This window comes from Nocardia sp. NPDC001965 (assembly GCF_053594175.1).
The window spans coordinates 1-57,435 of the sequence record NZ_JBSFDZ010000019.1; the positions used below are offsets into that span (position 1 = coordinate 1).

The 57,435-nt window shown below is 68.6% G+C and carries 52 protein-coding genes (1 of these 52 only partly in view); 22 read left to right on the plus strand and 30 right to left on the minus strand.

The genetic code is table 11. The features are described from left to right. Window positions 1-67: 67 nt before the first annotated feature. Entirely contained in the window at window positions 68-859 is a 792-nt protein-coding gene (locus ACWCPQ_RS23730) for a TetR/AcrR family transcriptional regulator (RefSeq protein ID WP_449902447.1), read from the minus strand. Window positions 860-1,021: 162 nt separating this feature from the next. Here ACWCPQ_RS23730 and ACWCPQ_RS23735 point away from each other — a divergent pair, with 162 nt between their 5' ends. Both ACWCPQ_RS23735 and ACWCPQ_RS23740 read left to right on the plus strand, forming a co-directional pair. Next, on the plus strand, window positions 1,022-2,773 hold the full coding sequence (locus ACWCPQ_RS23735) for a DEAD/DEAH box helicase (RefSeq protein WP_449902450.1): 1,752 nt from the start codon (window positions 1,022-1,024) through the stop codon (window positions 2,771-2,773). Then, a complete protein-coding gene (locus tag ACWCPQ_RS23740) occupies window positions 2,773-3,336 on the plus strand; it encodes a hypothetical protein (protein ID WP_449902452.1) in 564 nt (187 codons plus the stop codon). The genes ACWCPQ_RS23735 and ACWCPQ_RS23740 overlap by 1 nt, the downstream gene beginning before the upstream one ends. A 70-nt stretch (window positions 3,337-3,406) precedes the next feature. Here the strand turns inward: ACWCPQ_RS23740 and ACWCPQ_RS23745 are convergent, their stop codons facing one another. Beyond that, window positions 3,407-5,149 (minus strand): DEAD/DEAH box helicase, encoded by a 1,743-nt coding sequence (locus tag ACWCPQ_RS23745; RefSeq protein WP_449902454.1) that lies wholly within the window; start codon window positions 5,147-5,149, stop codon window positions 3,407-3,409. A 188-nt stretch (window positions 5,150-5,337) separates the two neighbouring features. On the opposite strand from ACWCPQ_RS23745, the gene ACWCPQ_RS23750 reads away from it, so the two are divergent. Further along, the gene (locus tag ACWCPQ_RS23750; protein WP_449902456.1) at window positions 5,338-6,435 is read left to right on the plus strand and encodes a YihY/virulence factor BrkB family protein; all 1,098 of its coding nucleotides are present in this window, start codon (window positions 5,338-5,340) and stop codon (window positions 6,433-6,435) included. Window positions 6,436-6,569: 134 nt separating this feature from the next. On the opposite strand, the gene ACWCPQ_RS23755 is transcribed toward ACWCPQ_RS23750, so the two are convergent. Next, the gene (locus ACWCPQ_RS23755; RefSeq protein WP_449902459.1) at window positions 6,570-6,806 is read right to left on the minus strand and encodes a DUF3039 domain-containing protein; all 237 of its coding nucleotides are present in this window, start codon (window positions 6,804-6,806) and stop codon (window positions 6,570-6,572) included. A gap of 166 nt (window positions 6,807-6,972) precedes the next feature. Here ACWCPQ_RS23755 and ACWCPQ_RS23760 point away from each other — a divergent pair, with 166 nt between their 5' ends. The 3 genes from ACWCPQ_RS23760 (at window position 6,973) to ACWCPQ_RS23770 (ending at window position 10,255) form a co-directional block, all read left to right on the plus strand. Then, on the plus strand, window positions 6,973-7,413 hold the full coding sequence (locus ACWCPQ_RS23760; protein WP_449902462.1) for a DUF3099 domain-containing protein: 441 nt from the start codon (window positions 6,973-6,975) through the stop codon (window positions 7,411-7,413). A gap of 174 nt (window positions 7,414-7,587) precedes the next feature. After that, on the plus strand, window positions 7,588-9,111 hold the full coding sequence (locus ACWCPQ_RS23765) for a DUF7782 domain-containing protein (RefSeq protein WP_449902464.1): 1,524 nt from the start codon (window positions 7,588-7,590) through the stop codon (window positions 9,109-9,111). Between the two features lie 175 nt (window positions 9,112-9,286). Further along, entirely contained in the window at window positions 9,287-10,255 is a 969-nt protein-coding gene (locus ACWCPQ_RS23770; protein ID WP_449902466.1) for a sigma-70 family RNA polymerase sigma factor, read from the plus strand. 439 nt (window positions 10,256-10,694) lie between these two features. Here ACWCPQ_RS23770 and ACWCPQ_RS23775 read toward each other — a convergent pair whose 3' ends face one another. Beyond that, window positions 10,695-13,406 carry a bifunctional acetate--CoA ligase family protein/GNAT family N-acetyltransferase gene (locus tag ACWCPQ_RS23775; protein ID WP_449902468.1) on the minus strand — a complete coding sequence of 904 codons (2,712 nt, stop codon included), beginning with the start codon at window positions 13,404-13,406 and terminating at the stop codon, window positions 10,695-10,697. Continuing rightward, window positions 13,399-14,664 carry an acetoin utilization protein AcuC gene (locus ACWCPQ_RS23780; RefSeq protein WP_449902469.1) on the minus strand — a complete coding sequence of 422 codons (1,266 nt, stop codon included), beginning with the start codon at window positions 14,662-14,664 and terminating at the stop codon, window positions 13,399-13,401. The genes ACWCPQ_RS23775 and ACWCPQ_RS23780 overlap by 8 nt, the downstream gene beginning before the upstream one ends. A 183-nt stretch (window positions 14,665-14,847) precedes the next feature. Between ACWCPQ_RS23780 and ACWCPQ_RS23785 the strand changes: the two genes are divergently transcribed. Together ACWCPQ_RS23785 and galE are read left to right on the plus strand one after the other, a co-directional pair. After that, complete coding sequence (locus ACWCPQ_RS23785) at window positions 14,848-15,537, plus strand: metal-dependent transcriptional regulator (protein WP_449902472.1); 690 nt, start codon at window positions 14,848-14,850, stop codon at window positions 15,535-15,537. Window positions 15,538-15,540: 3 nt separating this feature from the next. Continuing rightward, window positions 15,541-16,521 (plus strand): UDP-glucose 4-epimerase GalE, encoded by a 981-nt coding sequence (gene galE / locus ACWCPQ_RS23790; RefSeq protein ID WP_449902475.1) that lies wholly within the window; start codon window positions 15,541-15,543, stop codon window positions 16,519-16,521. Between the two features lie 17 nt (window positions 16,522-16,538). Here galE and ACWCPQ_RS23795 read toward each other — a convergent pair whose 3' ends face one another. Then, on the minus strand, window positions 16,539-17,897 hold the full coding sequence (locus ACWCPQ_RS23795; RefSeq protein ID WP_449902477.1) for a DUF4192 domain-containing protein: 1,359 nt from the start codon (window positions 17,895-17,897) through the stop codon (window positions 16,539-16,541). Window positions 17,898-18,330: 433 nt separating this feature from the next. Between ACWCPQ_RS23795 and ACWCPQ_RS23800 the strand changes: the two genes are divergently transcribed. The 3 genes from ACWCPQ_RS23800 to speD all read left to right on the plus strand — a co-directional run bounded on the left by ACWCPQ_RS23800 (window position 18,331) and on the right by speD (window position 22,292). Further along, window positions 18,331-19,269: a PAC2 family protein gene (locus tag ACWCPQ_RS23800; protein ID WP_449902479.1), complete on the plus strand. Its 939-nt coding sequence runs from the start codon at window positions 18,331-18,333 to the stop codon at window positions 19,267-19,269. Window positions 19,270-19,346: 77 nt separating this feature from the next. After that, window positions 19,347-21,845 carry a DEAD/DEAH box helicase gene (locus tag ACWCPQ_RS23805; RefSeq protein WP_449902482.1) on the plus strand — a complete coding sequence of 833 codons (2,499 nt, stop codon included), beginning with the start codon at window positions 19,347-19,349 and terminating at the stop codon, window positions 21,843-21,845. A gap of 36 nt (window positions 21,846-21,881) precedes the next feature. Further along, entirely contained in the window at window positions 21,882-22,292 is a 411-nt protein-coding gene (gene speD / locus ACWCPQ_RS23810; protein ID WP_449902484.1) for an adenosylmethionine decarboxylase, read from the plus strand. Here the strand turns inward: speD and ACWCPQ_RS23815 are convergent. Beyond that, window positions 22,274-22,921, minus strand: coding sequence for a DUF5134 domain-containing protein (locus ACWCPQ_RS23815; protein WP_449902486.1), 648 nt, complete (start codon window positions 22,919-22,921; stop codon window positions 22,274-22,276). The genes speD and ACWCPQ_RS23815 overlap by 19 nt on opposite strands. Window positions 22,922-23,088: 167 nt before the next feature. Between ACWCPQ_RS23815 and hrpA the strand changes: the two genes are divergently transcribed. Beyond that, window positions 23,089-27,288 (plus strand): ATP-dependent RNA helicase HrpA, encoded by a 4,200-nt coding sequence (gene hrpA / locus ACWCPQ_RS23820; protein ID WP_449902487.1) that lies wholly within the window; start codon window positions 23,089-23,091, stop codon window positions 27,286-27,288. Between the two features lie 10 nt (window positions 27,289-27,298). Here hrpA and nrdR read toward each other — a convergent pair whose 3' ends face one another. After that, complete coding sequence (nrdR, locus tag ACWCPQ_RS23825) at window positions 27,299-27,766, minus strand: transcriptional regulator NrdR (RefSeq protein ID WP_449902489.1); 468 nt, start codon at window positions 27,764-27,766, stop codon at window positions 27,299-27,301. Window positions 27,767-27,969: 203 nt separating this feature from the next. Continuing rightward, on the minus strand, window positions 27,970-28,470 hold the full coding sequence (locus tag ACWCPQ_RS23830; protein ID WP_449902492.1) for a hypothetical protein: 501 nt from the start codon (window positions 28,468-28,470) through the stop codon (window positions 27,970-27,972). A 287-nt stretch (window positions 28,471-28,757) separates the two neighbouring features. On the opposite strand from ACWCPQ_RS23830, the gene lexA reads away from it, so the two are divergent. Next, on the plus strand, window positions 28,758-29,432 hold the full coding sequence (gene lexA / locus ACWCPQ_RS23835; RefSeq protein WP_449902651.1) for a transcriptional repressor LexA: 675 nt from the start codon (window positions 28,758-28,760) through the stop codon (window positions 29,430-29,432). A gap of 73 nt (window positions 29,433-29,505) precedes the next feature. Next, complete coding sequence (locus ACWCPQ_RS23840) at window positions 29,506-30,198, plus strand: histone deacetylase (RefSeq protein ID WP_449902494.1); 693 nt, start codon at window positions 29,506-29,508, stop codon at window positions 30,196-30,198. On the opposite strand, the gene ACWCPQ_RS23845 is transcribed toward ACWCPQ_RS23840, so the two are convergent. Next, a complete protein-coding gene (locus ACWCPQ_RS23845; protein ID WP_449902497.1) occupies window positions 30,182-31,054 on the minus strand; it encodes a helix-turn-helix domain-containing protein in 873 nt (290 codons plus the stop codon). The genes ACWCPQ_RS23840 and ACWCPQ_RS23845 overlap by 17 nt on opposite strands. Before the next feature lie 103 nt (window positions 31,055-31,157). Between ACWCPQ_RS23845 and ACWCPQ_RS23850 the strand changes: the two genes are divergently transcribed. Together ACWCPQ_RS23850 and ACWCPQ_RS23855 are read left to right on the plus strand one after the other, a co-directional pair. Then, window positions 31,158-31,949, plus strand: coding sequence for an SDR family oxidoreductase (locus ACWCPQ_RS23850; protein ID WP_449902499.1), 792 nt, complete (start codon window positions 31,158-31,160; stop codon window positions 31,947-31,949). A gap of 10 nt (window positions 31,950-31,959) precedes the next feature. After that, complete coding sequence (locus tag ACWCPQ_RS23855) at window positions 31,960-33,036, plus strand: NAD(P)H-dependent amine dehydrogenase family protein (protein ID WP_449902501.1); 1,077 nt, start codon at window positions 31,960-31,962, stop codon at window positions 33,034-33,036. A gap of 185 nt (window positions 33,037-33,221) precedes the next feature. On the opposite strand, the gene ACWCPQ_RS23860 is transcribed toward ACWCPQ_RS23855, so the two are convergent. The 7 genes from ACWCPQ_RS23860 to ACWCPQ_RS23890 form a co-directional block, all read right to left on the minus strand. Then, on the minus strand, window positions 33,222-34,367 hold the full coding sequence (locus ACWCPQ_RS23860; RefSeq protein ID WP_357981436.1) for an acyl-CoA dehydrogenase family protein: 1,146 nt from the start codon (window positions 34,365-34,367) through the stop codon (window positions 33,222-33,224). A gap of 174 nt (window positions 34,368-34,541) precedes the next feature. After that, complete coding sequence (locus tag ACWCPQ_RS23865) at window positions 34,542-35,444, minus strand: lysophospholipid acyltransferase family protein (protein WP_449902504.1); 903 nt, start codon at window positions 35,442-35,444, stop codon at window positions 34,542-34,544. A 122-nt stretch (window positions 35,445-35,566) separates the two neighbouring features. After that, window positions 35,567-37,126, minus strand: coding sequence for a GTPase HflX (gene hflX, locus ACWCPQ_RS23870; RefSeq protein ID WP_449902506.1), 1,560 nt, complete (start codon window positions 37,124-37,126; stop codon window positions 35,567-35,569). A gap of 61 nt (window positions 37,127-37,187) precedes the next feature. Then, a complete protein-coding gene (dapF, locus tag ACWCPQ_RS23875) occupies window positions 37,188-38,069 on the minus strand; it encodes a diaminopimelate epimerase (protein ID WP_449902653.1) in 882 nt (293 codons plus the stop codon). Between the two features lie 74 nt (window positions 38,070-38,143). Continuing rightward, window positions 38,144-38,977, minus strand: coding sequence for a TrmH family RNA methyltransferase (locus ACWCPQ_RS23880; RefSeq protein WP_449902508.1), 834 nt, complete (start codon window positions 38,975-38,977; stop codon window positions 38,144-38,146). Beyond that, window positions 38,974-39,957, minus strand: a complete 984-nt coding sequence (miaA, locus tag ACWCPQ_RS23885; protein ID WP_449902510.1) for a tRNA (adenosine(37)-N6)-dimethylallyltransferase MiaA — start codon at window positions 39,955-39,957, stop codon at window positions 38,974-38,976. Before miaA ends, ACWCPQ_RS23880 begins: the two co-directional genes overlap by 4 nt. Next, window positions 39,954-40,745 (minus strand): hypothetical protein, encoded by a 792-nt coding sequence (locus ACWCPQ_RS23890; protein ID WP_449902512.1) that lies wholly within the window; start codon window positions 40,743-40,745, stop codon window positions 39,954-39,956. The genes miaA and ACWCPQ_RS23890 overlap by 4 nt, the downstream gene beginning before the upstream one ends. 371 nt (window positions 40,746-41,116) lie before the next feature. On the opposite strand from ACWCPQ_RS23890, the gene ACWCPQ_RS23895 reads away from it, so the two are divergent. Next, window positions 41,117-42,505: a DUF349 domain-containing protein gene (locus ACWCPQ_RS23895; RefSeq protein WP_449902515.1), complete on the plus strand. Its 1,389-nt coding sequence runs from the start codon at window positions 41,117-41,119 to the stop codon at window positions 42,503-42,505. A gap of 68 nt (window positions 42,506-42,573) precedes the next feature. On the opposite strand, the gene ACWCPQ_RS23900 is transcribed toward ACWCPQ_RS23895, so the two are convergent. Together ACWCPQ_RS23900 and miaB are read right to left on the minus strand one after the other, a co-directional pair. Further along, window positions 42,574-43,293, minus strand: a complete 720-nt coding sequence (locus tag ACWCPQ_RS23900; protein ID WP_449902517.1) for an Rv2732c family membrane protein — start codon at window positions 43,291-43,293, stop codon at window positions 42,574-42,576. After that, a complete protein-coding gene (gene miaB, locus ACWCPQ_RS23905) occupies window positions 43,281-44,834 on the minus strand; it encodes a tRNA (N6-isopentenyl adenosine(37)-C2)-methylthiotransferase MiaB (RefSeq protein ID WP_449902520.1) in 1,554 nt (517 codons plus the stop codon). Before miaB ends, ACWCPQ_RS23900 begins: the two co-directional genes overlap by 13 nt. A gap of 367 nt (window positions 44,835-45,201) precedes the next feature. On the opposite strand from miaB, the gene ACWCPQ_RS23910 reads away from it, so the two are divergent. From ACWCPQ_RS23910 to ACWCPQ_RS23925, 4 genes are all read left to right on the plus strand, one after another. Then, complete coding sequence (locus ACWCPQ_RS23910) at window positions 45,202-45,930, plus strand: amino acid ABC transporter ATP-binding protein (RefSeq protein WP_449902654.1); 729 nt, start codon at window positions 45,202-45,204, stop codon at window positions 45,928-45,930. 71 nt (window positions 45,931-46,001) lie between these two features. After that, complete coding sequence (locus tag ACWCPQ_RS23915; RefSeq protein WP_449902523.1) at window positions 46,002-46,841, plus strand: glutamate ABC transporter substrate-binding protein; 840 nt, start codon at window positions 46,002-46,004, stop codon at window positions 46,839-46,841. Between the two features lie 136 nt (window positions 46,842-46,977). Continuing rightward, a complete protein-coding gene (locus tag ACWCPQ_RS23920) occupies window positions 46,978-47,607 on the plus strand; it encodes an amino acid ABC transporter permease (RefSeq protein WP_449902656.1) in 630 nt (209 codons plus the stop codon). Beyond that, window positions 47,604-48,497 (plus strand): amino acid ABC transporter permease, encoded by an 894-nt coding sequence (locus ACWCPQ_RS23925; protein WP_449902658.1) that lies wholly within the window; start codon window positions 47,604-47,606, stop codon window positions 48,495-48,497. The genes ACWCPQ_RS23920 and ACWCPQ_RS23925 overlap by 4 nt, the downstream gene beginning before the upstream one ends. 205 nt (window positions 48,498-48,702) lie before the next feature. On the opposite strand, the gene recX is transcribed toward ACWCPQ_RS23925, so the two are convergent. The 5 genes from recX to ACWCPQ_RS23950 all read right to left on the minus strand — a co-directional run bounded on the left by recX (window position 48,703) and on the right by ACWCPQ_RS23950 (window position 52,446). Then, window positions 48,703-49,281: a recombination regulator RecX gene (gene recX / locus ACWCPQ_RS23930; protein ID WP_449902660.1), complete on the minus strand. Its 579-nt coding sequence runs from the start codon at window positions 49,279-49,281 to the stop codon at window positions 48,703-48,705. 148 nt (window positions 49,282-49,429) lie between these two features. Continuing rightward, entirely contained in the window at window positions 49,430-50,467 is a 1,038-nt protein-coding gene (gene recA / locus ACWCPQ_RS23935; protein WP_449902525.1) for a recombinase RecA, read from the minus strand. 153 nt (window positions 50,468-50,620) lie between these two features. Further along, on the minus strand, window positions 50,621-51,070 hold the full coding sequence (locus ACWCPQ_RS23940) for a DUF1348 family protein (RefSeq protein WP_449902527.1): 450 nt from the start codon (window positions 51,068-51,070) through the stop codon (window positions 50,621-50,623). A gap of 16 nt (window positions 51,071-51,086) precedes the next feature. After that, window positions 51,087-51,968, minus strand: coding sequence for a pyridoxamine 5'-phosphate oxidase family protein (locus ACWCPQ_RS23945; protein ID WP_449902530.1), 882 nt, complete (start codon window positions 51,966-51,968; stop codon window positions 51,087-51,089). A 16-nt stretch (window positions 51,969-51,984) separates the two neighbouring features. Next, window positions 51,985-52,446, minus strand: a complete 462-nt coding sequence (locus ACWCPQ_RS23950) for a VOC family protein (protein ID WP_449902532.1) — start codon at window positions 52,444-52,446, stop codon at window positions 51,985-51,987. Window positions 52,447-52,595: 149 nt separating this feature from the next. On the opposite strand from ACWCPQ_RS23950, the gene ACWCPQ_RS23955 reads away from it, so the two are divergent. Beyond that, a complete protein-coding gene (locus ACWCPQ_RS23955) occupies window positions 52,596-53,111 on the plus strand; it encodes a CGNR zinc finger domain-containing protein (protein ID WP_449902535.1) in 516 nt (171 codons plus the stop codon). A 21-nt stretch (window positions 53,112-53,132) separates the two neighbouring features. Here the strand turns inward: ACWCPQ_RS23955 and ACWCPQ_RS23960 are convergent, their stop codons facing one another. From ACWCPQ_RS23960 to ACWCPQ_RS23985, 6 genes are all read right to left on the minus strand, one after another. After that, window positions 53,133-53,327, minus strand: coding sequence for a DUF3046 domain-containing protein (locus tag ACWCPQ_RS23960; RefSeq protein ID WP_449902537.1), 195 nt, complete (start codon window positions 53,325-53,327; stop codon window positions 53,133-53,135). 42 nt (window positions 53,328-53,369) lie between these two features. Continuing rightward, the gene (locus tag ACWCPQ_RS23965; RefSeq protein ID WP_449902539.1) at window positions 53,370-54,533 is read right to left on the minus strand and encodes a glycosyltransferase; all 1,164 of its coding nucleotides are present in this window, start codon (window positions 54,531-54,533) and stop codon (window positions 53,370-53,372) included. Window positions 54,534-54,905: 372 nt separating this feature from the next. Next, entirely contained in the window at window positions 54,906-55,619 is a 714-nt protein-coding gene (locus tag ACWCPQ_RS23970) for a PIG-L deacetylase family protein (protein ID WP_449902541.1), read from the minus strand. A 94-nt stretch (window positions 55,620-55,713) separates the two neighbouring features. Then, window positions 55,714-55,887, minus strand: a complete 174-nt coding sequence (locus tag ACWCPQ_RS23975; protein ID WP_449902544.1) for a hypothetical protein — start codon at window positions 55,885-55,887, stop codon at window positions 55,714-55,716. A 107-nt stretch (window positions 55,888-55,994) separates the two neighbouring features. After that, a complete protein-coding gene (gene pspM / locus ACWCPQ_RS23980) occupies window positions 55,995-56,939 on the minus strand; it encodes a phage shock envelope stress response protein PspM (protein ID WP_449902546.1) in 945 nt (314 codons plus the stop codon). A 29-nt stretch (window positions 56,940-56,968) separates the two neighbouring features. Then, window positions 56,969-57,435 carry the 3' portion of a PspA/IM30 family protein gene (locus tag ACWCPQ_RS23985; RefSeq protein WP_449902548.1) on the minus strand. 367 nt of this gene lie beyond the right edge of the window, so only the last 467 of its 834 coding nucleotides appear in the window; the start codon falls outside the window, past its right edge; the stop codon is at window positions 56,969-56,971.

Genomic DNA, 57,435 nt, shown 5'->3' on the forward strand with positions numbered 1-57,435 from the left:
AAAAAACAAAAAAAACACACAGCGGGGGGGGGGGGCGCAACCCGCGGCGCCCCCGCCACGGGCCGTTTCAGGCGGGCAGGATCCCGTCGATCAACCGCTGCAGCCCGTAGTCGAAATCACCGGCGGGGTCGCCCGGGGCTCGATAGAGCTCGCCGACCGCCGTACCCACCCGCGTGGCGAGCGGAAACTCAACGGCCGGCATGACCTGTTCGAGCACCGGGCCGTACGCCGCCCACCAATCGGCGTCGGACTGCTCCCGCGCGCTCCGCGACGCGGCGAGCGCGGTTCGCGCGTTACCGGTCGCGAACTGCGACAGCACCGCGATCACCCGGTCCATTTCCACATCGTCGAGCCCGGCTCCGTCCACCGCGGCCAGGTATCGCTCGTAGCGCCGCATCCGGCCGGGACCCAGCACCATCCGCCAGGCGGGCACTTCGAAGAGCCACGGATGGGCCAGGTATTCGTCCCGCACCTGCCGGGCGAGGGCCACCAGCCGGTCGCGGACCGGCAGTTCGGCGGGAATCGGGGTGTCCTCCAGCGCGACCGCGTCGACCATCAGTGTGGTGAGCGCGTCTTTGCTCGGTACGTAGGTGTACAGGCTCATGGGCCGCAGCCCCAGTTCCGCCGCGACCGCCCGGACCGACACCTTGTCGTAGCCCTCGCGGTCGGCGAGACCGATCGCCGCCGCCACCACCTCGTCGACACTCACGGTCTGCCGTGGGCCCCGGCCACCGCGCCGGGGCGGCAGTTCGTGTCGCCACAGCAGTTCGAGCAGGGCCCGAGCCGGATCGGTCGCGCGGGTCGTCGTCCCCGACCGGCCGCCGGGGCGCGGTGCCGCCGGGGCGCCGTCGCTGATCATCGAACTCCTTCGCACCGTCGCGGAGACCACCTGACAACCGATCGGACCGGACCGGAACAAATCCGGTACGGTACGCGTTGGCCTATTACTCCGTACGCCATACGTTGATCATAGGGGTGCACACTGCCGACCATCGAGACCACCTACCTGCCCGACCGCCATATGTTCGCCCTGTGGACCTGGACCGGCCGGGAACCCGGCCCGGCGCCCGCGGGGATCGGCGAGACCGCGACCCTCCCACTTGCCGTACCCGGCGGGACCCGGGCGCAGGCCCACGCCGGAAGTATCACCGTGCAGGTGACCGCGACCGACTGCGCTCTGGTGGACCCCACCGGATTCGCCGCCCTCACCCCAGCCGAACCCGGTATCTCCACCCGGGCCTGGCAGGCGATCCTGGCCGGGGAACGAGCCGATATCCCCCTCGCCGGACACGCGTATCCCAACGCGCAGGAAACCGCGATACTCAGCCGCGACCACGCGCTGTCGGCCCTCCACGACACCAACGCGGTCGTCGCCGGCCTGCGGCAGACCCTGCACGCCGAACTGCGGCCCTACCAGGCACGCGGGATCGGCTGGCTGCGGGACACCGTCACCCGCCACGGCGGGGCGATCCTCGCCGACGAGATGGGTCTCGGCAAAACCGTGCAGACCATCGGCCTGCTGCTGGGCCGGGCCACGCTCGGCCCGCAACTCGTGGTCTGCCCGACCTCGCTCGTGGGCAACTGGGTACACGAGATCACCCGTTTCGCGCCCGGACTGCGGCCGGCGGCCTGGCGCGGCGGCGATCTCGACCCCGAGGCCGGGAATGTGATCGTCACGGGGTATCCCGTCCTGCGCTTGCACGGGCACCGGCTCACCGGAACCGAATGGGCGACCGTGGTCTTCGACGAGGCACAGGCCTTGAAGAATCCGCGGACACAGGTATCGAGAGCGGCCCGGGCGCTCGAGGCCACGGCCGTCGTCGCGTTGACCGGGACACCCGTGGAGAACCATCTGGAGGAGCTCTGGGCGCTTCTACACCTGGTGGCGCCCCGGCTGTTCGGACATCGCACCCAATTCCGCCGCCGCTTCGTCAAACCCATCGAACAGGGGTCCGCCACCGCGGCCGCCCGGCTGCAGGACGCGATCGAACCGGTACTGCTGTCCAGGCGCAAGGCACAGGTCGCGGCCGCGCTACCGGCCAAGATCCACAACGATCTGCTGTGCGACCTGTCTCCGGAACAGGAGCAGCTCTACGATCGGCTGCTCGACCGGGCGGTGGCCGACGGTTTCGGCACCGGGACCCAGCGGCAGGCCCGCGTACTGGCGGCACTCACCGCCCTGAAACAGGTCTGCAATCACCCCGGACTGGTCGACGGCGACCTGGGCGAATTGAGCGGGCGCTCCGGAAAACTCGATCTGTGCACCGATATCGTCGCCGCGAACCTCGACAATGCCGCGCCGACCCTGATCTTCACCCAGTACCGCGCCACCGGTGATCTCCTGGTGCGGCAACTGGCCGAACAGTTCGCGATCACCGCGCCCTTCTTCCACGGCGGGCTGAGCCAGGCCGAACGCGCCGCGATCGTCTCCCGGTTCCAGTCCGCCGACGGCCCGCCCGTCCTGGTACTGAGCCTGCGGGCCGCGGGTACCGGGCTCACACTCACCCGTGCCGCCGATGTGATCCATTTCGACCGCTGGTGGAATCCCGCGGTCGAATCCCAGGCCTCCGATCGAGTGCACCGGATCGGGCAGACACGCACGGTTACTGTGACGACGCTGACCTCGGCGACCACCGTGGAAGAACATATCGCGAGCATGCAGCGCCGGAAGTCCGCGCTCACCGATCTCTCGGACGGTAGCGGTATCGCCGATCTCGCCCGGCTCGACGACGAACAACTACTGGAAATCCTGCGCCGGAAGCGGGGAAACTGATGGCGGACAACGAATTCGGATACACCCGCTGGGGTATGGACTGGGTCCGGCTCGCCGAACCGCTCCGGCAGACCCGCCCAGAACCGCTGCTCCCGCGGGCTCGCAGCATCGCACGCAACCACGGGGTGCAGGCAGTGACCGAGGGGCGGGTTGTGCGCGCGCACATCCATCGCGGCGGACAGGCATCGGTCACCCATCTCGAACTGGCGCCGCTGACCCGGACCACGGTCACCGCACTGACCGCGATCATCGGCGCCGCCCCCACCCTGCTGACCGACGAGATGCACACGGCGGCCCGCGCCGCGGAGATTCCGGTGGCCCCCGAACTCGCCGCGATCGACTGCTCGTGCAGCGCGCGTACTCTGCGATGCGTCCATGTGCTGGCGACGTTCTACGATCTCGCGCGTCGCGTCGACGAGGATCCGCGGCTGAGCCTGGACCTCCAGGGTTTCGGTTCCCCGGAACACGGTGTCGCGCCGGGCGATTCCGGGTCGGCACCGGAAGAAACACCGCGCTGGATACCACTCCACACCCTGGATCCCGCGGTGTTCTTCGAGGTGTGAGCGGACGGCCGGGCGTGCCGGGACTCGACGGACCGGGCATCGTGCCGGCGCGCGATGCCCGGCGCCCGGATCACATCCGGCGCAGTGCCGCGATCCGCTCACCCAGCTGATCGACGGTCGCCAGGGCGGTCGGCGGTCCGCCGCACTGGCGCCGCAACTCGCCGTGGATCACTCCGTGCGGTTTGCCGGTGCGATGGTGGTGCATCGCCACCAGGCTGTTCAGTTCGCGTCGCAGTTCGCCCAGTTTGTCGGCGGTGGCCACCCGCTCGGCGGCATTGCCCGCCGCCGGTGCGGCGGGCGCGGATACCTCCGGCGCCGCGCCGGAACGGTCGGCGATCTGCCGGGCCTGGCGCTCCCGCAGCAGCGCGCGCATCTGATCGGCATCGAGCAGACCCGGAATGCCCAGGTAGTCGGCTTCTTCTGCGCTGCCGGCGAATGTCGCGGTACCGAAGGAGGATCCGTCGTAGATCACCTGGTCGAGTTCGGCGTCGGCGGCCAGCGGCACGAACGCCTTCTCCTCCTCGCCCGGCTCGTCCTTCTGCTTGTTCGCCTCGGTCAGCAGCTCGTCGTCGAGACCGTCCTTCTCGCGGTGCGGTTTACCGATGACATGGTCGCGCTGCACCTCGAGCTGCGCGGCCAGATCGAGCAGCACCGGAACGGAGGGCAGGAAGACGCTGGCGGTCTCACCCGGTCGCCGGGCACGTACGAAACGACCGATGGCCTGGGCGAAATAGAGCGGGGTGGAGGCGCTGGTGGCGTATACCCCGACCGCCAGCCGCGGGACGTCGACCCCCTCGGACACCATTCGCACCGCGACCATCCAGGGCTGGGTACCGGCACTGAACTCACCGATCCGGGCCGAGGAGGTCGGGTCGTCGGACAGCACCAGCACCGGCCGGTTCCCGGTGAGGTGTTCGATCAGTTCCGCGTAGGCGCGGGCCCGTTCCTGATCGGAGGCGATCACCAACCCCCCGGCATCGTGCATCCCACCCTCACGCAGCTGCGCCAACCGCATATCCGCCGCGCGCAACACCGCATAGATCCAGTCACCGGCCGGGTCGAGTGCGGTACGCCAGGCGCGGGCGGTCTGCTCGGCGTTCAGTGGTTCGCCGAGGCGGGCCGTGTATTCCTCCCCCGCGCTGTCGCGCCAGTGCGCTTCACCCGAATAGGCCAGGAACACCACGGGCCGCACGACACCGTCGGTGAGCGCCTCGGTGTAGCCGTAGCTGTGGTCGGCCCGGGAGCGCGGCAGCCCGGCCTCGTCGGGTTCGTAGGTGATGAACGGGATCTGGCTGTCGTCACTGCGGAACGGGGTACCGGTCAGCGCCAGCCGCCGGGTGGCGTCGCCGAACGCTTCGGCCACCGCGTCGCCCCAGCTCTTCGCGTCGCCCGCGTGATGGATCTCGTCGAGGATCACCAGTGTGCGCCGGTTCTCGGTGCGCACCCGGTGCTTGAACGGATGTGCGGCGACCTGGGCGTAGGTGACGACCACACCGTCGTAGTCGCCCGAAGTTGCGCCGGTGGTGTTGGAGAAGTTGGAATCCAGCGCCAGTCCGGACCGGGTCCCCGAGGCGGCCCACTGGTGCTTCAGGTGTTCGGTCGGCGCGACCACGGTGATCTGGTCCACCGTCCGATCGGCGAGCAGTTCCGCGGCGACCCGGAGAGCGAAGGTGGTTTTACCGGCCCCAGGCGTCGCGACAGCGAGGAAATCCCGGGGTTTGGTCGCGAGGTACCGGGTGAGCGCGCGCCGCTGCCACGCGCGCAGGGATGCGCCCGGAACCTCCGTCGCAATAGCACCGCTCGCATCGGTCACGGAGAGAAACACTAGCGGCCGTTGCGGCCGTCGCGCCAAACCGGCGCGGGGGTCGCGACGGGTGTCACACACCGAACGGTGCGGTCCGCCGGGGTGCGCCCCGGTTACCGGTGATTCACCCGTCGACCCCCGACACGTTGCCTGCTGCCATACCGCTGGGCGCCCCCGTGCGCGATGCTGGACAGACCATGCACAGTTACGGACGCGAACCCGGCGCGGACCCGTCGGGTACCGCGTGGTCACGGCGCGCCCTCACTCAGACAGGCCGCTTGATCGTCCGGGTGGCCGTCAAAGCCTGGGACGACTCGATTTTCGCCAAATCGGCCGCGGCGGCCTTCTGGCAGACCCTGTCGCTGGTACCGCTGCTCTTCGGACTGCTGGGCGGTCTCGGGTATGTGAGCGGCCTGTTCGGCCCCGACACCGTCGAGATCGTGGAATCGAAAGCTCTCACCTTCAGCCGTGACCTGTTCAGTCCGAGTGTGGTCACCGATCTGATCGAACCGACCATCCGCGATGTGCTCGGGCGCGGCCGCGCGGCGTTCGTCTCGATAGGTTTCGTGCTCTCGCTGTGGGCCGGATCGTCGGCGATGGCGACCTTCGTCGACGCGATCGTGGAGGCCCACGGGCAGAAGGACGCCCGGAATCCGATCTGGCAGCGTATCTTCGCCCTGCTGCTGTACGTCCAGTTCCTCGTCGCGGCGATATTCATCCTGCCGCTCGTGGCGCTGGGCCCGGTACTGATCGGGCGGATCCTGCCGGATTCCTGGCTCGAGCCGGGACTGCGCTTGATCGACACCTTCTATTACCCCGCGGTGGGGCTGTTGCTGATCATCGGATTGGCCACGCTGTACAAACTCGCGCTGCACAGTTCCCTGCCCTATCACCGGCTGTTCTGCGGCGCGCTGCTGGCGGCGGTGTTCTTCATGGCCGCCAGCGATGTCCTGCGCCACTATCTGGCGCTGGTGACCCGGACCGGCGTCACCTACGGCGCGCTCGCGACCCCGATCGCCTTCCTGCTGTTCACGTTCTTCCTGGGCTTCGCGGTGATCCTCGGTGCGGAGTTCAATGCCGCGGTCCAGGAGTTCTGGCCGGCGCGCGCCACCAGGATGGAGCAGTTCAAGGCGTGGCTGGCCAAGCGCCGCAGCGCCACGCAGACCGACAGTGATTCCGAACCGGCCGATCCCGGCTCACATCGGATACCGCGACGCCGCGGTACCCGGCACGGCGACGACGGACCCGGGGAAGGCCCCACCGGCGGAACACCCGCACCGGTGATATCGCGTTGAGGTCGATACCGCGCGCGCATCGCCGGACCGACACATGGCGACGGCAGCGGACACCCCGCGACAGCGGGACAACTGCGACAGCCGAGAACGCAGCCGTCTCCCGGCCCGCCGGGAGACGGCAAGCGGGGTGGCGCTCAGTCGCCCTTACGGAGCGTCTCGTAGACCTTCTTGCATTCGGGGCAGACCGGCGAGCCGGGCTTCGGCGAACGGGTCACCGGGAACACCTCACCGCACAGCGCGACCACCATGGTGCCCATGACGGCACTCTCGGCGATCTTCTCCTTCTTCACGTAGTGGAAGAACTTGGGGGTGTCGTCACCGGTGGTCTCGTCGGTGGTCGTATCGGGGCGGACCAGCGTATCGGTACTCACGCTCTCCATGATGCCGCATCGGCCGGCCGCACTCGCACGATCACCCCCACGACCGGGTGACACGGGCGTGTGGGGGTGCTCGGGCGGTGACCCACCCGCGGCTGTTCGCATCGGTCCGACCGGACGCGTTGTACACGATGGTGGCGATAGTGCAAGACTCGAAGGTATGCAGCAGCACGGCGAAGACTCCGGGCGCGGCCCGGAGCATCTCGACGCCGGTGCGAGCGGCCCCGGTGAGCACCTCGGTACGCCACGGCCGGCCCGTCCGTCACGTCCGCGCGGATACTTCCCCGGCGACGACGCCAAACACGCGGCGCTGATCACCGAGGCCGCGCCCTCCTTCGAGGACCAGCATCGAGCCCGGGTCCGCCGGTACAGCATGATCATGGCGTTCCGGATACCGGCGCTGATCCTGGCCGGCGTGGCCTATTCGGTACTCGGCAACGCCCTGGTCTCGATCCTCATCATGGCCGCGTCGGTTCCGTTGCCGTGGATCGCGGTACTCATCGCCAACGACCGGCCGCCCCGGGACAAGAACGAACCCAGCCGCTGGGACCGCCCCCGTCCCGCACTGGAGGAACGCCGGCACGACGAGATCGACGGGTAGCGGGCAGCGACCCGCGGCGGCCGGGGGTACCCGGCGCCCTTGCGACGCCCACTGCGTGCGGTAGTACGCGGTGATGCCCGCCGGTGTGTGGAGCCGGGTCGTCGAACACCCGGCGTACCACCCACAGCCGGTGCGACGGGCCGGGCAGGGATCCGGGGGTGGCAGAGTACCGCTGTGCCCACATACGGATCGACCGTCCGATCACCGCTGACCGCTCTCGCCCCGCAGTTGCGCACTGCGCTGACCAGGGTGGGATACGACGCCGACACACTGCTCGAGGCGCTGGGCGAGGAGGCGCACAACGCATTGGGCCGCGGGGAGCCGGTGCCGGTACGCCGGGCCGCCCGCCGGGCCGGCGATCTGGGTACTATCGTCCGCCTGCTGCTCCTCTGCGACACTCTGGACGAGGAGGAGGTCGCCGCCGCGCTGGCGCCGGTCCGGATCGGCGATGCCGTATCGGCGGGGCTGCTGACCCGGGCAGGCGGCGGAATCCGCGCGGCGCTGGATCTGCGCCCGACCGATATCGGCGCGGGTAATCGCTGGATCCTGTCCGATCTCGACGACTCGATGCAGCGGCGCACCCTCACCGAGGACCATGTCCTCGGGGTGGGCCATGCCTCGCTGTCCCTGTTGCGGGCCACACCCACCGCCCCGGTCGGCTCGGTACTGGATCTCGGCACCGGCTGCGGTATCCAGGCGGTGCACGCCGCGTCCTATGCCGGATCGGTCACTGCCACCGATGTGAATCTGCGTGCGCTGTGGCTGGCCGAGGCCACGGCCGCGCTCAACGAGCTGGACATGGAGCTGGTCCCGGGATCGTGGTTCGAACCGGTCGCCGGTCGCCGCTTCGACCAGGTGGTGGCCAATCCGCCGTTCGTGGTCGGCCCCGCCCGGATCGAGCACACCTACCGGGATTCCGGGCTCGCGCTCGACGGTGCCAGCGAACTGGTGATCTCGGGGGTTCCCGAACTGCTGGCCCCCGGCGGGACCGGCGCGGTACTGGCCGCCTGGGTGCATTCCGAGGAACAGGACTGGCGACAGCGGGTCTCCGGCTGGCTGCCCGCGCACGGTATCGATGCCTGGGTCGTTCAGCGCGATATCGCCGACCCCGCGTTGTACGTGGGCACCTGGTTGCGCGACGCCGGTCTCGACCCGCGCGGCCCCGAGGCCCAGCAGCGGGCCGACGAATGGTTGACGGCACTGGAACAGGCGGGGGTGACCGGGATCGGATTCGGATTCGTGTACCTGCGGTCGGTGGACGCGCCCACCGAGTTGCTGGCCGAGGACCTCGCCCACGGCTTCGACGACCCGCTGGGCGCCGAAGCACTCGCCTATTTCGAACGCTCGGCCTGGTTGCGCGAGATCGCCGCCGACCCCGCGCAAGCCTGGCGGTCCCGGTACCGGGTCGATCCGCTGACCGCACTCGAACGCGTCTCGCTACCGGGTCCGCAGGGATGGGAACAGCGGGTCGCGCGCCTGCATCGAGGCGACGGGCCACGCTGGCAGCACGAGGTGGACGAGACGACCGTCTCGCTGCTGGCGGGAATGCGGCCCGACGGCCTGCCGTTGTACGAACTGATCGAACTGCTGGCACTGTCACAGGGAGCGCAGGAGGTCTCCCCCGAGTTCGCGGAAGCCGCCCTGGGGGTGGTCACCGGGCTGGTGAGGCACGGCTTGATCCATCCCGTAGCGCGTTAGGACACCGCACCGACACGGTGTTCCGCCGCTGCCGATGGGCTCTCCTTCTCAGGAACTTCTCAGAACGCCACCGTGAAAACCGCAGTTCAGAGCGGTTTATCCGCGCCCGGCGAGGGAACTTTCCCTATGTCGGGTCCGTTGTTCGGAGTGAGACACCACCGACAGGAGGCAAGTCATGACAAGCCCCGCCACCACTCGTGTGCGCCCCAGTGATACGGACCTCGACACGCAGAGCCCCGCCGCCGACCTGGTACGCGTGTACCTGAACGGAATCGGCCGGACCGCACTGCTGACAGCTGCCGACGAAGTAGAACTGGCCAGGCGCATCGAGGCGGGTCTCTATGCCCAGCACCTGCTGGAGACCGGCAAGCGTCTGTCGGCGACCCGCAAGCGTGACCTGGCGATCGTCGTCCGGGAGGGTCAAGCCGCGCGATCGCACCTGCTGGAAGCCAACCTGCGTCTGGTCGTCTCGCTCGCCAAGCGGTACACGGGCCGGGGGATGCCGCTGCTGGATCTCATCCAGGAAGGCAATCTGGGTCTGATCCGCGCGATGGAGAAGTTCGACTACGCGAAGGGCTTCAAGTTCTCGACCTATGCCACCTGGTGGATCCGGCAGGCGATCACCAGGGGTATGGCCGATCAGAGCCGCACCATCCGGCTGCCGGTCCACCTGGTCGAGCAGGTGAACAAACTCGCCCGGATCAAGCGCGAACTGCATCAGCAGCTCGGCCGGGAGGCCACCGACGACGAACTCGCGGCCGAATCGGGTATCGCGGTCGAGAAGATCGCCGATCTACTCGACCACAGCCGTGACCCGGTGAGCCTGGATATGCCGGTCGGTAACGACGAAGAGGCCCCCCTCGGCGATTTCATCGAGGATTCCGAGGCCACTTCGGCGGAGAGCGCCGTGATCGCGGGTCTGCTCCATCACGACGTCCGCAGCGTCCTGAACACGCTGGACGAACGCGAACAGCAGGTGATCCGGCTGCGGTTCGGCCTGGACGACGGCCAGCCGCGCACCCTCGATCAGATCGGCAAACTGTTCGGCCTCTCCCGGGAGCGTGTCCGGCAGATCGAGCGCGAGGTCATGTCCAAACTCCGCAAGGGCGAACGGGCCGAACGGCTGCGCGCGTACGCCAGCTGATCGCTCCTCCGACGGAAACCGGTGACCGGCCTGCCGACGGCCGGTCCCGCTGCTCGAACCCACGGCGGTGGCCGGCGCTGAGCCACCGCCCGCGTGGATGAATCGACCACTGTCGGTCGTCGGGCAGTTACGAGCAGCCGGAGGCACATTCGCCTCGGGCGCCTCGAGGGAGCCTGTCTTCATGTGGCACGGGTCGCGGCCGAATGCCGCCGAATCGAGGTACGTTCTCCCTTCTCGGGGTCACATGGTGCGTTGCCGCCGTACGCATTCAACAGGTCGCGGTCAGCATTACGCCTGCGTCCACCCGAACCCGGTGACCCCAGGTCACCGATCATCGCCCGCCCCGCGAACCCGCACCCCTCCGGGTTTGCGGGCCGGGCGGCACTTCCCACCGACGCGGATCACCGCCGTGTGCCGGGCCGCCCCCGCCGCGTGGATCTCATCCCAGACGACGAGGTCCGGTGTCGAAGCGGCTGGGTTGCGGACCGATTCGCGCCCGGGCGTAGAGGATCGCGGCGGATTCCGGGGCGGCCAGCACCGGCTCGCACGACAGTTCCCGCAGCTCCGGTAGATCGTCGAACATCGCCGAGATACGGCGGGTGAGTTCGATCAAGGCCGCTTTGTCGACCCGGGGGCTCGCCGGGGTGCCGTTCAGCAGCGGTGCGGCGCGGGGCGCATCGATCAGTGCGGCCGCTTCCTGAGCAGACAGCGGGAGCGCTCGATAGGCCCGGTCGCCGAGTAGTTCGATGATCGGACCGGACAAGCCGAATTCGATCACCGACCCGAAAGCCGGATCGTCCTGCACCTTCAGCACGCACCCGACCCCTTTGGTCGCCATCCGCTGGATGTGCAGGAGCGGATCACCGCACAGTTCGACCAGATCACGGTATGCCTGGCGGACCGCGTCGGGCCGCCACAGATCCAGACGTACCCAGCTCATATCGGGGCGGCGCCGCCAGCTCTCGTTCGTGGCCTTCGCGGCGACGGGGTATCCCAGTTCGGCCGCGGCCGCCACCGCCGCCTCCACGTCCCGGACCGCACGGAACTCCACCACGGAGATTCCGTAGCACTCGAGCAGCAGCACCGTCTCGTCATCGGTCAGCCACCGGCCGGCCGGGTCGGTGCTCCAGTCCGCCATCAGCCGCACGGCCCGCTCACTGTCGATGTCCGCAGGTCGATTGCTCTCGCCGTCGGGATGGGTATCCGCGAGCTGGGATGCGGGCAGATCGCGCCAGCGGGCGTAGCGCTGTACCCGGGCCAGGGCGCGCACCGCCCGCGCCGGATCGGGGAACGACGGAATCGACCCCCGGACCGCGGCCGCGCCCGGACCGCGCACGGCCAGCAGGTTGGGAATACCGTCGCCGCTGGCGAAGGTGGTGAGCACCGGTTTGGTTTCGGGGAACGCCGCCACGGCCGCGCGGATGGCTTCGGCATATCCGGTCTGCGGCAGCGGAATCGGCGGTGCGAAGATGACGATCACCGCATCGTTCTCCTCGGATTCGAGGGCAGCCGCGACGGCACTTCGATAGTCCTCGGGCGTGGCCTGCGGACCCAGATCCACCGGATCGACCACCGTGAGCCCCTCGCTGCGCGCGGCATCGGAGGTGAGCCAGTTGAGCGCGGTGCTGTTACCCACCACCGCCGGCCGGGGCCCACGCGGCAACGGCTGATACCCCAGCAGGGCGGCGCAGTCGAACATCTCCGAAATCGAATCCGCCTGCACCACACCGGATTGTGCGAAAAGATCACGAACGATAGAACGATCCAGTTCGCCGTCGGATACCCCGCGAGCGGCCAGTCTGCTGGGGCTCACCGCGACGATCGGTTTGTTGCGGGCCACCCGGCGAGCGATCCTGGAGAACTTGCGCGGATTACCGAAACTCTCCAGGTACAGCAGGATCACATCGGTATCGGCGTCGGTGTCCCAGTACTGCAGCAGATCGTTACCGGAGACATCGGCACGGTTACCGGCGGAGACGAATGTGGACAGGCCCAGATTGCGGGTCGCGGCCTCGGCGAGAATCGCGACACCGAGCGGACCCGATTGGCAGAAGAAGCCGATCCGGCCGCGGCCGGGCAGCAGCGTGGCGAGAGTCGCGTTGAGCCCCACCGCCGGATCGGTGTTCGCGATACCCAGCGCGCTCGGCCCCACCACTCGCATGCCGTGCCCGCGGGCTGCCGCGACGAGTTCGGCTTCCGCGCTCCGCCCCTGCTCCCCTGTCTCCCCGAAACCCGCCGACAACACCAGCAGGCCCTTGACGCCCTTGGCCATACAGTCGTCGAGCACCGAACCGATAGCGGCCGCGGGAACAGCCACCACGGCCAGATCCACCTCGTCCGGGATATCGCGAACCGTGGGGTAGGCGTGCACACCCCGCACCGATCGCCGCTCGGGGTTCACCGGGTAGACCGCGCCCTGGAACGTTCCGTCCAGCAGATTGGCCAGCACCACGCCGCCGACCCGGCCGGTACTCGGTGTCGCGCCGATCACCGCGACCGAACGCGGGGCCAGCAGATTGCCCACACTGCGCGCCTCCGAGGCGCGTTCCCGCGCATCGCGCACCGATCGCAATGCCTCGGTGGGGTCGATGGCGAATTCCAGATGCAGCACCGAACCGTCGCGGCTGCGCTCCACCTGATAGCCCGCCTCGCGGAACACGGTCACCATCACCGTGTTCTCGGCCAGCACTTCGGCGACGAAGGTGTCGATCCGGTTCTCCGCGGCCGCACCGGCCAGATGTTCGAGGAGAATCGATCCCAGACCGCGCCCCTGATGCTCGTCGGCCACCACGAAGGCGACCTCGGCCGCCCGGGGACCGGTCCGGTCCAGCAGTTCGTAGCGGCCGACGGCGATGATCGCCTCGCCCAGTACGACGACCAACCCGACCCGGTCGTGATAGTCGACATGGGTGGTGCGATGCAGATCCTTCGGCGAGATCCGCGGATACGGCCCGAAATACCGCAGGTAGCGGCTGCGCTCGGAGAGAGCGGTATGGAATCGCTGCAGTTCCTCGGCATCGGCGGGGGTGATCGGGCGCAACCGCACCACACCGCCGTCGGAGGCCAGCACATCGGCCTGCCAGTGCAGCGGCGCGGGCGGCGGATTGTCGGGAACGCTGTTGTCGGGAACGCTGTCGGTGGGGTCAGTCACGCGGATCCTCCGGGTCCAGGCCGAGCGGACCGAAGCAGGCTCGGCGGGTAGCGAGAACGGCGGTATCGACTGCACGCTGGGCGCGATCGACGCGGGCGTCCCCGGTTTCCGCGGTCCCCCCGGGACCGTCCCAGCGCTGGAACGCGATATCCACACCGTCGCCCATGGTGCGCGGCGGTGATACCCGCGGCCTGTCGGTATGCACGAGATCGATCCAATCCTGCGGTATCACGGTGGCCGGGTCCACCGGGCGGTCGAGTGCGATGGCGAGCAGATGGGTCCAGGCCCGCGGCACCACCCGGACCAGCCCGTACCCGCCTCCGCCGACCGCCAGCCAGCGGCCGTCGGCATATCGGTCGGCCAGTTCACGCATTGCGAGGAACGCTGCCCGCTGCCCCTCGACACCGAGTTCCAGCTCGGCGAGCGGATCTTCTCGATGGGTGTCGACCCCGCACTGACTGACCACCAGCTGCGGCCGGAACGCCGCCACCGCGCCCGGTACCACCGCGTGGAACGCACGCAACCATTGCGGATCGCGGGTACCCGGCAGCAGCGGAAGATTGATCGCGGTGCCGTCGCCGGGGCCGCTGCCGGTCTCGTCCGGCCAGCCGGTGTTCGGCCAGAGCGTGGCCGGATGCTGGTGGATCGAAACGGTGAGCACGCGGGGATCGCGATAGAACGCGCGCTGCACACCGTCGCCGTGGTGGACATCCACGTCGAGATAGGCGATCCGGTCGAAACCGTGGTCGAGGAGCCAGGAAATGGCCACCGCCGCGTCGTTGTACACACAGAACCCGGCGGCCCGGCCGGGCATGGCGTGATGCATCCCACCACCGATACTCACGGCTCGCCGGGTGGCGCCCGTCGCGATCGCGCGGGCCGCGGCCAGGGTCCCACCGACGATCACCGAGGCGGCCTCGTGCATCCGCGGAAATACCGGGTTGTCCGCGGATCCGAGCCCGTACGGCGGATCGACCGGCGGTTCCCCGATCACCGGCCGCGGGACCGCGGCGCGGACCGCATCGATGTACTCCGCGGTGTGCACCCGGAGGAGGTCGGAGGTACCGGCCGCGCCGGGCTCCAGCGGTTCGATCCCGTCGAGCACTCCCAGGGCGCGCGCCAGCGCCATCGTGTACTGCAAGCGGACCGGTTTCATCGGATGCTCGGGGGTCCACGAGTAGTCCAGGAAGTGGTCGGTCCAGACAACGGTCCCCGGTTCCCCGGCAGCAATGTTCGGATCCGGCGGTTCAGTGGCCATGATCGCAACCGTAACGGGAAGGGTGAAACCCCATCGCACGTTGTCATGCAGTAGAAATACATGTATGCGCGACTGCGGCGTCGGGCCGCGCGCCGAGTGTATTCCCATCGCGTCACGCGACCCGTTCGATCGGACCGGGGTTGCTGGTGCGCAGGTAGAATTCGTGCCGACGAAGGGGCAACAGTGAAGGATCTGGTCGACACCACGGAGATGTATCTCCGTACCATCTACGACCTCGAGGAGGAGGGCGTAGTACCCCTGCGCGCCCGGATCGCCGAGCGTCTCGAGCAGAGCGGCCCCACGGTCAGCCAGACAGTGGCGCGGATGGAACGCGACGGACTGCTGCTCGTCGCCGGTGACCGGCATCTCGAACTGACCGACAAGGGCCGTAGTATGGCGGTCGCCGTCATGCGCAAACATCGGCTGGCCGAGCGCCTGCTCGTCGATATCATCGGGTTGGACTGGCAGAACGTGCACGCCGAAGCCTGTCGCTGGGAACACGTGATGAGCGAGGATGTCGAGCGCCGGCTGGTGGAGGTGCTCAATCACCCGACCACGTCCCCCTACGGCAACCCGATTCCCGGTTTGGACGAGCTGGGTATCGCTGCGTCGCAGCTGCTGGAGGAGCCGCTGAAACGGCTGTCCGAGCTGCCGCAGGGTGGTACTCACGCGGTGGTCGTGCGTCGGCTCGCCGAACATATCCAGACCGATCCGGAGGTGATCGGCCGCCTGCGCGAAGCGGGTGTGGTACCCGATGCCCGGGTCACCGTCGAGAGCAAACCGGGCGCCGTGATCATCACCGTGCCCGGCCACGCGGGAGGTTTCGAATTGCCCGACGAGATGGCCCACGCCGTCCAGGTGAAGCTGGTCTGATCGATGGAACTCCTGGTTACCGGCGGAGCCGGATATGTGGGTGGAGTCTGCGCACTCGTACTGCGGGAGCAGGGACACGAAGTAGTGGTCGTCGACGATCTGTCGACAGGGAACGCCGATGGCGTTCCTGAGGGTGTCGAATTCGTCGAGGGGGATATCGCCGAGGCCGCACCGGAACTGCTGCGCACCCGGAAGTTCGACGGCGTACTGCACTTCGCGGCGCAATCGCTGGTCGGCGAATCGGTGCAGCGACCCGAGAAGTACTGGCACGGCAATGTGGTGAAAACGCTCGCGCTGCTCGAGGCGATGCGGGAGACCGATACCCGGCGTCTGGTGTTCTCCTCGACAGCCGCGGTGTACGGCGAACCGGGACAGGTCCCGATCACCGAGGACGCACCGGCCCGCCCCACCAACCCCTACGGTGCGTCGAAACTGGCCATCGACCACGCCATCACCTCGTACTCCGTCGCGCACGGTCTCGCCGCCACCAGCCTGCGCTATTTCAATGTCGCGGGCGCCTATGGCGGGCTCGGTGAGAACCGGGTGGTGGAAACACATCTGATCCCACTGGTATTGCAGGTGGCCGCGGGTCACCGGGATTCGATTTCGGTGTTCGGTACGGATTGGCCGACCCCGGACGGCACAGCGGTCCGGGACTACATCCACATCCTGGATCTGGCGCAGGCGCATCTGTTGGCCCTGGAATCCGCGGCGGCGAGCACCCATCGGGTGTTCAATCTCGGCAGTGGCACCGGATTCTCGGTACGGGAGGTGATCTCGGCGTGTGAGCGGGTCACCGGTGGGCCCATCGCCGCGGTCGACGCTCCGCGGCGCGCCGGCGACCCGGCAGTACTGATCGCGTCCAGCGGCCGGGCCATCGACGAACTCGGCTGGAAGCCGGAGCACAACGATCTCGACGAGATCGTCTCCACCGCTTGGAGTTATCTGCGTGGTCTCGGCTCGCGGGCGCACAGCGCTCGCTGATCCGGTGGCGCCGGGCCTCACCACGCCCCGGTCAGATCGATGCCGAGGGCGGCGGCGGCTTGCCGGCCGCACTCGGCGAGATCACGCAGGCGCTCCGGGCGCATCCCGGCTTCCAGCGCCGTATGCAGTAGTGCGGCCATGGAATGGTGCGGATCGGAATCCAGTGCGATATCCAGGGCGATCCCGGCGAAGGGGCCGTCGCCCCGGACATAGGCGAAGAAGCCCAGCAGGGTCGCAGCCTCCGCCCGGTCGGCGCCTTCCAGGCCCCGCGTGAGCTGGGCCAGCAGGGTCTCGGTGGCCTCGGCGTGCACCGTATCGACCACGGCGAACACGGCGTCGCGGATCTCCCGATCACGCAGAGCCACCGCGAGCTGAGCCAGCTCTCGCGAACTCGATCCCCCATCCGATTCGGCGTTCGCGATCAGCCAGAGCACCGTGCTCAGTTCGCCACGCAGGTAGCCGGCCGGATCGCCACGCCGCGCCGCGGCCACGTACCGGTCCTTGGCACGAGCTCGGGCACCGGCCAGTTCCTTCGAAACCTGTTCGCGCAACGCACCGTCCGCAGCGACCAGCCCGGTCAGTTCGCCACGGCTGCGGCGGATCGGCCGTCCGTCCAACACCCGGTTCAGGGTCACCGTGGAGGCCACCGGATCCGCGATCCGGCCCCGGCGCGGCGGGCCGGTCACACTCCACCACGGCTGCCCCGCCGCTATCGAGCGCGCTGCCCACGCCGCGCGAATCGGCACCGCGTGGGCCGACAGCTGCTTCTCCAGTTCACCCAGAACCGGAACTCTCTGTCGCAGAGATCGTTCGCCCTCACCCAGTCCCTCGTCCACCAGTACAACGAGCACCCCCGCTACTCCGGGCCGGGCACAGACCCGCGTGGCCGCGGCGGCCACCGTATCGATATCGGAGGGGTATCCGGTATCCGGATACCGCAGATCGAAGCGTACGACGAGATCGATGACCGCGCTCTCCGCGGTCGGCGCCGCGCACAGGACCGCCAGCACCAGCGAACGCTCCGGCCGGAAGCCGAGCATCGCGGGGATCGCCGCGAGCAGGTCTCCGGGGTCGTCGAGGCGGGTGGGCCCCGGGCGGAAAGGGTGATCGTAGGCGTCGGTCCGGTCGGCGCAGCGGGCTCGGACGGCACCGAGGTCGTAGAGATGCGCATCCGGTGGCCACAGGACCGGAACGGGGGTCCGGACGGACGGACGCGGCGATCCACCTGCGGCCAGCGCCCGTGCGGTAGGGCACCGGTGCCGAACTCCGGTACTTCGGCGGTGCGGGGTGTCCGTGCGGCCGAGGCCACCGGACGAGCAGAGCGGCGATCGGCCGATGGAGGCATCGGGCCGGGAGGACGGTGCGGCGGAAGTCATGGCCCGAGCATGCGGTACATCGACCCACCCGGCTCAGCTGTGAGCTGGGCAAACGTACCGCTCCGGACAAGTCTGTGGACAACTGAGCGACCTGTGGACAACTCCCGTGCGCACCGGTCCGCCCGCGATACCTGGGCCGACCCGGGTTGCCGGAACGAAAATCGGGTACATCCGGGAGCGGAGTGTGCCAGACTCCCCGGTGCGTTCACCGGCCACAACACCACACCGACCCCGCCCCACATCTCGCCGGGACCGGGGAATTCACCGGCGGCGACCGCTGTTGTCAGCAGTGAGAGCGGATATACGGTCGTGTGTGGCCGTAGATCTGCATGGGGGACAATGGACGGCGATTCGCGGCTCGCGGCGCGGTAGCGGATACAAGCAGAGTTGCTCGACCCGCCCGCCCCACGGATCGCGCAGGAAGGAGTACGCGATGGACTACGAGTCGCGAATGTACGAGCTGGAGTTCCCCGCTCCGCAGCTGTCGGCCGACGACGGTTCCGGGCCGGTCCTGGTGCACGGCCTGGAGGGTTATTCCGACGCGGGCCACGCGGTCCGGCTGGCCACCACCCATCTGCGGGAGAGCCTGGAGAGCGAACTCGTCGCGTCCTTCGATGTGGACGAGCTGCTCGACTATCGGTCGCGGCGGCCCCTGATGACGTTCAAGACCGACCATTTCTCCGATTACGCCGAACCCGAGCTGAACCTGTGGGCGCTGCGCGACACCGCGGGAACTCCGTTCCTGCTGCTGGCCGGGATGGAACCGGATCTGCGCTGGGAGAAGTTCGCGACCGCGGTGCGATTGCTGGCCGAGCAACTCGGTGTGCGCCGCAGTATCGGCCTCAGCGCCATCCCCATGGCCGTTCCGCACACCCGTCCGCTGGGACTCACCGCGCATTCGTCCAACCGTGACCTGATCCCCGAAAACCAGCGGTGGCCGGGTGAACTGCAGGTTCCGGCCAGTGCCGCCACGCTGCTCGAATACCGGATGGCCCAGCACGGTCACGAATCGCTGGGGTTCTCCGTGCACGTACCGCACTATCTGGCTCAGACCTCCTATCCGGAGGCCGCGCAGACGCTGCTCGAGCACGTCGGCGAGAACGCCGGTCTGGAGATCCCGCTCGCCGCGCTGGGCGAGGCGGCGGCCCGGGTCCGCGAACAGGTCAACGAGCACATCGCCGGAAACGCCGAGGTCGAGACCGTGGTGCACGCGCTGGAACGCCAGTACGACACCTTCGTGAGCGCTCAGGAACGGCAATCCAGCCTGCTGGTCGGTGAGGGGGAGCTGCCCAGCGGCGACGAGCTCGGCGCGGAGTTCGAGCGTTTCCTCGCCGAGCAGGGTGGCTACGGCGACAACGAAGAACGCGGCTGAGCCGCCGGACCGGATGAGGACAGGCACACGCCGACCGTGCCGGTGATCGGCGCGCCCGAGCCCGTAGGGTGTCCCGGGTGGATCTGACCGAACTGCTCGAGATACCGGGGACCGACGCCGACGCGCTGTACGAGTCGTTCGCGATATGGGCAGCCGAGCAGGGAACTGCGCTGTATCCCGCTCAGGACGAGGCCGTGCTGGAGCTCGCGGCCGGGTCCCATGTCATTCTCGCCACCCCCACGGGTTCGGGTAAATCACTGGTAGCCGTCGGCGCGCATCTGTTCGCGCTCACGCAGGGGCTGCGCAGCTACTACACCGCGCCGATCAAAGCGCTGGTGAGCGAGAAGTTCTTCGCCCTGTGCGAGATCTTCGGCGCCGAACGGGTCGGCATGGTCACCGGAGACGCCGCGGTGAATCCGAACGCACCCATCATCTGCGCCACCGCCGAGATCCTCGCCAACCTCGCCCTGCGGGAAGGTTCCGATGCGGAGATCGGGCAGGTGGTGATGGACGAGTTCCATTTCTACGCCGACCCCGATCGCGGCTGGGCCTGGCAGGTCCCGCTGCTCGAGCTGCCCCGTGCGCAGTTCCTGCTGATGTCGGCCACTCTCGGTGAGGTCGATTTCTTCGCCGCCGATCTGGAGCGCCGGACCGGCCGCGCCACCGCGGTGGTGGCGGGTACGCAACGCCCGGTGCCCCTGCACTTCTCCTATGCGCGCACTCCGATCACCGAGACGTTGACCGAGTTGGTGACCACCCACCAGGCCCCGGTATATGTCGTCCACTTCACCCAGGCCGCGGCGTTGGAGCGGGCCCAGGCGTTGACCAGCGCGAATTTCGCCAGCCGCGCGGAGAAGGACGCGATCGCCGAGGCATTGGGCGAGTTCCGGTTCTCCTCGGGCTTCGGCAAGACCCTGTCGCGGCTGATCCGGCACGGGATCGGAGTCCACCATGCGGGGATGCTCCCCAAATACCGCCGCCTGGTGGAGCGCCTCGCTCAGGACGGACTGCTCAAGGTCGTCTGCGGCACCGATACGCTGGGAGTCGGTATCAATGTGCCGATCCGCACCGTGCTGCTGACCGGCCTCACCAAATTCGACGGCGTCCGCACCCGGCGGCTCAAGGCCCGGGAATTCCACCAGATCGCGGGCCGGGCCGGGCGGGCCGGATTCGACACCATGGGCACGGTGGTGGTGCAGGCGCCCGAGCACGAGGTCGAGAACACGCGATTGCTCGCGAAGGCCGGTAACGATCCCAAGAAGATGCGGAAAGTGCAGCGGCGCAAACCGCCCGAGGGTTTCGTGTCCTGGAGCGAGGAGACCTTCGACCGGCTGGTCACCGCCGCGCCCGAACCGATGGTGTCGCGATTCGCGGTGACCAACGCGATGCTGCTGAACGTCATCGCGCGGCCGGGCAACTGTTTCCAGGCGATGCGGCATCTGCTCGAGGACAACCACGAACCGCGTGCGGCGCAACGGCGTCATATCCTGCGAGCTGTCCAGCTCTACCGCGCGTTGCGCGATGCGGGAGTGGTTCAGCAGCTCCCCGAGCCGGACGAGAAGGGCCGCTACGCCCGGCTCACCGTCGACCTGCAGCGGGATTTCGCGCTGGACCAGCCGCTGTCGCCGTTCGCGCTGGCCGCGTTCGAGCTGCTCGACAACGCGTCGGCCGGTTATGCGCTCGATATGGTGTCGCTGGTCGAGGCCACCCTGGAGGATCCCCGGCAGCTGTTGATGGCTCAGCAGCACAAAGCCCGTGGCGAGGCCGTGGCCGAGATGAAGGCCGAGGGGATCGATTACGACGAGCGGATGGAACTGCTCGAGGACATCACCTGGCCGAAACCGCTCGCAGAGCTGATCGAGGGTGCCTACGAGACGTACCGGGCCGGGCACCCCTGGCTTTCGGAGTTCACGCCGTCACCGAAATCGGTGGTGCGCGACATGGTCGAACGGGCCATGACCTTCACCGAACTGATCTCCTACTACGAACTCGCGCGCTCCGAGGGAGTGGTGCTGCGCTATCTCGCCGACGCCTACCGGGCGTTGCGCCGCACGGTTCCGGACGCGGCGCGCACCGAAGAACTCGACGACCTCACCGAATGGCTCGGCGAACTCGTGCGGCAGGTGGATTCCAGTCTGCTCGACGAATGGGAACAGCTGACCGGGGCGGGCGCGGAGACCGATGCCGAGCAGATCGCGTTCGGTGGCGAGAGCGTGCGGCCGGTCACCGCCAACGAACGGGCTTTCCGGGTGATGGTGCGCAACGCCGTTTTCCGCCGGGTCGAGCTCGCTTCCCGGCAACGCTGGGACGAACTGACGGAACTGTCTCCGGGACTGGATTGGGCGGGCGATCTCGCCCCCTATTTCGCCGAGTACGACAGCATCGGCACCGGCCCCGACGCACGCGGGCCGCAGCTGTTCCGGGTCGAAGCGCGGCCCGGCTTCTGGCAGGTACGCCAGGTCCTCGACGATCCGGCCGGCGATCACGGCTGGGCGCTGGTCGCCAGCGTCGATCTGGCCGAATCCGATGCGGCGGGCGATGTGGTGTTCGACGAGGTCATGGTGGTCGCGGGTTGATGACCGGCGCCGGATTCGAGTGAGCGGGGCGGGGTGGTGACGGCGGAATTCACCGGCCGGCATGTGCTGGCCGAATTCGGTGGGGTCGACCGTGCGCTCTGCGACGATCTCACCGCACTGGAGAGGGCGCTGCGATACGCGCTGACCGGTGCGGGCGTCACCGTCTGCGAGATCGTCGGCAAACAGTTCCACCCGCACGGCGTGACAGTGCTGGCTCTGCTGGCCGAATCCCACGCCTCGCTGCACACTTACCCGGAATCCGGCGACATCTTCGTCGATGTGTTCACCTGCGGAAGCGCCGCGGACAGTGCCGGCCGGGTCGCCGAACTGCTCCGCGCCACGCTCGGTCCCGAATATGTGCGGATCTCGACCGTGCTGCGCGGCCGGGCCGCGGGACCGGCCGCGCCCGGGATACCGGTTCCGCCCGGTCACGCGACCAGCATGTAGACCATTCCGAGGTCCATGATCAGGTGCGGGAGCAGCGCGAACGGAAGCCCTTTGCCCGGGCGGGTCGCGACCGGATGGGCGGCCCACCCGTGTGCCCGGCCACCGCACGCGGACACGATCACCACTGCCGCGTCCGCGAGGAACAGCGCGGCGAAAACGAGCGTGGGCCCCGTCGCGGGACCCGCCCCGTGCCCGGCACCGGAATGCCCGGACATCGTGAACAGCATCACCCCGGCCGCGACCAGGTGGTATCCGATGGCGCCCGCACGGTGCCCGGCCCGTGGGTGCGCCCGGCGGTACCAACGCACGAGCCTGTCCCCGAGGAGAAGCGTGAAGACCAGGGTCATCGCCAGCAACACACCGTGCAGGGCGTGCGCGTTCGCCTCGGTCGGGAAGAGCACCATCGCCGACATCACCGCGCACATCAGCAGATGCGCCGCATCGGATTCGTGATCCCCGTCGCAGGCCGTACCGCAGCCGGGGCCGGCACCGGCGGCACCCCGGTGTTCGCCGGCCGCGAGCACCGGTTCGGCGGAAACCACCCGGGCCAGCACCACCAGGGCCGCCACCCCGAACGCCACCGCGACCAGGGCCCGCACCCCGGCCTGGTCCAGTACGAATCCGGCCATGCCGCACCGCCTTTCGCGAAGAGCGCAACCCACCCATATTCGCACGACCCGGCGACCGCGGGGAGTCCTTCGTCGCGCAGGGCGACCCGTACGCCGCCCCGGTCCGGCGGAACCGGACCGGGCCGCGACCGGGCCGGGTGCCGGGTTTCGCTAGGCTGGTCGACGCAATGACCAGGACCGCAGTCACGCACCGGGAGCTCCGTACCCGGTTGGCTTCTCTCACCCTCCGCGACGAGCACCGGCTGCAACGGCAGCTGGACCGAGTGCGCGGCGGCGACCTCTCCCGGATCGAATCCGATATCACGGCCGCCGAGGAACGTATCGCGGCCCGCCGCGCGGGGGTCCCGGCGATCACCTATCCCGAGCAGCTTCCGGTTACCGGACGTCGCGACGATATCGCCGCGGCCATCGCCGCCCATCAGGTCGTGGTGGTGGCCGGCGAAACCGGTTCCGGCAAGACCACCCAGATCCCGAAGATCTGCCTGGAGCTGGGCCGGGGCATCCGCGGCGCGATCGGGCACACCCAGCCGCGCCGGTTGGCCGCGCGGACGGTCGCGGAGCGGATCGCCGAGGAACTGGACACCGAACTGGGCGATGCCGTCGGCTACACGGTCCGGTTCACCGATCACGCCGCCGAGCACACGCTGGTCAAATTGATGACCGACGGAATCCTGCTCGCCGAGATCCAGCGCGACCGGCTGTTGCGCGCTTACGACACGATCATCATCGACGAGGCGCACGAGCGCAGTCTCAATATCGATTTCCTGCTCGGTTATCTGAAGCAGTTGCTGCCCCGCCGACCGGACCTGAAAATCGTCGTCACCTCGGCCACCATCGACCCGGAACTGTTCGCCCGGCATTTCGCCGATGCCGCCGGCAACCCGGCACCGATCGTCGAAGTCTCGGGCCGCTCCTATCCGGTGGAGATGCGGTATCGGCCCCTGGCCCTGCCGGCCCCCGCGGCGGAGGACGAGGAAGAGGACCATCGGCCCGTGGACCGCGACCCCGTGGACGCGATCTGCGCGGCCGTCACCGAATTGTTCGCCGAGGGCGACGGCGATGTCCTGGTATTTCTTTCCGGTGAGCGGGAGATCCGTGACACCGCCGACGCGCTGACCGATCTGAAACTGCCCCGGACCGAGATCCTGCCGCTGTACGCGCGCCTGTCCGCGGCCGAACAGCACCGGGTGTTCGCCCCGCATACCGGCCGCCGGGTGGTGCTGGCGACCAATGTCGCCGAGACCTCACTGACGGTCCCCGGTATCCGCTATGTCGTGGATCCCGGCACCGCCCGGATCTCGCGCTATTCGATGCGCACCAAGGTGCAGCGCCTGCCGATCGAACCGATCTCGCAGGCCTCGGCCCGGCAGCGGGCCGGACGCTGCGGACGCGTGGCCGACGGTATCTGTATCCGCCTGTACTCGGAGGACGATTTCGAGTCACGGCCGGCGTTCACCGATCCGGAGATCCTGCGCACCAATCTCGCCGCGGTCATCCTGCAGATGACGGCGCTGGGGCTGGGTGAGATGGAGCGGTTCCCGTTCGTGGAGGCTCCCGACCAGCGGGCGGTACGCGACGGCATCGCGCTGCTGGAAGAGCTCGGCGCGCTCGCCCGCCGTACCCCCGAGAAAGGCACCTCCCGGCAGGACCCGGCGCCCCAGTCGGCCGGGCAATCCGGCCCCGAACCGGATACCGAGCAGGACGCGGGCGCGGCGTCGCGGAGCGGGAGACGGCCCACAACGGGACCCATCCTCACCCCGACGGGCCGGGAGATGGCCCGGCTGCCGGTGGATCCGCGGATGGGGCGGATGCTGGTCGAAGCCCACCGCAACGGCTGCCTGGCCGAGATGCTGGTGATCGTGGCCGCACTGTCGATCCAGGATGTGCGGGAGCGGCCGGCCGATCAGCAGCAGGCCGCCGACGCGAAACATGCCCGGTTCAGCGTGCCGAATTCCGATTTCCTGGCGTATCTGCGGTTGTGGGAGTACCTCACCGGGCAGCGGCGGGCATTGTCGGCCAATCGGTTCCGGCGGATGTGCCGGGAGGAATTCCTGCACTACCTGCGGATCCGGGAATGGCAGGACCTCTACGGCCAGCTGCGCACGATCACCAAGGGTATGGGCTGGTCGCTTCACGAGGTGAGCGCGGAGCCCGCAGCGCGCGCCGACCACCCGGGTCCATCCGGCGGCGGACCACGGCGTCGTCGCGGCCGCTCCGGAACGGACCGTTCGCGGGCGGATGGCGATACCGGACGGAACACCGCCGTCGCGCCCGCGCCCCGGCCGGTCGAGGAGATGACCCCGGACACCGATCCGTGGGACGCGACCGCCATCCATCAGGCGCTGTTGTCGGGCATGCTCTCCCATATCGGTGTTCGGGAGGCCGAGTCCCGCGAGTTCCTGGGCGCTCGGAACGCGAAGTTCATGATCTTCCCGGGCTCGGGTCTGGCGAAGAAACCGCCGCGCTGGGTGATGGCGGCGGAATTGGTGGAGACCTCCCGGCTCTGGGGCCGGATCACCGCCCGCGTCGAGCCCGAATGGGCCGAACGGCTGGCCGGCGATCTGGTGAAACGTATCTACTCCGAACCCCATTGGTCCGCCAAACGCGGTGCCGTCCGGGCCTACGAGCGGGTCACGCTGTACGGCGTGCCGCTGGTGACCGGCCGTCCGGTGGACTACGGCCGCATCGACCCGGAGGTCTCCCGCGAACTGTTCTTGCGGCACGCGCTGGTCCAGGGTGAATGGCAGACCCGGCACGATTTCTTCCAGCGCAATCGCGCGCTGATCGACGATATCGCCGACCTCGAACACCGCGCCCGGCGGCGGGATATCCTCGTCGACGACGAGGTGCTGTTCGAGTTCTACGACCGCCGGGTCCCGGCCGATATCGTATCGGTGCGGCACTTCGACACCTGGTGGAAATCCGCCCGCCGCCAGGACCCTCATCAGCTCGACTTCACGACCGATACGGTGGTCAACGAAACCGCGAAACGGCTGGACCCCACCGATTTCCCGGACGCCTGGCGCCAGGGCGAGTTGTCCTTTCCACTCACCTATCAGTTCGAGCCGGGACAGGCCGACGACGGTGTCACCGTGCGGATTCCGGTGGCCCAGCTGGCCCATGTCCGAGCGATCGGGTTCGACTGGCTGGTACCCGGGATGCGGGCCGAGCTGGCGGCGGCGCTGATCAAGACGTTACCCAAGCAGTTGCGACGGACGGTCGTCCCCGCGCCGGACTTCGCCGCCGCCGCCCTGCGCGGCCTGACCCCCCGCGCCGAACCGCTGCGTACGGGTCTGGCCCGGGAACTCACCCGGCTCGCCGCCACCCCCATCGCCCCCACCGATCTGGATCCGGCCGCGCTCCCCGAACATCTCCGGATGACGTTCGCCGCCACCGGCACCGACGGCCGCGTCCTGGCCACCAGTAAGAGCCTGGCACAGCTGCGGACCCGCCTGGCCGATCAGGTCTCCGCCTCGGTGGCCGCCGCGACGGCGGACGCCGAACGTGCGCCCGCCACGGTGTGGACCTCGGAATCGCTGGGCGCCCTGGACGCCACGGTGCGCAGTCAGGTCGGCGGGCAGACCGTCACCGGTTATCCGGCGCTGGTCGCGGAGGCCGAGGGCGTCGCGGTCCGGGTCCTCAAATCGCCCGGTGAGCAGGCAGCGGCCATGCGTTCCGGAACCCGGGCACTGGTACTGCAGGCGATTCCCACCTCGGTGCGGGCCGTGACCGCCGGCCTTTCGCCGGCGGACCGGCTGGTACTGAGCCAGAACCCCTACGGTTCGGTCGACGCGCTGGTCGAGGACTGCCGCGCGGCGGCGGCCGACCAGCTCATCGCCGCCGCGGGCGGACCCGTTCGCGATCCGGATCGGTTCGACGCGATGCTGTCGGCGCTGCGGCCGAAGTTCAACGAGGTGGTCACCCGGATCATCCGGCTGGTGGTTCCGGTCCTGGCCGAAGCACACGAGGTGTCGACGGCCCTGACCGCCGTCCGGGAAACCGATATCGCCGACGATGTGCGGGATCAGCTGGCGGAGTTGCTGTTCGCCGGGTTCGTGTCCGAATGGGGACCGGCCCGGCTGCGGGAACTCCCCCGGTATCTGCGCGCGGCCGGGGTCCGGCTCGCGGCCCTACCCGGGTCCGCGGGACGTGATCGGCAGGCGATGGTGGATGTGGATACCGCCCTGACCGACTACGACCGGTTACTGGCCAGGCTGCCGGAGGGTCGGCGGCACGCGCCCGATATCACCGAGATCTGGTGGATGATCCAGGAATTGCGGGTGAGTCTGTTCGCCCAGAAGGTGGGCACCCCGAATCCGGTCTCGACGAAGCGGATCCAGAAGGCGGTCGCGGCCGTACGCCGCTGATCGCTGCAGCTCAGTCCCCGGCGCCGATTGCTGCCCGGGCCTGCCGCATATCCTGGATCTCGCGTTCGAAATCCGCGGCGGAGGTGAAGGATCGATAGACCGAGGCGAAACGCAGATACGCCACCTCGTCCAGTTCGCGTAGCGGCCCGAGAATCGCCAGGCCGACCTCATGGCTCGGCACTTCCGGTGCCCCCTTGGCCCGGACCGCGTCTTCCACTTGCTGGGCCAGCAGGTTCAGCGCGTCGTCGTCGACCTCGCGACCCTGGCAGGCGCGACGCACCCCGCGGATCACTTTCTCCCGGCTGAACGGTTCGGTGACCCCGCTGCGTTTCACCACCGACAGGATCGCCGTCTCCACGGTGGTGAAACGACGACCGCATTCCGGGCAGGAGCGTCTGCGGCGAATGGCGGCGCCCTCGTCGGCCAGTCGCGAGTCGACGACCCGAGAGTCGGGGTGTCGGCAGTACGGGCAGTGCATCCGGGGTCCTTCGTCGCTGCGAACGCTCGCGGCCGAACCGGCGCCGGTCGCAGGTCCGGCGAGCGCGGGTACCGGGCCGGTGCCCGGTAGCGGGTGGGCCGGTCATCCGCCCCGGCCCGAGTGCATAACACATCGAGGATACCGGTACGGGGTGTGCCGTGGTTGCGCTCACCCCTGGCCCGGAAGCACCCGGCGCCGCCACGCTACCGCGATCCGGGAACACCGGCGCCCGGATCGGGCACGGACACGCCCGGGATCCCGGAAGGAACCGGCGCAGGAGCCGGTTCCGGGGCCCGGAGATGGGCCAGCGCGAGAAACGCGACCACGACCGCCGCGCTGATCACCGCCGTCAACGCGGTAGCCGCGTAGCCGGCACGTGCCCGCTCGACCAGATCGCCGGGTTCGGGCGGCCCGGACAGCGGCCGGACCGCCGGGCCCCGGCGCGGCGCCGGCGGCCGGGCGATCGGACGGCGCCCGCCCGGCCCACCCCGGTACGTCGCGGTGACGCAGGGGTGGGCCGGGCGGTCCGGCCACGTGTCCGGACCCGGCAACCCGCCCTCGGCCGGGCCGGCCGTTCCGGTCGCCCCCGGCGGGACCGGAACGGGCCGCACGCGGCCGGTGACGTCTTCCCGCGTGCCGGTGGCGGACACGCTGATCGCGGTGTTCATCGGATAGACCTCCGTGCTGGTTGCTCGCGGAACCATATGCGGCATTCGATCAAATGTTCGACGAACTGATGTTCGATTTCTACCACGCCGGGGGGATAATGTCAGTAGCAACACGGGACATGCCTCGAACAGATGTTTGATAGATCGGAGTCCGCCGACTAGATTCACTGCACGACATCAAACTTCGGGCACAGCCGGTCCGGGCCGTCTGCCGGGACGGCGGTCACCGGGCCGGAGACCGACGAGAAAGGGCGGTTGTGGTGAGCCAATCAGACGACACGGGTGACGGGGCCGGCCCCGGCACCGAACCGGGGGCGACCGGCGTGGATCTCACCGTGCGTCAGCGCAAGGTGCTCGAGGTCATCCGTTCCTCGGTGAGTCTGCGCGGCTATCCGCCCAGCATTCGCGAGATCGGCGACGCGGTCGGCCTGAACTCCACTTCCTCTGTCGCACACCAGCTGCGCACACTGGAACGCAAGGGGTACCTGCGGCGCGATCCCAACCGACCCCGCGCCGTGGACGTCCGCGGGATGGACGAGGCGGTCCGCTCGGTGACCACGCTGGCCACGGCCGAAACCGGCCCCGGCCGGGAGGGGGCCGCGACCGATACCACCGATCAACCGATCCCGACCTATGTACCGGTACTCGGACGGATCGCCGCCGGTGGACCGATACTGGCCGAACAGGCGGTGGAAGACGTGTTCCCACTCCCCCGCGAACTGGTCGGCGACGGTTCGCTGTTCCTGCTGAAAGTGGTCGGCGAATCCATGGTCGACGCCGCCATCTGCGACGGCGACTGGGTGGTCGTCCGGCAGCAGAACGTAGCGGACAACGGCGATATCGTCGCGGCCATGCTGGACGGCGAAGCGACCGTGAAAACGTTCAAGCGCAGCGGTAAAGATGTCTGGCTGATGCCGCACAACCCGCATTTCGAACCCATCCCCGGTAACGACGCTCGCATTCTCGGCAAGGTCGTCACCGTGATCCGCAAGATCTGAGTCGCGCGCCGGTGCGCACCGTCCGATGCGCACCGGCGACCGGCTCCGGGCCCCCGGCCGGAACGAGGAGCGGATGGCAACGAACCAGCTCGCGACACTGCGGCCGCGTTCCACTCTCGGACACTCGGTTCCGGACCGGATCTGGTACGCCGCCTACGGATCGAATACGGACCCCGATCGCCTGTCCGGTTACCTCACCGGACGCGGGCCCGGCGATGCGACGCGACCGGCACCGGGCATATCGCCGGGCGGATGCCGCGACCACACGCCGCCCGCGCGTTCGCTCGCACTGACTCTCCCCGGATTGCTCTACTTCGCCACCGAATCGGTGATATGGACCGGCGGCCGCGCCTTCTACGATCCCCGCGCGCCCGCCGAAATCCCGGTACGCGCCTACCTGCTGACTCTCGCGCAGTTCAGCGATATCGCCGCCCAGGAGATGTACCGCCGGGCCGGTACCGACCTCGACCTCACCGAAGCCGTGCGCACCGGCCGGTCGAGCCTGGGGCCCGGCCGCTACGAAACCCTGGCCTGCCCGGGAACATTCGACGGTCTACCGGTGGTCACCTTCACCGCCCCGTGGCGTTGGCGAGAGATAGGCGGGAATCCGCCCGCCGCCGCCTATCTGCGCCATATCGGGACCGGCCTGCGCGCCGCGCACGGGTGGTCGATAGGCGATACAGCGGGTTATCTGGCCACCCGCCCGGGTGCTGCCGGGCATTGGACGCCGAGTCGAGTGGCCGACCTGCTCATTCGTCCGCGGTGAGCAGCGCCACCGAGATCGCCCCCGCCCCCACGCGGACGATCTCGATATAGCGCGCCCGCTCCTCGGGGCCGGCCTCCGCCCGCAGCGGCCCCAGCTGGACCTCATAGGGCACGCGGTCGCCGTGGAACACCGGCGCGGATACATAGCTGAGCGGCAGCGCATCCCGAGTGTCGATATCGGCCGCGGTATATGCGCGCGAGGTCAGCCGCCCGAGCTGGCGCAGCGCTTTCGCCCTGAGGGCGGGCTGTAGCAGTTCCGCACCGAGGGCCCCGAGCAATTCGGTCAGCACATCGACCAGGCCGGCATTGTCGGCTTCGGGACGGAACATGGCGAAACCATAGGTGGTGACGAAGTCGAGGAGTTCCGCCGCGCCGGGCCGCCCGTTGGTCGTGGCCAGCCAGCGCTGCCGTTCGGCGGCCGTCCGCCAGGGCATCACCGCCGCGCCGGCGGGATACACCACCGGGATCGTCTGCCCGACGGCCAGTCCCGGCACTATTCGGGCGCCGGCATACTGTTTGGCCACGATGGTGAGCCGATCGCCGGTGATCCGGCTCAGCGTGGCGCCGCAGCCGGCCGCCTCGGCCATTGCCGCCAACTCGGCGCCCACTGCGACGGCCGCCCCCACTGGTTCGGCGGGCGAGAGCCGGGCCAGTGCCGGTCCACGACGGTAGGCCAGGTTCGCGTCGCGGACCACCCAGTTCGCCTCACACAATTCGGTGAGCACCGCGGTGACCGTCGCCCGGGCCAGCGACAGGCATTCCACGATCTCCGAAACAGTCAGTGCCCGTTCGGATTCCGCGAGCAGTTCCACCACCGATACCACCCGGCGTGTCGGTGGCGACCCGGCTGTGGCCATATCTGCTGCTCCCTTGTCGCCCGGTTGCCCGGGATCTACACTGCATCGACTATTCGTTGAAATACCGTCGAATATTCGGCACAAGCATAGTTCAGGAGGTTCTATGATTCTGGACCGGTTCCGGCTGGATGACCGGGTCGCCATCGTGACCGGCGCCGGCCGTGGGCTGGGCGCCGCCATCGCCCTCGGTTTCGCCGAGGCGGGGGCCGATGTCCTGATCGCCGCCCGCACCGAATCGGAACTGTCGAGTGTCGCCGAGCAGATCCGGCAGGTGGGCCGCCGAGCCCATATCGTGGTCGCCGACCTGGCCGATCCCGCGGCCTGCGCCGCACTCGCACCGGCCGCGGCCGCGGAGTTCGGCCGGCTCGATATCGTCGTCAACAATGTCGGCGGGGCAATGCCCACACCGCTGCTCGACACCACACCCGATGCCCTGACCCGGGCTTTCGACTTCAACGTCGCCAATGCCCACGCGCTGGTCCGGGCCGCTGTCCCGATCATGCTGGACACCGCCGACGGCGGATCGATCATCAACATCACGTCGACGATGGGGCGGCTACCCGGCCGGGCCTTCGCCGCCTACGGGACCGCGAAGGCCGCTCTCGCGCACTACACCCGGCTGGCCGCCCTGGACCTGTGTCCGCGGATCCGGGTGAACGCCATCGCGCCCGGCTCCATCGCTACCTCCGCGCTGGAGATCGTCGCCGCCGACGAGAAACTGCGCGAATCCGTGGAGAAGGCGACCCCGCTGCGCCGGATCGGGGACCCCGCCGATATCGCGGCCACTGCGCTGTTCCTGGCCGCACCGGCCGGCGGCTACCTGACCGGAAAGGTGATCGAGACCGACGGCGGTCTCATTGCCCCGAATCTCGATATCCCGATTCCGGATCTGTGAGGAGAGACCTGTGACATACCGAGTGGTGCACTGGGGCACCGGCAATGTCGGCACGCACGCACTGGCCGGGATCATCGACGACCCGCGGCTCGAACTGGTCGGGGTCAAGGTGTCCGGCAGCGCGAAAGAGGGCCGCGACGCCGGTGAACTGGCCGGACTCGAAATCCGGACGGGGATCACGGCCACCACCGACGCCACCGCCCTGCTGGCGCTGCAGCCGGACTGCGTGGTCTACACCGCGATGGCCGACAACCGTCTCGTCGAAGCGCTCGAGGACCTGCGGACGATTCTTTCCGCCGGGATCGACATCGTCGCGAGCGCACCCGTGTTCCTGCAGTATCCGTGGGGCGTGCTACCGGCGGATATGCTCACCCCGATCGAGGAGGCTGCCGCGGCCGGTGGAGCCTCTCTGTTCGTCAACGGGATCGATCCCGGGTTCGCCAACGATCTGCTGCCGCTCGCCCTGGCCGGCACGTGCCGGCGGGTCGACCAGATCCGCTGTCTGGAGATCCTCGACTACGCGACCTACGACAACGCCGAAGTGATGTTCGACATCATGGGCTTCGGAAAACCCCTGGACGAGACGCCCATGCTGCTGCAGCCGGGAGTGCTCTCCCTTGCCTGGGGCAGCGTGGTGCGCCAGCTGGCGGCCGGCCTGGGCGTGGAGCTGGACGCGGTCACCGAAACCCACGAGCGGATCCCCGCACCGGTGGATCTCGAGATCGCCGCCGGTACGGTCGCGGCAGGTACCACCGCGGCGATGCGTTTCGAGGTCCGCGGAATGGTCGGTGACCGGGCCGTCACCGTGCTGGAGCACATCACCCGGCTGCGGGCCGATCTCGCACCCGAGTGGAAGCAGCCGGCGCAGGAGGGGGGCAACTACCGGGTCGAGATCACCGGCGAACCGAACTACACCGTGGATCTCTGCCTGTCCAGCGAGAACGGCGACCACAACCACGCCGGGCTGGTGGCGACCGCGATGCGCGTGGTCAACGCGATCCCGGCGGTGGTCGCCGCCGCGCCCGGAATCCGCACGACCTTGGACCTACCACTGGTCACCGGCCCGGGGCGCCTGGGCGGCCGGTGACCCCCGACGGCGTCGGCGTCGGCGTCGGCGTCGGCGTCGGCGTCGGCGTCGGCGTCGGCGTCGGCGTCGGCGTCGGCGTCGGCGTCGGACGAGCGTGACAGCCGGAGTGCGCACGCGACACGGGGCGGGTACCGGAGTACCCGCCCCGTTCGAACGTCGGGGCCGATCCGGATGGATCGGCGGGGTCAGGAGAGCTTCAGGCTGCGCCCGATGATCTCCTTCATGATCTCGGTGGTACCACCGTAGATCGTCTGCACCCGGGCATCCAGGTAGGCCTGAGCGATCGGGTATTCGCGCATGTACCCGTAGCCACCGTGCAGCTGCAGGCATCGGTCGATCAGATCGACCTGCTCTTCGGTGCTCCACCATTTGGCCATGGCGGCATCCTCGGCGGAGAGGGTGCCCGCGTTGAGTTCGGTGATGCACCGGTCGACCAGCACGCGCACCGCGGTGGCCTTGGTCGCGAGTTCGGCGAGTACGAACCGGGTGTTCTGCAGCGCGCCGATCGGCTTGCCGAACGCCTTGCGGTCGCGGACGTACTGGCAGGTGTAGTCCAGGCAGGTTTCCATCGCCGCGGCGGCCATGACCGCGATGGACAGTCGCTCCTGCGGCAGGTTCTGCATCAGGTGGATGAAGCCTTTGCCCTCTTCACCGAGCAGGTTGGCGGCGGGCACCCGGACATCACTGAAGCTGAGTTCGGCGGTGTCCTGCGCCTTGAGGCCCAGCTTGTCGAGATTGCGGCCCCGTTCGAAGCCCGGCATCCCACGTTCCACCACCAGCAGGCTGAATCCCAGCGCACCGGCCGAAGGGTCGGTCTGGGCGACCACGATGACGATATCGGAGTTGATCCCGTTGGTGATGAAGGTCTTGGCGCCGTTGAGGACCCAGTCGTCACCGTCACGGACCGCGCGGGTCTTGATGCCCTGCAGATCCGAACCGGTACCGGGCTCGGTCATGGCGATAGCGGTGATGAGCTCGCCGGAACAGAACTTGGGCAGCCAGCGCTGCTTCTGCTCGTCGTTGGCGAGCTCCAGCAGGTACGGCGCGATGACATCGTTGTGCAGGCCGAATCCGAGTCCGGAGTACTGACCGCGCACCGATTCCTCGGTGATGATGGCGTTGTAGCGGAAATCCTTCACACCGCCGCCGCCGTACTCCTCCGGCATCGCCATACCCAGGAAGCCCTGCTTACCGGCCTCGAGCCAGACGGAACGGTCGACAACGCCCTGCTCCGCCCACTGGTCGTGGAACGGCGCCACATGCATCTCGAGAAACTTGCGGTACGACTCCCGGAACAGCTCGTGCTCGGGCTCGAACAGTGTGCGCTCCACACCAACCTCCTAGTGAACACCTCGGACGGGACCGCGCCGGCCCGTCGCTGTGACCCACCGTACCCGGCGTGCGAATCGTTGTTCACTTCACTGTCGAAATCAGCTGGTGTTCAGGCCCGCCGTCGATCAATTGCCCGGCTTTGCCATTCACCGGCGGAGTGCCCGCAGGCGCCGTCAGACCGGTAGCAACTCGCGCAACCGGCCACCGAGCGTCCGGCCGCGGTCGACCGCCTGATGGCCGAGCAGAAAGAGCACTTCCTCCCGGACCGCCTTCTGGACGACCAGCGACAATTGCCCGGCGGCCTCATCGATATTGCCGGTATCCCGCCAGGCCCCGGTATCGATCGGTGTACCCGCGGTGAAATAGAACCGCTCGGGCCGCGGAATCGGGGTGAGGCCGATACCGCGCACCAGCGGTGGAGTGAGTTCGGCGTGGATGCCGAGCGCCTCGACCAGTTGGCGCAGCGGTCGCAGCAGCCGATCGTCCTTGTCGGCGACGATGTCGTAGGCATCGTCGACGCCGACCATCGCCACCGGCACGATCGGTACCCCGCATTCGATCGCCATCCGCGCGAACCCGGTGCGGCCCTCCCAGCGCAGCGCGTACTTCTCCCCCTTGCGGCGAATCGCCTCGCGGCCCCCACCGGGGAACACGAGAACCACTTCGCCCTGTTCGAGCAGGGCCCGGCAATTGTCCCGGGTTCCGCGCACCGAACCGTAGTAGTGCAGCAGATGCCGCACCCCCGGTACGGAGATGAGGAGATTCTCGGCGAGCCCACGGATCAACCGGCCGCGGGTACGCAGTACCTCCGGCAACAGTAGCGGTGCGTCGATCAAGCCGAGCAGATTGTGATTGGCGACCAGCAGTACCGGCCCTTCGGCGGGGATGTTGTCCAGACCGAAAAAACGAGGACTGCTCCAGGCCCGCAGCGGCGCCAGTGCCGCTTCGAGAAGCCGGAGATCGGTCGAACTCAGCGCGACCGAAGCCGGCGCGCCGTCGCTGAGCCCGGCCCGGTCGATCAGCGCACTGCGCTGCTGGGCGTCTCCGCTGATAGCGGTGCGGCCTCTCTGTGACATAAACCCTCCTGTAGTCGACTCATACCGATTGTGAATCGACTCGGGCGGATATCCCACAGGGTTATGCGATGTGCCACATTTTTGCCACCAGAGTTAGCCCGGGCGACTTTCGGACGTAACGGTCACGCCGGTGCGGCGCCCGCGTGGGCGTACTCGGAAAGAGCCGCGGCCAGGGAACTCGGTACCCGCGCCCGGACCCGGGTGCCGCTCTCGGTGTGTTCGGAGTGTGAGATCCGGCCGTCCGCATGAATTCTGGCGAGCAGATCGCCGCGAGTATACGGAAGCAGCACGCTCACTTCCACATCCAGACCACCCAGTACTTCGTCAAGCCTGGTACGCAGGCGATCGATGCCGAGATCCTTGTGCGCGGAGACGAACTCGGCGCCGGGCAGCAGCCCGCGCAACCGGGTGAGCTCGACCGGATCGACCTCGTCGATCTTGTTCACCACCAGGAGTTCGGGAGGAGCAGGCTGCCCCGATTCCCTGATCACCTCGGTGATGACCTCGCGGACCGCCTTGATCTGCTCCGCCGGCAGGGCATCGGAACCGTCCACCACATGCAGCAGCAGATCGGCGCCGGTGACCTCCTCCAGTGTGGACCGGAAAGCCTCGACGAGCTGGGTCGGCAGATGCCGGACGAAGCCGACCGTATCGGTGAACACGACCTCGCGGCCGTCCTCCAACTCGGCCCGGCGGGTGGTCGGATCCAGGGTCGCGAACAGGGCGTCCTGCACCAGCACACCGGAGCCGGTGAGCACATTCATCAAGCTCGATTTTCCGGCATTGGTGTAACCCACGATCGCCACCGCGGGCACGCCGCTGGAAGTACGGCGCGCACGTTTCGTATCACGGGCGGTCTTCATCTCGCGGATCTCACGGCGCAGTTTCGCCATCCGCTCCCGGATCCGCCGGCGATCGGTCTCGATCTTGGTCTCACCGGGGCCACGCAGACCCACACCGCCGTTGCTGCCGGCCCGGCCACCGGCCTGCCGCGACATGGACTCACCCCAGCCGCGCAACCGCGGCAGCATGTACTCCATCTGGGCGAGCGCGACCTGCGCCTTACCTTCGCGGGAGGTGGCGTGCTGGGCGAAGATATCCAGGATCAGGGCGGTACGGTCGACCACCTTGACCTTGACGACCTTCTCCAGCGCGGTGAGCTGGGCCGGAGTGAGCTCACCGTCGCAGATCACCGTATCCGCGCCCGTGGCCAGCACCACTGCCCGCAGTTCCTCGGCCTTACCCGATCCGATATAGGTCGCCGGATCCGGCCGGTCACGGCGCTGGATCAGCGCCTCGAGCACATCGGAGCCCGCGGTCTCGGCGAGCCTGGCCAGCTCGGCCATACTCGCCTCCGCTCGCGCCACACTGCCCTCGGTCCATACGCCGACCAGTACGACCCGTTCCAGTCGTAGCTGCCGGTACTCGACCTCGGTGATATCGGTGAGCTCGGTCGACAGACCGGCGATACGGCGTAGCGCGCTGCGCTCGTCGAGTTGGAGTTCACCGGTGGTCGGATCGGCGGACCATCCACCGCGCCGGAACACCGGTCCGGATCTGTTCGCACCGCGCGTATCCGCGTCGGTATCGTCGACGGTGCCGACCGGATCTGTCTCCGCCGATTCCGCGTCGAACGATTCAGGGGACCGATCCGTGGTCCCGGTAATGTCAGAATTTCTCATACACCGTCCATGCTGCCACTGATGCGCTGGTCGGCGCATATGATTTTCCGAGCGACGCGGCTTACAGCGCGTCCCACCACTGCGCGGCCAGCCGGCCGGTGGCGAGCAGTTCCGAGGGTCCGCGCAACCATGCCGCGCCCGCGCGCACTCCCACCCGGACCTCGCCGCCCGGGACCCGGACGCCGACCTCGCCGGTCCCGTCGGCCAGATCGAAACCGCCCGCTGCCAGCGCGGCGACCGCCGCGGCCACGGTGCCGGTGCCGCAGGACCGGGTCTCGCCGACCCCGCGTTCATAGACCCGCATATCGACCGTGCCGTCCTCGTCGAGGCCGGTCAGGATCTCGACGTTGACACCGCGGGGAAACATATCGGGGTCGTACCCCGGGGGCACGGTGAGATCGAGATCGGCCAGCGCACCCACCGACAGTTCGCCCGCGACACAGGCCAGATGTGGATTGCCGACATCGATCCCCAGCCCCCGATAGCCCCAGCCCGCCACGGTGGCGGTCGACGCGCCGAGCACCCGGATCGCACCCATATCGACCGTCACCTCGCCGGCGACCGGACCGGCCGAGTGCACGACGACCGGGCGCGCGCCCGCACGACTGCCCACCACGAACTCGGTCCCGTCGGCCAAACCGCGGGCCACCAGATAGTGGGCGAAAACGCGGACCCCGTTCCCGCACATCTCGGCGGCCGAGCCGTCGGCATTGCGGTAATCCATGAACCAGTCCTGGGCGCGCACACCCTCGGGGTATTCGTCGAGGACACCGGCGGACACCAGCTCACCGGCCCGCGCGACGCGGAGTACACCGTCGGCACCGAGCCCGCGGCGCCGATCGCAGAGGGCTGCCACCCGGGACACGGTCAGATCCAGCCGCACCTCGGGATCGGGCAGCACCACGAAATCGTTCTGGGTGCCGTGGCCCTTGGTGAACTCCACATCCTTGGCGCTCGGGTTCAGGGGCTGATCGGGGCTTGTGCGCACGTCGGTTCCGGTCTCCTCGTCGGCTGTTCTCATCGGGCAAACGTCCGGCGCTGCCGGGAAATTTCGTAGAGTGCCACGGCGGCGGCCGACGGAGCCCCCAGCGAGCTGGCGCTGCCGCCCATCGGGATGGTGACCGTCCGGTCGCAGGCCGCGAGCCAGGCCGCGCTCATACCGCTGGTCTCGTTGCCGACCACCAGGATCGTCGCGTCGATCAGCTCGTCGTCGAAGATCGGGCATTCACCGTTCTCGTCGGTACCCACGATCCGGGTGGGCACACCACGCGCGATCTGCCGATCCCGGAATTCCAGTACTTCCGCGGTGCCGGGCACCCGGAAGACCGGAACAGCGAACAGCGAACCGGTAGAGGCCCGGACACAGCGCGGATCGTACTGGTCGGCGCCGTGGCCCGAGACGATCACCGCCGAGGCACCGAACGCGTCCGCGGACCTGATCAGCGTACCCAGGTTGCCCGGCGAATTGGGCCGGTCGAAGACGACGACCACCGGCGCCTCACCCGGCTCACCGAGTTCGTAGTCGGTCAAGCCGGCACGGGCGTATTCCGCGACCGCTACCAGCTCGGGCGGGCCGTCCGCCTTCTCACCCAGATCGGCCATCAACTCCGGCGCCAGCCCGACGGCGGGAACCGTGCTGGTATCGAGGATCTCCCGAGCCCAGCCGGACAGTCCGCCGCCGCCCGAGCGGTACAGCAGGGTCTCCAGCGGCCAATCGTGGGCCAGTGCCTGGCTGATCGGCCGGACCCCGTGCACCAGGAAGCGGCCGTCCCGGTTACGTTTGGTGCGATTGTCCAGATAGGCCGTCCACACCTGGACAGCGGCGTTACGGCTTCGGATCTGCCGGGTCACGAGCGGCTTCGCTCCTCGGGTAGGCGTTCGGATGCCCGCGGACCGGGCGCCGATGCAGTGGATACCGCAGAGTCTGCCAGCAGCGCCAGAGCGGTTTCGGCCGCGCACGGATCGGCGCCGTCCACCCAGTGCACCCGGCGGTCGCGCCGGAACCAGGACCGCTGCCGCCGCACGTACCGGCGGGTCCCGATGAAGGTGCGTTGCTGCGCCTCGGCAAATCCGTACTCGCCGTCGAGATGGGCCAGGACCTGGGCGTAACCGATCGCACGGCGGGCGGTCCGGCCTTCCCGCAGCCCCCGGTCGGCCAAGCCGCGCACCTCGTCGAGCAGTCCCTGTTCGAACATCACCGCCGTGCGGCGGGCGATCCGCTCATCGAGTTCGGCGGTATCGCGGTCCACCCCGACGATCCGGGTCCCCCATCTCGGTTCACCGATCACCGGCGCGGATGCCGCGAACGGCCGGCCGGTGAGTTCGACCACCTCGAGCGCCCGCACCATCCGGCGGCCGTCGGTGGGCAGAATGGTCGCGGCGGCGGCCGGGTCGGCCCGGCGCAGTTCCGCGTGCACTGCGGCCACTCCCTGTCCGGCGAGCAGATCTTCCCATTTCGCCCGGACCGCCGGATCGGTCGCCGGGAATTCCCACTGGTCGAGGAGTGCCTGCACGTACATCATCGAACCGCCGACCACCACCGGGACCCGCCCCCGCGCCATGATCGCCGCCACATCGGCGGACGCGGCGGCCTGGTAGGCGGCGACCGTTGCCGTTTCGGTGACCTCCAGTACGTCGAGCTGATGATGCGGAATCCCCCGGCGCCGCGCGACCGGCAGTTTCGCGGTCCCGATATCCATCCCGCGATACAGCTGCATCGCATCGATGTTCACGATCTCGCCGTCGAGCCGCTCCGCCAGATCGAGGGCCAGATCCGATTTTCCGGTAGCGGTCGGTCCGACCACCGCGACCGGACGCGGTTCCCCGCTCACCGGTTCACGGCGGCCGGCCGCCACAGCCCGGCGTACCAGCCGACGCCGAAGGGCGCGCCCCGGTACCGCTCGGTCGCCACCGGCGGCGCAGAGTCGGCGGTGAAAAGTCCGGCCAGCGTCTGATACGCGGCCCGGCCGGAGATCATCAACTCGGCGCAGAGGGCCGGGTCCAGCGTCAGCAGGGCCTGTGTATCGCCCGTGGCGACCGCCCGGTCGAGGACCGCCTGTACCCGGGTCGATCGTTCGTCGAAATAGCCGGGCGCCGCGGTGGACAGCGTCGCGGCACCATCGGCGACCACCAGCACGCCCTGCGGTTCGTGTTCGGCATCCAGTTCGGCGCGCAGTTTCGCACCGATCTCCACGCATCTCCGGGCCGGGGTCTCGGCGGCGAGTACCCGGGCACGTGCCGCGACATGCGGTGCCACTGCCGCGCGCAACCAACCGGCGACGAGTACGGCCAGCGGCAGATCCGGGTCGGCGGACGCCTCGGCACCGGGCCCACCCAGATCCACCCGCACATCGACACCGAACCCGCGGAAAGTACCCACGGTATCGGCGTCGTAGGACCGTTCGGCGGACCCGACCCCGAGCACGGTCCAATGCGGAGTCGCCTCGGCCAGGGCCGCGCCCGCGGCGAGGACGGCCCCGCGCAATTCGGCCACCGCGCTCTCCGGAGTCCGCGCCGCGCCCGGACCGGGAACGAGACCCGCACCTGCGCTGGGCGCACCACCGCACAGTGCGGGCACCAGGACGGGCGGCGAGGGGATCACAGCCGCTAGACAGAACACGCCGTCAACCGTAGCCCGTACCCGCCGACCAGAGCCGGGGCCGGTCCGCCCGATGCTCCCGGGCCCCGCGCGCAGTATCGAGTGTCTCTCCCGGAATCCGGGTGGGAATTGCTAGGGTGCGAAGTATCCGGACCAGGTCCGGATCCGCAGGTCCGGCTATATGCCGCCACCGTCGGCGGTGTGGTTTCCGGGAGTGCGGCCGGGTCGAACGGGCGTGCGACGGCGCCGCACGCACGACACATCGACCCCAGCACGACCGAGCCGGGTGGACGTAGCCAGAATGAGCGGGCGTAGCCAGAATGAGCAGAGCATAGCCAGAATGCGCAGCGCGTAAACCAGGCAGCCGTGACGCGCGGCAGGGACGAGGAGCAATGACCCACAGCAACGGAACCGCCAAACCCGGCCCGGGCAAACCCGGTCGCCCGTCCAGCGCTCCCAAGCCCGGCAGCCGTCCCAAACCCGGCGAGGCACACCCGACCCCGGCCGCGATGAAAACGTCCGGGCCGGCCACCGAACATCCGCACCCGGTGGTGGTACCGACCACCACCGACCCCAGTCGCTGGGGCCGGGTGGACGAGGACGGCACCGCCTGGGTCAAGACCGCCGAGGGCGAACGCATCGTCGGATCCTGGCAGGCCGGGGACGCCGCCGAAGGGTTGGAGCATTTCGGCCGCCGGTTCGACGATCTGGCCACCGAGGTAGCGCTGCTCGAGGCCCGGCTCGCCGCCGGCACCGACGCCCGCAAGACCAAGGCCGCCGCGCTCGCACTCGCCGAGACCTTGCCCACGGCCGCGGTCATCGGCGATATCGACGGCCTGGCCGCCCGGCTGGGCGCGATCGCCGAACATTCCGACGAGGCCGCCGCCCAGGCCAAGGAAGAGAAGGAACGCACCCGGCACGAGCACACCGAGCGCAAGGAGACGCTCGCGGCCGAAGCCGAGCAGATCGCCGCCGAATCCACCCAGTGGAAGGCCGCGGGCGACCGCTTGCGCGAGATCCTCGACGAGTGGAAGACCATCCGGGGCGTCGACCGCAAGGTGGACGACGCCCTCTGGCGCCGATACTCGAAGGCCCGCGAGGCCTTCAACCGCCGCCGGGGTGCCCACTTCGCCGAACTGGACCGGGAACGGGCGGCCGCCAAGTCCCGGAAGGAAGAGCTCTGCGTGCAGGCCGAGGAACTGTCCGGTTCCACCGATTGGCCGGCGACCGCCGCAGTCTTCCGCGAGCTGCTGGTCGAATGGAAGAACGCGGGCCGGGCGCCCCGGGAGGCCGACGAGGCGCTGTGGCGACGGTTCAAGAGCGCACAGGATGTCTTCTTCGCCGCGCGCAACGCCGCGGCGAACGAACGCGATGCCGAGTTCGCCGATAACGCGGTCGCCAAAGAAGAGCTGCTGACCAGCTATGAACCGGCCATCGATCCCGACGCCGATCTGGAGGGCGCCCGGGCGGCACTGCGTGATCTACAGGAACGCTGGGATGCCATCGGCAAGGTCCCGCGGGAGCGGATGCACGATCTCGAAGGCCGGCTGCGCGCGCTGGAGAAGCGGGTCCGGCAGGCCGCCGACGCCCAGTGGCGGCGAACCGATCCGGAAGCCCTCGCCCGCGCGGCCCAGTTCCGCGAGCGGGTGGCCCAGTTCGAGGAGCAGGCCGCGAAGGCCACGGCCGCCGGTAAGTCCCGGGACGCGGAGAAGGCCCTCGCCCAGGCCCAGCAGTGGCGGGAGTGGGCCGAGGCGGCGGAGGGCGCGGTCAGCAACCTCTGATCGGCCCCACCTGCACAGATCCGTCCGTCGCCGCCCCTCGGGCCGCGGCGGACGGATCCGCGCGTGGTTCAGTCCTCGCCGAACCGCTCACGCCGCTGCCGCTCCTCTTCGCGGGCCGCGGCGATCCGGCGTTGTTCCTCGGCCGCCAACTGCAGCGCGGTCCGGCTCCAGACGACCTTCACCCAGTGGAAGGTCAGCACCATGATCGCGAGCGTGCCCACGACCAGCCCGATCCCCGGTCCGGCGCCCACATAGTTGTTCAGCCCCGGCGTCTGCCGGTGCCAGATCGAGAACACTCCGAATGCGCTGGCGATCGCCGATCCGGCCACCGCGATCCACGCCAGAACCCAGCGCCGGGTCATCAGGGCCAGCAGCGAGAACCCGATCCCGAAGATCAGCACGAACCAGACGAAGATCCGGGACGGCAACCCGATGTGCTCGGCCGTGGCGACCTCGGATCCGAGCAGGACGTCGAAACCACGGGCGCCACCGGCATGGGGCAGCACCAGCGAAACCAGTAGAGCGAATACCGCGCCCGCCACGACCATGGCCCGCACCCCGGGGTCGATCTCGCCCGCGATCCGGCGTTCCACGGCGTCGAGGTCTTCCCGGAATTCTTCGAACTGCTCGGTTTCGGCCGGATTCACGTCGTCCTCGTTTCCCTCGCCTGATTCGTCTCGCGCGGCCGGGGTCCCCGGCGTCTCATCCGGTACTGCGTCGCGGCCGTTCTCCGGCGAGCGGCCCTGGTGGTCGCGTTCCTCGTCGCCGTTCCCGCTCATATCCCGCATCCGGTGGTGCAGCCCGAGGCGACCGGTTCCGGTGCGGGCGCCCCGATCCGCGGCAACCCCAGCCCCACCCCGACGGGAGCGGTCTTCGGGGTGGTCCCGGCCTCGTGCGCGTCACCGGCCCGAGTCCGGCGATGGTCGCGGATCCCGGCGTCCGCCATCAGGTGGTGGGGTGCCGCTCCGGTCACCTCGACGGTGACGAGATCGCCCGGGCGAATGGACGCCGTGGCCCCGTCGGGCCGGAAATGCACCAGCCGCCCGTCCCGGGCCCGGCCGCTCATCCGCGCGGTCGCGGCGTTCTTCTTGCCCGCGCCGTCGGCCACCAGCAGTTCGACCTCGGTACCGACCAGGGCGTGGTTGGCTTCCAGGCAGACCTCTTCCTGCAGGGCGATCAGCCGGTCGTAACGCTCCTGCACCACTTTCTTGGGTATCTGATCGGCCATATCCGCCGCCGGGGTACCCGGGCGCGGTGAGTACTGGAAGGTGAAAGCGCTGGTGAACCGCGCTGCGCGCACCACATCGAGGGTCTGCTGGAAATCCTCCTCGGTCTCCCCCGGGAAGCCGACGATGATATCGGTGGTGATCGCGGCCTGCGGCATCGCCGCCCGGACCTTCTCGATGATCCCGAGGTAGCGCGCCTGCCGGTAGGACCGGCGCATGGCTTTCAGGACGCGATCCGAACCCGATTGCAGCGGCATGTGCAGCTGCGGGCACACGTTGGGGGTCTCGGCCATCGCCTCGATGACATCGTCGGTGAACTCGGCCGGGTGCGGGGAGGTGAAACGTACCCGCTCCAGGCCTTCGATCCCACCGCAGGCCCGCAGCAGTTTCGCGAAGGCGCCCCGGTCCCGGGGCTGTTCGGGATCGGCGAAGGAGGCGCCGTAGGCGTTGACGTTCTGCCCGAGCAGCGTCACCTCCAGGACGCCCTGATCCACCAGGGCCCCGACCTCGGCCAGGATATCGCCGGGTCGCCGGTCCACCTCTTTGCCGCGCAGCGCGGGCACGATGCAGAACGTGCAGGTGTTGTTGCAACCGACCGAGATCGAGACCCAGCCCGCGTAGGCCGACTCGCGGCGCGCGGGCAGGTTCGAGGGGAACGCCTCGAGCGATTCCAGGATCTCGACCTGCGCCTCGTCGTTGTGCCGGGCACGTTCGAGCAGCACCGGTAGCGAGCCGATGTTGTGCGTGCCGAACACCACGTCCACCCAGGGCGCCCGGCTCAACACCGAGTCGCGATCCTTCTGGGCGAGGCAGCCGCCGACCGCGATCTGCATTCCGGGCCGCGACGCCTTGACGGGCGCGAGATGGCCGAGCGTGCCGTACAGCTTGTTGTCCGCGTTCTCCCGCACCGCGCAGGTGTTGAAGACCACCAGATCGGCCGTCGCGCCCGGCGCGGCCTTCCGGTAGCCCGCATCCTCGAGCAGGCCGGACAAGCGTTCGGAATCGTGCACGTTCATCTGGCAACCGAAGGTGCGGACCTCGTAACTGCGGGCGCCCACCGGCTCGATCCCGGTGGGAAGCGCTACCTGTCCGATCGAATCCACGCGTCCAGGGTACGGGCCGGGGTCCGGGCCTTTTCCGGCAGATCCGCACCTCCGGCCGCTGCCTTCCCGCCCGGACCCGCGCGCGCCGATCCCGGAGCGGACCTCGCACTGTGTCCCAGCCCACAACGGCGGCCCCGCAGCGGAAAATCCTCGGTACTCTTCCGCCGAGCCGGCGGTAGGCAAATCCCGGCCGAGCGAACGGATTACAGCGGATTACCATCGGGTTAAACCCGAATTTCGGCTCGGTGTGGCGTCGGGGTGTGTCGCCGAAAGGCGCGCAAAACAGAAAAATCGGCTTAAGGTCAGTCCCATGACCGACACCGACGCCGACGTGCCCGAGGCGGCCGGCGACACCACCGCTCCGCCCATGATCACCCTACGCGCCGTCGACAAGCACTTCGGTGCCCTGCACGTGCTGCGCGATATCAATCTCGAGGTGCCCCGCGGGCAGGTCGTGATCGTGCTCGGGCCGTCGGGCTCCGGGAAGTCGACGCTCTGCCGCACCATCAACCGGCTGGAACCGATCGATTCCGGCGAGATCAGCGTCGACGGGGTACCGCTGCCCGCCGAGGGTCGCGCCCTCGCCGCGTTGCGCGCCGACGTCGGCATGGTTTTCCAGTCGTTCAACCTCTTCGCGCACAAGACGATCGTGGAGAACGTCATGCTCGCGCCGTTGAAGGTCCGCGGGGCCAAGAAGGACCAGGCCCGCCGCCACGCCATGGAACTGCTGGAACGGGTCGGTATCGCAAATCAGGCCGACAAGTACCCCGCGCAGCTCTCCGGCGGTCAGCAGCAACGCGTGGCCATCGCCCGGGCGCTGGCCATGAACCCCAAGGTCATGCTGTTCGACGAGCCGACCTCGGCGCTCGACCCGGAAATGGTGAACGAAGTCCTCGACGTAATGGTCTCGCTGGCCAAAGAGGGGATGACCATGCTGGTGGTCACCCATGAGATGGGCTTCGCCCGCCGTGCCGGCGACCGGGTGCTGTTCATGGCCGACGGCCAGGTCGTCGAGGACACCGATCCGGAGACATTCTTCAGCGCACCGAAGTCCGATCGTGCCAAGGACTTCCTGGGCAAGATTCTCAGTCACTGAATCTGTCCGGCGGATAGACAGGCACAAACTCGAGGGCATAGCGCCGTCGAGGAGATGAGGGAAGGAAACCGATGAGGATCAATCGAGCACTCCGCATCGCGGTCGGCGCGGTCGCGGTGGCCGTCACCGCCGCCACCACCGCGGCCTGCGGCGGCGGTAGCGACAAGACCGCGCTGGAGAACGCCCAGGAGGGCGAGCTCACCATCGGCATCAAATACGATCAGCCCGGTCTGGGCCTGCGTAATACCGACGGGACCTACAGCGGCTTCGATGTCGAAGTGGCCAAATATGTCGCCTCCAAACTCGGCGTTCAGCCGGACGGAATCACCTTCAAGGAAGCCCCTTCTGCGCAGCGTGAAACCCTGATCGAGAACGGGCAGGTCGATTTCGTGGTCGCCACCTACTCGATCACCGACGCGCGCAAGGAGAAGGTCGACTTCGCCGGTCCCTACTACGTCGCGGGACAGAGCCTGCTGGTGCGGGCCGACAACAACGAGATCACCGGGCCGGAGAGCCTCAAAGGTAAGACGGTGTGCTCGGTGACCGGCTCCACGCCCGCTCAGAACATCCAGAAGAAGTACCCCGACACCCAGCTGCAGACCTACGACACCTACTCGCTGTGCCTCGAAGGTCTGAACAGCGGCGCCGTCGCGGCGGTCACCACCGATGACATCATCCTGGCCGGCTACGCATCGCAGGCACCGGGTAAGTACAAGGTCGTCGGCGAGAAATTCACCACGGAGAACTACGGGATCGGCCTGAAGAAGGGCGATCAGGACACCCGTAACAAGATCAACGACGCGATCGAGGAAATGATCAGCTCCGGCGCCTGGGACACCGCGTTCCAGGAAACGGTCGGTAAGGCCGCGAGCTACCAGACCCCGCAGCCCCCCACGGTGGACCGGTACTGATCCACCGCATCGGCGGGCCGGGTCGCCGTCGCGACCCGGCCCGCCGATCCCGGCCCATCTCGCCGATCGGAGGCGCGCAACCACCGTGTTCGATTTGATCTCGGAATACCACACCCAGCTGCTCGAAGCATTCTGGATGACCATCAAACTCACCCTGCTCTCGACGGTGGGCTCCCTGGTACTGGGCACCGTCGTCGCCGGAATGCGGGTATCGCCGGTCCCGGTGGCCCGCTGGGTCGGCACGGCCTACGTCACCGTGTTCCGCAATACCCCGCTCACTCTCATCCTGGTGTTCTGCTCGCTGGGCCTGTACTCGACGCTCGGGATGAACCTGGCTTCCGAGGGACCCACCTCGCTGGCCGACAACAACTTCCGCTGGGCGGTCATCGGCCTGAGCGTCTACACCGCGGCATTCGTCTGTGAATCGCTGCGGGCCGGTATCAACACCGTGCCGATGGGCCAGTCCGAGGCCGGCCGCTCGCTGGGGCTCGGTTTCCTGCAGAACCTGCGGATCATCGTGCTGCCGCAGGCGTTCCGTTCGGTGATCGCCCCACTGGGCAGCGTGTTCATCGCGCTGACCAAGAACACGACGGTCGCGTCCGCGATCAGTGTCGCCGAGGCCTCGTTCCTGATGAAGAACATGATCGAGACCGAGGCGGCGCTGCTGGCCATCGGCCTGATCTTCACACTCGGTTTCGTGATCCTGACGCTGCCCGCCGGCCTGCTGTTCGGGTATCTGGCCAAACGATTCGAGGTGGCTCGCTGATGCGACAGGCATCTGTTCTGTACGACGCTCCGGGTCCGGCCGCGCGCGTCCGCAATATCGTCTACTCGGTGATCGTGCTCGCGGTCATCATGGCCGTTGGTTGGTTCGTCTATCGCGGCTTCGCCGACAAAGGGCAGTTCACGGCCGAGAAATGGGAACCGTTCCTGGACGGGGCGGTCTGGAGCACCTATATCCTGCCGGGCCTGCGCGGCACCGTGGTGGCGGCAGTGCTGTCCATCGTGTTCGCGCTGGTGATCGGCATGGTTTTCGGTATCGCCCGGCTTTCCGATCACCGCTGGGTGCGCTGGATCGCGGGCACCGTCGTCGAGATAGCCCGGGCCGTCCCGGTGCTGATCCTGATGATCTTCCTGTTCGCCCTGTACTCCGAATACGACGTCTTCGAATCCGAGTACCTGGCGCTGGGCGCCGTGGTGACGGCGCTGACCATCTACAACGGGTCGGTGATCGCCGAGATCGTGCGCGCCGGGATCCTGTCGCTACCCAAAGGGCAGACCGAGGCCGGCGTGGCGCTCGGGCTGCGCAAGGGCCAGCTGATGCGGCTCATCCTGCTTCCGCAGGCGATCACCGCGATGCTGCCGGCGCTGATCTCTCAGATGGTGGTCGCGCTGAAGGATTCCGCACTGGGCTATGTGATCACCTATGAGGAGGTCGTCCGCAGCGCCCAGCAGCTCGGTGCCGCCGAATCGAACACCATCCCCGCGCTCATCGTGGTCGCCATCATCATGATCGTGCTCAATGTGCTGCTCTCCACCGTCGCCACCGGGTTGGAGAAGCGGTTGCGGTCCGGTCGCCGCAAACGGGGTGGCGCGGTCGTCGCAGCCGATTCCGTGCTCGGCGACGCGGTACCCGGCGTGGATATCACCAAGTAGTCCGGCCCGCTGTGTCCGGCCCGCCGAGTCGGACACAGCGGTCGTGGTGTGCCGGGCCGGCGCCCACGGATCCGGTGGTACCGCGACCGGACCCTATGTCCGCACAAGCGCTGTTCCGCCGCCGTGCGGTCGGACGGCACACCAGGCAAATGTACGCGCGATCGATCCGGGTTCCGATCGGTGTCGTTCCGGCTCCCGCCGCCGTTCAATCGAGCGGAGCGTCCTCGTCGGCGAACCCCTCGGACCCATCCAATTCGGCTTTGACCACGGTAAACGCCACGGTATGCCCGTACCCGCGCCGGGCGAGCACACCGACCAGCCGCCGGATGGCCTTTTCCCTGTCCAGCCCCGCCGGAAGAGTCCGCAGCTTGCGCCGGACCAGTTCGGTGGCGCGCTCGTATTCGTCGTCGACGGTGACCGTCTCCAACGCGGCGGCGGAATCCTCCTGTGATACCCCTTTGCGCCGCAATTCCTGTTCGAGGGCACGGCGCCCCTTCCCGGAGAACCCGTGCCGCTGCTGCACCCATTGCCGCGCGAAATCGGCATCGTCGATCAGGCCGACCTCGGCCAGCCGGTCGAGTACCTGCTCGGTCACCTCGGGCGCGTGCCCCTTGGCGGAAAGCCGCTGCGCGAGTTCCGCCCGGCTGCGAGCACGTACCGCCAGTAACCGCAGGCACGCCTCTTTCGCCTGTTCGAGATTCTCCCGGGAGTCACTACCGCCGGTTTCGCGCGAACCGTCTCGCCGAGCGGACGGCGTCGGATCCGGACTTCCGGAGCCGACCAGACGAGCCCGCTGCGGATCGGGCTCGTCCGGCCGTGGACTCCGGGCGGAACCGGAAATACCGGCCGCCAGGAGTTGGTCGAGTCGGCGCCGGATCTGCTCCACCGGATCGGTGGATTCGGCAGGTGCCCCGGCCCGTTCGTCCACCGGATCAGAAATCGGCGGGGGTCTCGTCCGTCGCGGTCACATCCGCACCGATCCCCAGCTTTTCCTTGATCTTCTTCTCGACCTCGTCCCGGATATCGGTGTTCTCCAGCAGGAACTTCCGGGCGTTCTCTTTACCCTGCCCGAGCTGATCGCCTTCGTAGGTGTACCAGGAACCGGATTTACGAATGAATCCGTGCTCCACACCCATATCGATCAGCGAACCCTCCTTCGAAATTCCGTGGCCGTACAGAATATCGAATTCGGCCTGCTTGAACGGCGGCGAGACCTTGTTCTTCACGACCTTGACCCGGGTCCGGTTGCCCACCGCGTCGCTGCCGTCCTTCAGCGTTTCGATACGGCGCACATCGAGCCGCACGGACGCATAGAACTTGAGCGCCTTTCCGCCCGTGGTCGTTTCGGGGGAACCGAACATGACACCGATCTTCTCGCGCAGCTGGTTGATGAAGATCGCGGTGGTGCCGGAATTGTTCAGGGCGCTGGTCATCTTGCGCAGCGCCTGGCTCATCAGGCGGGCCTGCAGGCCGACGTGACTGTCACCCATTTCGCCTTCGATCTCGGCGCGGGGCACCAGGGCGGCCACCGAGTCGATGACGATGATGTCGATGGCACCGGAACGGACCAACATATCGGCGATCTCCAGGGCCTGTTCACCGGTATCCGGCTGGGAGACCAGCAGAGCGTCGGTATCGACACCGAGCTTGGCGGCGTAATCGGGATCGAGCGCGTGTTCGGCGTCGATGAAGGCTGCGACACCTCCGGCGGCCTGCGCATTGGCGACCGCATGCAGCGCGACCGTGGTCTTACCCGAAGATTCCGGGCCGTAGATCTCCACGACGCGGCCACGCGGCAGACCGCCGATACCCAATGCGACGTCGAGTGCGATGGAACCGGTCGGGATCACCGATACGGGCTGCCGAGCCTCTTCGCCGAGGCGCATCACCGCCCCCTTGCCGAAACTCTTCTCGACCTGCGCGAGTGCGAGTTCGAGCGCTTTGTCGCGGTCGTAGGGCTGTGGCGCCATCGTGACTCCCCTTTTCACCGGGTGGTAGGTAGGTGGTGTGGTTGGCGCCCACAGTAGAGGGCGGCACCGACAAGTTCCGGCATCAGCCTAGACGAACAGATGTTCGAGTCAAGCTACGGTTCCGCGCGTCGCGCGCGCCTTGCCGTCACCGGTTCACCACTGCGGGAGTTCGGTCCTATCCCCTTCCGGCCGGGGTCCGTGAATACGCCGCTGCGCCTGCGTGATGGGCACATCGTCGATACTCGCCTCCCGGCGCGCCATCAGGCCGTCCGGTGCGAACTCCCACTGTTCGTTGCCGTAGCTGCGCCACCACTGTCCGGCGTCATCGTGCCATTCGTACTGGAAACGTACGGCGATCCGATCGCCGGACCAGGCCCACAACTCCTTGCGCAGGGCATAGCCGTGCTCCTTCGCCCACTTCCGCGTCAGGAAATCGACCACGGCCGACCGGCCGACGAAATATTCGTCGCGGTTCCGCCACACCGTATCGACGGTGTAGGCGGCGGCGACGGTCTCGGGGTCCCGGGTGTTCCAGGCGTTCTCGGCCGCTCGCACCTTGGCCGCGGCGGTCACGGCATCGAACGGGGGCAGGGGTGGTCGCATTTGCGAGCGCCTCCTTTCAGGGATTGACGGGTGACAGTTCGGGCGGGCTCCAGCGCAATGGGCCCGAGGCGCGTTCGGCCACCTCGTGCACGGTGAACTCGACACCGGCCAATGCCGAACCGGCCGGGCCGTCCACCCACGACAATTCGGCCGTCCCGGTGAGCTGGAGCAGGCCGCCGGTATCCCAGTCCGGGACCAGCACACCACACCGGGGCTCCACCGCGAGGTTGCCGACGGTCATGAACATCGAGTTGCCGCGGTACTCCGGCCAGTACAGCCGGGTCGGTGAGCGCACCTCCAGGAAGCCGGGATCCCCACCCCGATGAGAGGCGTCGGCCCGGCCCGCCGCATCCGTACTGCCCACGAAGACGGCATCGGCCCTCGCAATCGCCGCCCGCTGCCGGGCGTCCAACTCCACACTCCGGCGAATGCCCGCCCCCGGTCCGGCCCGGAGATCGGCGGAGACGATACGGCGCCGGGATATATATTTGGGGCAGTTCGAATAGACCTGCTCCACCGTGACGCGCAACCGGTCACCGATACGCCGGGCCGTGCCGTTGGCACGCATCCGCCGCCGGCGGTCCGGTTCGATGGCGATCAGTCCGAGCTTCCACTGCCCGGTCGGCGCCGCCAGCGGATCCGCCGAATCCGGTACCGCCGCGATCTCGAACGTGCGCTCGTCGAGGACCTGCACGAAGCCGGGCGCTCCGGTCAGCTGAGTGACCCATGGGCGGCCCGTACCGTCCACGGCGGCGACCACGACCATCGGCTGCTCGGCCAGGAATCGTGCGGCAGCGTCGGGAATGGCGGCGCGGACCGTGCGGCCGACCTTCTCGGCGATACCCTGTTGCCCGGCCCGGCGCTGGACCGCCAGCTCACCGGCATGGAACACATTCATCGCACGGCCCGGCCGTTCAGAAGAAACCGCAGGTAGGCGCGGCACCGCTGGGGGCGGGCGCGGATTCGGCCCCGGACGGCGCGAATACTTCGAGCCGGATACCGTCCGGATCCGCGAAGAAGATACCGCCGGAATCCGCCCCCTCACCGTGCGCGACCACCCCGTCGTAGAGGAAGTTCACCGCGTGTTCGGTCAGCGCGGCCTCGACTCGGCGCACTTCGTCGAGGGAAGAGACCCGGAAGGAGAGATGGTGCAACCCGGGCCGGTCCACCGGGAACTCCCCCGCGCTCTGCTGCCACAGCGTGAGCACGAGCTCTCCCGCCGACCCGAGAAAGGCCCATCGCCGTTCGCCTTCGGCGCCGGTGGCGAGTTCTTCGAAGCCCAGGACGTCACGGTAGAAACGCGCCGATCGGTCCAATTCCGAGACATTCAGCCCGATATGGCCGGTGGCGAGCTGTGGGGCGACCGCTGTGGTCATGATCCATCCTCTCGTTCTAACTGTTCAAAGATTTTGAACAGTTAGAACGTAGCGTCCAGAGCCGCCTGCCGTCAACCGTCTAAATTGATTTAGACGGTTAGAATGGTTCGGACAGTCGGATACCGAACAGGAGACCGTTACCCTCAGTCATGCTCGATCCACGCCCCCACCTCGGTGAACCGCCGGCTCTGGACCTGCTGAACACGCGGTGGATGGAACACGGCCCGCGCGACCTGCTCACCGATGTGGCCGGTCTGCGGATCTGGCTGGCGTCGGCAGGATGGTCCGAGATTGCCCCGGCGGACGACAACACCCTGGCGGCCGTGCTCGCCACCCGGACCGCCGTGTACGACACGGTCGTCCACGGCACCCGGGACGCCCTCAACGAGGTCCTGAACCGCGGGCGGATCCGGCGCTCGCTCACCGAAACCGGACCGGCCGATATGCCGGAGGTCGCCGACCCGGCCTGGCTTCCGGGATGGCTGGCGGCCGACAATCTGCTGACCCTGCTGGCCGACGCCCCCGACCGTATCCGCCGCTGCGCCCACCCGGACTGCATCCTGTTCTTCTACGACACATCCAAGAACGGAACCCGCCGCTGGCATTCGATGACCACCTGCGGCAACCGCGCGAAAGCGGCGCGACATCACGCCCGCAGAACCTGAGCCGCGATCAGCGGGCCGGATTCACCACCGTGAACGGGGAACGTCGAATTCGGCGCACAGGGCGCGCCATACCTCGCGGGGATCGACACCGGCTTCGATGGCGGCGGCACCGGTCCGGCCGTCCAGCGCGAGGATCACGTGATCGTTGAGCAGAGTGTCGCCACGAGCCTCGCCGAATTCGGTGTGCATGAGTTCCTGGAATTCCGTCAACCGCACCGTGCACAAGTTACCCGCACCGCCGCCGCGGCCGCGGGGCGGTCAGTGCGTGCGCACCGAATCGAGCACCCGGTGGCAGATCCGTACCGGATCGGCCACCTCGGAGATCCCGGCGGCCGCCGCCCGGGCTGCCTCGGTGAAACCCGGTTCGGCAAGTACCCGCAGCACCGACTCGCGCACACTTTCCGCGGTGAGCGGCCGGACCAGCAGCGAAGAACCCTGGCGCTGTGCGCGATTGGCGAGCTCCCACTGGTCGCCACCGCCGGGCACGGTCACCACGGGCACCCCTGCGGACAGTGATTTCGCCAGCAGACCGTGCCCGCCGCCCCCGACCACCGCTGCGGCCCGGGCGAGCAGTTCGTCCTGCCGCCCGAGCCCCGCGGTGGCCCATTCCGGTAGCGATCGCGGCGGCTCGTCCAGCATGGAGATGGCTACCCGGACGCCGGTTCCGTCGAGGGCTTCGAGCACGGTCTCCGCCATTCCCGCCACCCCGGTATGCGCGGTCGACGGCGCCACGACCACCAGCGGCCCGTCCCCGGGCGGCAGTTCCAGCCGCTGTTCGGTGGGCTCCCACAGCAGCGGCCCGACCAGTTCGGCCGCCGCGGGCCAGTCCGGACGCGCAGCCTCCAGCGCGGGCAGGGTCGCGATCAGCCGAGCGGCCGGACCCGGGTCCGTCGCCGGCAGACCCACTCCCACCCGGGCGGCCTCCCGCTGCCGCAGCCCGGTCCGCACCGCGCGGGCAGTGAACATCCGCAACACCGAATCCCGGGCCCGCCCGCGCACCCCGATACCGGGAGCGAGCCCGCTCCCGATGGGCGGCAGACCTTTCGAGGGCAGGTAGAGCGGGTGCGGCGAAAGCTCGACCCAGGGCACCCGCAACCGCTCGGCGGCCAGACCACCGCCCGCGGTGAGCACATCCGACACCACCAGTTCCGGCAGCATCGCCCCGAGCTCGGGCAGGATCTCGGTCGAAATATAGGCGGCCCGTTGATGGATCCGGGCTCCGGCGTCGCCATCGTCGTCGGTCGGCCTGGGGGCCAGCCCCTTCAGCCGCCGAACTCCGATACCGGCCGCCCGCGCGGCCTCGAACCAGCGGGGCCCGGTGAAGAGAACAGGATCGTCGCCCGCGTCCCGGAAACGCAGGCACAGAGCGATAGCGGGAAACGCATGACCCGGATCGGGACCGGCGACAACAGCCACTCGCATCAGCTCAGCCTGCCACGCAATCCATCCGCAGCCACTGCCGGGGTCGACCCGCGGAGGCACTCCGCGCCCCACGGCCCGAAAGTCCGAGTGCCGCGGTTCCGCGACCGGGGCTCCCCACGAGAACCTCCTCTCCATGCGAACACCCACCGCGGTTCTGCCACGTGAGCGCAGGATACGAAAGGCGCGGCACCTACCGAGAACATGAGATCGCGGGTAGGTGAACATCGAGCACCGACCCGACAGGAGAACCCACCGGCTGTCGAGCATCGGCCCGCTTCCCGATCCGGCGGTCAGGTAGTGCCCACCGGAGTGAAGAACCGGGGTCGATAGGGCCCCGCCCGCCCCGCCGAAGGCGGGGCAAACAAACGCAGCTCAGCCCGCGAAGGTGAACAGTTCGAATCCGACCGCGCGTTCCGCGTCGAATCCGTCCAGTGGCCCCGTCGTCATCGTGACCACCGCGCGGACCTGGTCGGCCACCGGTTCCGGGCTCAGGACCTCGAGGTAGCGGCGGTGTTCGGCCAATGATGCTTCGGCCGCGGGGATATCGGCGGTCACGTCCACGGCATGGGTGGCGCCGATCGGGACGGCCACGGCCGCCCAGCGGGCGGACCAGAGTGGGAGGTCGGCGATTTCGGGGAATATCCATTCGTTACCGGCGTCGGAGACTGCGTCGAGGGCTGCCCGGCCGACGGCCCGGTGGTCGGCACTGTTGACGATGCCGGGCGCCCAGGTATCTCCGAAATGGCCGAGTACCACCAGGTCCGGGCGGTGGCGGCGGATGGCGGCGGCCAGGTCGCGGCGTAGCGCGGGGTTCGCTTCGATCCGGCCGTCGGGGTGGCCGAGGAATTCGATTTCGGTGACTCCGACGACTGCGGCCGAGGCGCGTTCCTCGGCTTCCCGCAGCGGCCGTGCTTCGGCGGGCGGCATCCCGGCGATTCCCGCTTCGCCGGAGGTCACCAGCACGTACCGGACGTCTTTGCCTTGGCCGGTCCAGCGGGCCACTGCGGCGGCGACCCCGTATTCGATGTCGTCTGGGTGGGCGACGATCACCACGGCGCGCTGCCAGTCTTCCGGAAGGTGCTGCATGGCGCTATTCAAGCATCGCCGTGTACCCGCCGGAGCAGAAAGGCCGGACGACGCTCCGGGGTGGGGGTCGTCCGGCCGCGTATTCGCGCGGAGGTCAGATCTTGGTGACCGTGTGGTCGTCGGATCCGGAGATCGCTTTGTAGAGCAGATACAGTCCGAACACCACAGCACTGATCACCAGGATCGGGAACAGACCTTTGATCAGTGCGCCGATCACCGCGAGCGCGATCCAGACGACGGCGACCACGCCGATGATCTTCCACAGCATTTTGTGCCTCCCAGCGGTTGTCTCCTGTTTCGAGCATGCCACCGACGGGTCGGGAAATCACCAGGTGAGAAGCAATATCCGGGGAAGATCAGGGTTGTCCCTGAGGGTCAGGGACGGGATCGGCGGGGCGGTACCTCCGCCAGGGGCGGCTGCCACGGGGCCCGGCCGGTGGCCGGTGACAGCAGGGATTCGGGGGCCCGGTCCGCCAGTTCGGTGAGCGCTTGTGCCCAGCCGTCCATCCGGTCGGCAGCATGGCGCAGGTCGGCGACGATACCGTCGAACGCGTAGCGGAGGGCGCCTGTTTCGTCGACCGCGAGAACTCGGGTGGCTGCCGCAACCACCTGCTCGTATTCGGTGACACCGCCGTCGAGCCGGGCGACGATGGATTCCAGGGTTTCGCGGAGCCGGTGGACGTCGGCCGCGTCGGCGATCTCGGAGGCGCCGCCGCTGAGCGTGCGGATCGCGCCTTCCATGGTGGCGATATCGGCGGCGAGTGCGGTGAGTGCGGCCGCGCCGGAACCGGCGGTGGCCATCAGATCCTCGAGTTCGTCGGCAGGCAGGCGCCGGGAGCGGGCGATCTGACCGGCGACTTCGTGCAGTGTTCGTTCGGCGCGGGCCAGCCGGCCCATCGCGGGGCGGGCCGCGGAGCGGGTAGTGGGGAGTTTGCGTGGAACGTAACCGGCCATCGGCAGCGGGATACGCCGCAACCGCAGATAGCGGCGGGTGCTCAGGGCGGCGCCGGTGACCAGAGCGACTGCTCCGCCGCCGAGGATCACGACCGCCCAGGCGGGAGCGGACAGGACCACGAGTCCGACGGCTCCGGCGGTGGTGAGACCGGAGGCTGTGCCGAGGCCGATACTGCGCCGCCGGGCGCGGCGGCGACGGCGGAGTTCGCGTTCGCGCGGATCGGCCCAGCGGCGTACCGCGACGAGCGCGTTCTCTCCGGCTTCACGCAGAGTATCGGCGACGTAGGCTGCCTGCGGCTGCAACTCCGACCAGGCACGGGTCGATTCCCGGGACCCGGTCGGGAATCGGGACCTTTCAGACTTCATTGCTGTCCTCGCCGAACTCGGTGGATCCGCTACTGCTGTGCGGTCTGTCCCTTGTCCATCTGTGGTTGTGGCTGTGCGGGTTCGGTCGTGGACTTTCCGGCGTCGATCGCGGAATTGGAGTTTCCGGCGGGCAGCGCGTCACCGCGCATGGAGGCACGGATCTGTTCGAGCCTGCTGTGCCCGGCCATCTGGACGCTGGCCTGCTGGACCTCGAGCATGCGCCCCTGGACGGTGTTCTGGGCGAGTTCGGCGGATCCGAGCGCGGTGGCGTAGCGGCGTTCGATCTTCTCCCGCACCGCGTCCAGGCTGGGGACGCTCCCGGGAGCGGACAGGGTGCTGTCCATCTGCTGCAGGGAGGCGCTGACCTGCTCCTGCATCTTGGCCTGTTCGAGCTGGCTGAGCAGTTTGGTGCGTTCGGCGACCTTCTGCTGCAGCAGCATCGCGTTCTGCTCCACCGCTTTCTTGGCCTGTGCGGCGGCCTGCAGCGATTGGTCGT

What these genes read in the sequence shown, in the direction of transcription:
- ACWCPQ_RS23730 (WP_449902447.1), bottom strand. Translation starts at nt 859, where the DNA reads ATGATCAGCGACGGCGCCCCGGCGGCACCGCGCCCCGGCGGCCGGTCG.
- ACWCPQ_RS23735 (WP_449902450.1), top strand. Translation starts at nt 1,022, where the DNA reads ATGTTCGCCCTGTGGACCTGGACCGGCCGGGAACCCGGCCCGGCGCCC.
- ACWCPQ_RS23740 (WP_449902452.1), top strand. Translation starts at nt 2,773, where the DNA reads ATGGCGGACAACGAATTCGGATACACCCGCTGGGGTATGGACTGGGTC.
- ACWCPQ_RS23750 (WP_449902456.1), top strand. Translation starts at nt 5,338, where the DNA reads ATGCACAGTTACGGACGCGAACCCGGCGCGGACCCGTCGGGTACCGCG.
- ACWCPQ_RS23760 (WP_449902462.1), top strand. Translation starts at nt 6,973, where the DNA reads ATGCAGCAGCACGGCGAAGACTCCGGGCGCGGCCCGGAGCATCTCGAC.
- ACWCPQ_RS23770 (WP_449902466.1), top strand. Translation starts at nt 9,287, where the DNA reads ATGACAAGCCCCGCCACCACTCGTGTGCGCCCCAGTGATACGGACCTC.
- ACWCPQ_RS23780 (WP_449902469.1), bottom strand. Translation starts at nt 14,664, where the DNA reads ATGGCCACTGAACCGCCGGATCCGAACATTGCTGCCGGGGAACCGGGG.
- galE (WP_449902475.1), top strand. Translation starts at nt 15,541, where the DNA reads ATGGAACTCCTGGTTACCGGCGGAGCCGGATATGTGGGTGGAGTCTGC.
- ACWCPQ_RS23795 (WP_449902477.1), bottom strand. Translation starts at nt 17,897, where the DNA reads ATGACTTCCGCCGCACCGTCCTCCCGGCCCGATGCCTCCATCGGCCGA.
- ACWCPQ_RS23800 (WP_449902479.1), top strand. Translation starts at nt 18,331, where the DNA reads ATGGACTACGAGTCGCGAATGTACGAGCTGGAGTTCCCCGCTCCGCAG.
- ACWCPQ_RS23815 (WP_449902486.1), bottom strand. Translation starts at nt 22,921, where the DNA reads ATGGCCGGATTCGTACTGGACCAGGCCGGGGTGCGGGCCCTGGTCGCG.
- hrpA (WP_449902487.1), top strand. Translation starts at nt 23,089, where the DNA reads ATGACCAGGACCGCAGTCACGCACCGGGAGCTCCGTACCCGGTTGGCT.
- nrdR (WP_449902489.1), bottom strand. Translation starts at nt 27,766, where the DNA reads ATGCACTGCCCGTACTGCCGACACCCCGACTCTCGGGTCGTCGACTCG.
- ACWCPQ_RS23830 (WP_449902492.1), bottom strand. Translation starts at nt 28,470, where the DNA reads ATGGTTCCGCGAGCAACCAGCACGGAGGTCTATCCGATGAACACCGCG.
- ACWCPQ_RS23840 (WP_449902494.1), top strand. Translation starts at nt 29,506, where the DNA reads ATGGCAACGAACCAGCTCGCGACACTGCGGCCGCGTTCCACTCTCGGA.
- ACWCPQ_RS23845 (WP_449902497.1), bottom strand. Translation starts at nt 31,054, where the DNA reads ATGGCCACAGCCGGGTCGCCACCGACACGCCGGGTGGTATCGGTGGTG.
- ACWCPQ_RS23850 (WP_449902499.1), top strand. Translation starts at nt 31,158, where the DNA reads ATGATTCTGGACCGGTTCCGGCTGGATGACCGGGTCGCCATCGTGACC.
- ACWCPQ_RS23865 (WP_449902504.1), bottom strand. Translation starts at nt 35,444, where the DNA reads ATGTCACAGAGAGGCCGCACCGCTATCAGCGGAGACGCCCAGCAGCGC.
- hflX (WP_449902506.1), bottom strand. Translation starts at nt 37,126, where the DNA reads ATGAGAAATTCTGACATTACCGGGACCACGGATCGGTCCCCTGAATCG.
- ACWCPQ_RS23895 (WP_449902515.1), top strand. Translation starts at nt 41,117, where the DNA reads ATGACCCACAGCAACGGAACCGCCAAACCCGGCCCGGGCAAACCCGGT.
- ACWCPQ_RS23900 (WP_449902517.1), bottom strand. Translation starts at nt 43,293, where the DNA reads ATGCGGGATATGAGCGGGAACGGCGACGAGGAACGCGACCACCAGGGC.
- ACWCPQ_RS23910 (WP_449902654.1), top strand. Translation starts at nt 45,202, where the DNA reads ATGATCACCCTACGCGCCGTCGACAAGCACTTCGGTGCCCTGCACGTG.
- ACWCPQ_RS23915 (WP_449902523.1), top strand. Translation starts at nt 46,002, where the DNA reads ATGAGGATCAATCGAGCACTCCGCATCGCGGTCGGCGCGGTCGCGGTG.
- ACWCPQ_RS23920 (WP_449902656.1), top strand. Translation starts at nt 46,978, where the DNA reads ATGACCATCAAACTCACCCTGCTCTCGACGGTGGGCTCCCTGGTACTG.
- recA (WP_449902525.1), bottom strand. Translation starts at nt 50,467, where the DNA reads ATGGCGCCACAGCCCTACGACCGCGACAAAGCGCTCGAACTCGCACTC.
- ACWCPQ_RS23940 (WP_449902527.1), bottom strand. Translation starts at nt 51,070, where the DNA reads ATGCGACCACCCCTGCCCCCGTTCGATGCCGTGACCGCCGCGGCCAAG.
- ACWCPQ_RS23945 (WP_449902530.1), bottom strand. Translation starts at nt 51,968, where the DNA reads ATGAATGTGTTCCATGCCGGTGAGCTGGCGGTCCAGCGCCGGGCCGGG.
- ACWCPQ_RS23950 (WP_449902532.1), bottom strand. Translation starts at nt 52,446, where the DNA reads ATGACCACAGCGGTCGCCCCACAGCTCGCCACCGGCCATATCGGGCTG.
- ACWCPQ_RS23955 (WP_449902535.1), top strand. Translation starts at nt 52,596, where the DNA reads ATGCTCGATCCACGCCCCCACCTCGGTGAACCGCCGGCTCTGGACCTG.
- ACWCPQ_RS23965 (WP_449902539.1), bottom strand. Translation starts at nt 54,533, where the DNA reads ATGCGAGTGGCTGTTGTCGCCGGTCCCGATCCGGGTCATGCGTTTCCC.
- ACWCPQ_RS23970 (WP_449902541.1), bottom strand. Translation starts at nt 55,619, where the DNA reads ATGCAGCACCTTCCGGAAGACTGGCAGCGCGCCGTGGTGATCGTCGCC.
- ACWCPQ_RS23975 (WP_449902544.1), bottom strand. Translation starts at nt 55,887, where the DNA reads ATGCTGTGGAAGATCATCGGCGTGGTCGCCGTCGTCTGGATCGCGCTC.
- pspM (WP_449902546.1), bottom strand. Translation starts at nt 56,939, where the DNA reads ATGAAGTCTGAAAGGTCCCGATTCCCGACCGGGTCCCGGGAATCGACC.